At 70.2% G+C, this 56,821-nt stretch carries 50 protein-coding genes, 5 pseudogenes and 1 riboswitch (1 of these 56 running past the window's edge); of the genes and pseudogenes, 13 read left to right on the top strand and 42 right to left on the bottom strand.

Annotation, left to right across the window (positions count from 1 at the left end):
• From LNW71_RS06330 to LNW71_RS06365, 8 genes and pseudogenes are all read right to left on the bottom strand, one after another.
• Positions 1-1,318, bottom strand: a pseudogene (locus tag LNW71_RS06330) (chitinase); it reaches 505 nt to the left of the window's first position.
• A gap of 88 nt (positions 1,319-1,406) precedes the next feature.
• Positions 1,407-1,853, bottom strand: a complete 447-nt coding sequence (locus tag LNW71_RS06335; RefSeq protein WP_250967341.1) for a hypothetical protein — start codon at positions 1,851-1,853, stop codon at positions 1,407-1,409.
• Between the two features lie 138 nt (positions 1,854-1,991).
• Positions 1,992-3,407, bottom strand: a complete 1,416-nt coding sequence (locus tag LNW71_RS06340) for an FAD-dependent oxidoreductase (protein WP_250967342.1) — start codon at positions 3,405-3,407, stop codon at positions 1,992-1,994.
• A 23-nt stretch (positions 3,408-3,430) separates the two neighbouring features.
• The gene (locus LNW71_RS06345; RefSeq protein ID WP_250967343.1) at positions 3,431-4,234 is read right to left on the bottom strand and encodes an ABC transporter permease; all 804 of its coding nucleotides are present in this window, start codon (positions 4,232-4,234) and stop codon (positions 3,431-3,433) included.
• Complete coding sequence (locus tag LNW71_RS06350) at positions 4,234-5,112, bottom strand: ABC transporter permease (RefSeq protein WP_250967344.1); 879 nt, start codon at positions 5,110-5,112, stop codon at positions 4,234-4,236. Before LNW71_RS06350 ends, LNW71_RS06345 begins: the two co-directional genes overlap by 1 nt.
• 43 nt (positions 5,113-5,155) lie before the next feature.
• Positions 5,156-6,304, bottom strand: coding sequence for an ABC transporter ATP-binding protein (locus LNW71_RS06355; RefSeq protein ID WP_250967345.1), 1,149 nt, complete (start codon positions 6,302-6,304; stop codon positions 5,156-5,158).
• 52 nt (positions 6,305-6,356) lie between these two features.
• Positions 6,357-7,597 (bottom strand): annotated as a pseudogene (locus LNW71_RS06360) (PotD/PotF family extracellular solute-binding protein).
• A 43-nt stretch (positions 7,598-7,640) separates the two neighbouring features.
• Complete coding sequence (locus LNW71_RS06365; RefSeq protein WP_250967346.1) at positions 7,641-9,155, bottom strand: gamma-aminobutyraldehyde dehydrogenase; 1,515 nt, start codon at positions 9,153-9,155, stop codon at positions 7,641-7,643.
• 215 nt (positions 9,156-9,370) lie between these two features.
• Here LNW71_RS06365 and LNW71_RS06370 point away from each other — a divergent pair, with 215 nt between their 5' ends.
• Entirely contained in the window at positions 9,371-9,940 is a 570-nt protein-coding gene (locus LNW71_RS06370; protein WP_250971913.1) for an NADAR family protein, read from the top strand.
• Positions 9,941-10,019: 79 nt separating this feature from the next.
• On the opposite strand, the gene LNW71_RS06375 is transcribed toward LNW71_RS06370, so the two are convergent.
• Positions 10,020-10,775, bottom strand: coding sequence for a DUF4190 domain-containing protein (locus tag LNW71_RS06375; protein WP_250967347.1), 756 nt, complete (start codon positions 10,773-10,775; stop codon positions 10,020-10,022).
• Positions 10,776-10,899: 124 nt separating this feature from the next.
• Between LNW71_RS06375 and LNW71_RS06380 the strand changes: the two genes are divergently transcribed.
• The 4 genes and pseudogenes from LNW71_RS06380 (at position 10,900) to LNW71_RS06395 (ending at position 14,361) form a co-directional block, all read left to right on the top strand.
• Positions 10,900-11,934 (top strand): adenosine deaminase, encoded by a 1,035-nt coding sequence (locus LNW71_RS06380; protein WP_250967348.1) that lies wholly within the window; start codon positions 10,900-10,902, stop codon positions 11,932-11,934.
• A gap of 23 nt (positions 11,935-11,957) precedes the next feature.
• A pseudogene (locus tag LNW71_RS06385) lies at positions 11,958-12,661 on the top strand (glycerophosphodiester phosphodiesterase).
• A 64-nt stretch (positions 12,662-12,725) separates the two neighbouring features.
• On the top strand, positions 12,726-13,532 hold the full coding sequence (locus tag LNW71_RS06390; protein ID WP_250967349.1) for an SAM-dependent methyltransferase: 807 nt from the start codon (positions 12,726-12,728) through the stop codon (positions 13,530-13,532).
• 10 nt (positions 13,533-13,542) lie between these two features.
• Positions 13,543-14,361, top strand: a complete 819-nt coding sequence (locus LNW71_RS06395) for a hypothetical protein (RefSeq protein WP_250967350.1) — start codon at positions 13,543-13,545, stop codon at positions 14,359-14,361.
• Between the two features lies 1 nt (position 14,362).
• Here LNW71_RS06395 and LNW71_RS06400 read toward each other — a convergent pair whose 3' ends face one another.
• The 4 genes from LNW71_RS06400 to LNW71_RS06415 form a co-directional block, all read right to left on the bottom strand.
• A complete protein-coding gene (locus LNW71_RS06400; protein WP_250967351.1) occupies positions 14,363-14,908 on the bottom strand; it encodes a hypothetical protein in 546 nt (181 codons plus the stop codon).
• Positions 14,909-15,116: 208 nt separating this feature from the next.
• Positions 15,117-16,886, bottom strand: coding sequence for a glycosyl hydrolase family 28-related protein (locus tag LNW71_RS06405; RefSeq protein WP_374119356.1), 1,770 nt, complete (start codon positions 16,884-16,886; stop codon positions 15,117-15,119).
• 291 nt (positions 16,887-17,177) lie between these two features.
• The gene (locus LNW71_RS06410) at positions 17,178-18,341 is read right to left on the bottom strand and encodes a PotD/PotF family extracellular solute-binding protein (protein ID WP_250971914.1); all 1,164 of its coding nucleotides are present in this window, start codon (positions 18,339-18,341) and stop codon (positions 17,178-17,180) included.
• A gap of 185 nt (positions 18,342-18,526) precedes the next feature.
• Positions 18,527-19,966: a gamma-aminobutyraldehyde dehydrogenase gene (locus LNW71_RS06415; RefSeq protein ID WP_250967352.1), complete on the bottom strand. Its 1,440-nt coding sequence runs from the start codon at positions 19,964-19,966 to the stop codon at positions 18,527-18,529.
• Between the two features lie 178 nt (positions 19,967-20,144).
• Here LNW71_RS06415 and LNW71_RS06420 point away from each other — a divergent pair, with 178 nt between their 5' ends.
• The 5 genes from LNW71_RS06420 (at position 20,145) to LNW71_RS06440 (ending at position 25,315) form a co-directional block, all read left to right on the top strand.
• Positions 20,145-20,636: an Lrp/AsnC family transcriptional regulator gene (locus tag LNW71_RS06420; RefSeq protein ID WP_250967353.1), complete on the top strand. Its 492-nt coding sequence runs from the start codon at positions 20,145-20,147 to the stop codon at positions 20,634-20,636.
• The gene (locus tag LNW71_RS06425) at positions 20,621-22,000 is read left to right on the top strand and encodes an aspartate aminotransferase family protein (RefSeq protein ID WP_250967354.1); all 1,380 of its coding nucleotides are present in this window, start codon (positions 20,621-20,623) and stop codon (positions 21,998-22,000) included. The genes LNW71_RS06420 and LNW71_RS06425 overlap by 16 nt, the downstream gene beginning before the upstream one ends.
• Positions 22,001-22,255: 255 nt before the next feature.
• A complete protein-coding gene (locus LNW71_RS06430) occupies positions 22,256-22,993 on the top strand; it encodes an ABC transporter ATP-binding protein (protein WP_250967355.1) in 738 nt (245 codons plus the stop codon).
• Positions 22,975-24,159 carry a hypothetical protein gene (locus LNW71_RS06435; RefSeq protein ID WP_250967356.1) on the top strand — a complete coding sequence of 395 codons (1,185 nt, stop codon included), beginning with the start codon at positions 22,975-22,977 and terminating at the stop codon, positions 24,157-24,159. Before LNW71_RS06430 ends, LNW71_RS06435 begins: the two co-directional genes overlap by 19 nt.
• A 28-nt stretch (positions 24,160-24,187) precedes the next feature.
• The gene (locus tag LNW71_RS06440) at positions 24,188-25,315 is read left to right on the top strand and encodes an LOG family protein (RefSeq protein WP_250967357.1); all 1,128 of its coding nucleotides are present in this window, start codon (positions 24,188-24,190) and stop codon (positions 25,313-25,315) included.
• Positions 25,316-25,340: 25 nt separating this feature from the next.
• On the opposite strand, the gene LNW71_RS06445 is transcribed toward LNW71_RS06440, so the two are convergent.
• The 4 genes from LNW71_RS06445 to rlmN form a co-directional block, all read right to left on the bottom strand.
• Entirely contained in the window at positions 25,341-26,366 is a 1,026-nt protein-coding gene (locus tag LNW71_RS06445) for an ABC transporter ATP-binding protein (RefSeq protein ID WP_250967358.1), read from the bottom strand.
• Positions 26,367-26,368: 2 nt separating this feature from the next.
• Positions 26,369-27,982 carry an iron ABC transporter permease gene (locus LNW71_RS06450; RefSeq protein ID WP_250967359.1) on the bottom strand — a complete coding sequence of 538 codons (1,614 nt, stop codon included), beginning with the start codon at positions 27,980-27,982 and terminating at the stop codon, positions 26,369-26,371.
• A gap of 86 nt (positions 27,983-28,068) precedes the next feature.
• On the bottom strand, positions 28,069-29,172 hold the full coding sequence (locus LNW71_RS06455) for a thiamine ABC transporter substrate-binding protein (protein WP_250967360.1): 1,104 nt from the start codon (positions 29,170-29,172) through the stop codon (positions 28,069-28,071).
• An 80-nt stretch (positions 29,173-29,252) separates the two neighbouring features.
• Positions 29,253-29,369: riboswitch (TPP riboswitch) on the bottom strand.
• A gap of 41 nt (positions 29,370-29,410) precedes the next feature.
• Complete coding sequence (rlmN, locus tag LNW71_RS06460) at positions 29,411-30,517, bottom strand: 23S rRNA (adenine(2503)-C(2))-methyltransferase RlmN (protein WP_250967361.1); 1,107 nt, start codon at positions 30,515-30,517, stop codon at positions 29,411-29,413.
• Between the two features lie 303 nt (positions 30,518-30,820).
• Between rlmN and LNW71_RS06465 the strand changes: the two genes are divergently transcribed.
• Positions 30,821-31,348: a hypothetical protein gene (locus LNW71_RS06465; RefSeq protein WP_250967362.1), complete on the top strand. Its 528-nt coding sequence runs from the start codon at positions 30,821-30,823 to the stop codon at positions 31,346-31,348.
• A 147-nt stretch (positions 31,349-31,495) separates the two neighbouring features.
• Here the strand turns inward: LNW71_RS06465 and LNW71_RS06470 are convergent, their stop codons facing one another.
• The 5 genes from LNW71_RS06470 to rpsB form a co-directional block, all read right to left on the bottom strand.
• The gene (locus LNW71_RS06470; RefSeq protein ID WP_250967363.1) at positions 31,496-32,581 is read right to left on the bottom strand and encodes a phosphatidate cytidylyltransferase; all 1,086 of its coding nucleotides are present in this window, start codon (positions 32,579-32,581) and stop codon (positions 31,496-31,498) included.
• Entirely contained in the window at positions 32,581-33,138 is a 558-nt protein-coding gene (frr, locus tag LNW71_RS06475) for a ribosome recycling factor (protein WP_030928366.1), read from the bottom strand. The genes LNW71_RS06470 and frr overlap by 1 nt, the downstream gene beginning before the upstream one ends.
• Before the next feature lie 168 nt (positions 33,139-33,306).
• Positions 33,307-34,083, bottom strand: coding sequence for a UMP kinase (pyrH, locus tag LNW71_RS06480; protein ID WP_250967364.1), 777 nt, complete (start codon positions 34,081-34,083; stop codon positions 33,307-33,309).
• Between the two features lie 158 nt (positions 34,084-34,241).
• Positions 34,242-35,096 (bottom strand): translation elongation factor Ts, encoded by an 855-nt coding sequence (tsf, locus tag LNW71_RS06485; RefSeq protein WP_250967365.1) that lies wholly within the window; start codon positions 35,094-35,096, stop codon positions 34,242-34,244.
• A 99-nt stretch (positions 35,097-35,195) separates the two neighbouring features.
• Positions 35,196-36,155 carry a 30S ribosomal protein S2 gene (rpsB, locus tag LNW71_RS06490; RefSeq protein WP_250967366.1) on the bottom strand — a complete coding sequence of 320 codons (960 nt, stop codon included), beginning with the start codon at positions 36,153-36,155 and terminating at the stop codon, positions 35,196-35,198.
• A 658-nt stretch (positions 36,156-36,813) separates the two neighbouring features.
• Here rpsB and LNW71_RS36850 point away from each other — a divergent pair.
• Positions 36,814-37,005, top strand: a pseudogene (locus LNW71_RS36850) (M23 family peptidase); the annotation flags it as partial.
• 308 nt (positions 37,006-37,313) lie between these two features.
• Here the strand turns inward: LNW71_RS36850 and LNW71_RS06500 are convergent.
• From LNW71_RS06500 to LNW71_RS06585, 18 genes and pseudogenes are all read right to left on the bottom strand, one after another.
• Positions 37,314-37,891 (bottom strand): annotated as a pseudogene (locus LNW71_RS06500) (TetR/AcrR family transcriptional regulator).
• A gap of 184 nt (positions 37,892-38,075) precedes the next feature.
• On the bottom strand, positions 38,076-38,912 hold the full coding sequence (gene whiG, locus LNW71_RS06505; RefSeq protein WP_250967367.1) for an RNA polymerase sigma factor WhiG: 837 nt from the start codon (positions 38,910-38,912) through the stop codon (positions 38,076-38,078).
• Positions 38,913-39,202: 290 nt separating this feature from the next.
• Complete coding sequence (gene dprA, locus LNW71_RS06510) at positions 39,203-40,420, bottom strand: DNA-processing protein DprA (protein WP_250967368.1); 1,218 nt, start codon at positions 40,418-40,420, stop codon at positions 39,203-39,205.
• 332 nt (positions 40,421-40,752) lie between these two features.
• Entirely contained in the window at positions 40,753-42,378 is a 1,626-nt protein-coding gene (locus LNW71_RS06515; protein WP_250967369.1) for a YifB family Mg chelatase-like AAA ATPase, read from the bottom strand.
• Positions 42,378-42,698 (bottom strand): YraN family protein, encoded by a 321-nt coding sequence (locus LNW71_RS06520; RefSeq protein ID WP_250971915.1) that lies wholly within the window; start codon positions 42,696-42,698, stop codon positions 42,378-42,380. The genes LNW71_RS06515 and LNW71_RS06520 overlap by 1 nt, the downstream gene beginning before the upstream one ends.
• A 122-nt stretch (positions 42,699-42,820) precedes the next feature.
• Positions 42,821-43,129 (bottom strand): DUF2469 domain-containing protein, encoded by a 309-nt coding sequence (locus tag LNW71_RS06525; protein ID WP_003965949.1) that lies wholly within the window; start codon positions 43,127-43,129, stop codon positions 42,821-42,823.
• 63 nt (positions 43,130-43,192) lie between these two features.
• Entirely contained in the window at positions 43,193-43,681 is a 489-nt protein-coding gene (locus LNW71_RS06530) for an NUDIX hydrolase (RefSeq protein ID WP_250967370.1), read from the bottom strand.
• Positions 43,671-44,420: a signal peptidase I gene (gene lepB, locus LNW71_RS06535; RefSeq protein ID WP_250967371.1), complete on the bottom strand. Its 750-nt coding sequence runs from the start codon at positions 44,418-44,420 to the stop codon at positions 43,671-43,673. The genes LNW71_RS06530 and lepB (LNW71_RS06535) overlap by 11 nt, the downstream gene beginning before the upstream one ends.
• Before the next feature lie 49 nt (positions 44,421-44,469).
• Positions 44,470-45,393 carry a signal peptidase I gene (gene lepB, locus LNW71_RS06540; RefSeq protein ID WP_250967372.1) on the bottom strand — a complete coding sequence of 308 codons (924 nt, stop codon included), beginning with the start codon at positions 45,391-45,393 and terminating at the stop codon, positions 44,470-44,472.
• Between the two features lie 131 nt (positions 45,394-45,524).
• Complete coding sequence (lepB, locus tag LNW71_RS06545; RefSeq protein ID WP_250971916.1) at positions 45,525-46,424, bottom strand: signal peptidase I; 900 nt, start codon at positions 46,422-46,424, stop codon at positions 45,525-45,527.
• Positions 46,321-47,397: a signal peptidase I gene (gene lepB, locus LNW71_RS06550; protein WP_250967373.1), complete on the bottom strand. Its 1,077-nt coding sequence runs from the start codon at positions 47,395-47,397 to the stop codon at positions 46,321-46,323. The genes lepB (LNW71_RS06545) and lepB (LNW71_RS06550) overlap by 104 nt, the downstream gene beginning before the upstream one ends.
• Positions 47,390-48,160, bottom strand: a complete 771-nt coding sequence (gene lepB / locus LNW71_RS06555; protein ID WP_250967374.1) for a signal peptidase I — start codon at positions 48,158-48,160, stop codon at positions 47,390-47,392. The genes lepB (LNW71_RS06550) and lepB (LNW71_RS06555) overlap by 8 nt, the downstream gene beginning before the upstream one ends.
• Positions 48,161-48,205: 45 nt before the next feature.
• Positions 48,206-48,556, bottom strand: coding sequence for a 50S ribosomal protein L19 (gene rplS / locus LNW71_RS06560; RefSeq protein ID WP_250967375.1), 351 nt, complete (start codon positions 48,554-48,556; stop codon positions 48,206-48,208).
• Between the two features lie 127 nt (positions 48,557-48,683).
• Complete coding sequence (gene trmD, locus LNW71_RS06565) at positions 48,684-49,505, bottom strand: tRNA (guanosine(37)-N1)-methyltransferase TrmD (RefSeq protein ID WP_250967376.1); 822 nt, start codon at positions 49,503-49,505, stop codon at positions 48,684-48,686.
• Complete coding sequence (gene rimM, locus LNW71_RS06570; protein ID WP_250967377.1) at positions 49,505-50,116, bottom strand: ribosome maturation factor RimM; 612 nt, start codon at positions 50,114-50,116, stop codon at positions 49,505-49,507. The genes trmD and rimM overlap by 1 nt, the downstream gene beginning before the upstream one ends.
• An 80-nt stretch (positions 50,117-50,196) precedes the next feature.
• Entirely contained in the window at positions 50,197-50,436 is a 240-nt protein-coding gene (locus tag LNW71_RS06575) for an RNA-binding protein (protein WP_145765829.1), read from the bottom strand.
• A gap of 2 nt (positions 50,437-50,438) precedes the next feature.
• Positions 50,439-50,882 (bottom strand): 30S ribosomal protein S16, encoded by a 444-nt coding sequence (rpsP, locus tag LNW71_RS06580; RefSeq protein ID WP_250967378.1) that lies wholly within the window; start codon positions 50,880-50,882, stop codon positions 50,439-50,441.
• Positions 50,883-51,039: 157 nt separating this feature from the next.
• Complete coding sequence (locus tag LNW71_RS06585; protein ID WP_073739095.1) at positions 51,040-51,633, bottom strand: hypothetical protein; 594 nt, start codon at positions 51,631-51,633, stop codon at positions 51,040-51,042.
• A gap of 546 nt (positions 51,634-52,179) precedes the next feature.
• Between LNW71_RS06585 and LNW71_RS06590 the strand changes: the two genes are divergently transcribed.
• Positions 52,180-53,019, top strand: a complete 840-nt coding sequence (locus tag LNW71_RS06590; protein ID WP_250967379.1) for a methyltransferase domain-containing protein — start codon at positions 52,180-52,182, stop codon at positions 53,017-53,019.
• 49 nt (positions 53,020-53,068) lie between these two features.
• On the opposite strand, the gene ftsH is transcribed toward LNW71_RS06590, so the two are convergent.
• Positions 53,069-54,985, bottom strand: coding sequence for an ATP-dependent zinc metalloprotease FtsH (gene ftsH, locus LNW71_RS06595; RefSeq protein ID WP_250967380.1), 1,917 nt, complete (start codon positions 54,983-54,985; stop codon positions 53,069-53,071).
• A gap of 170 nt (positions 54,986-55,155) precedes the next feature.
• Positions 55,156-56,706 (bottom strand): signal recognition particle protein, encoded by a 1,551-nt coding sequence (gene ffh, locus LNW71_RS06600; RefSeq protein ID WP_250967381.1) that lies wholly within the window; start codon positions 56,704-56,706, stop codon positions 55,156-55,158.
• Positions 56,707-56,821 lie beyond the last annotated feature (115 nt).

Raw genomic sequence — 56,821 nt, forward strand, 5'->3', positions numbered from 1 at the left:
GTCTCGGGGGCCATGGTGAGGACGAACTTGTCGCCGTACTTGGCCTTGAGGGTCTTGACCGCGGAGATCAGGTTGACGATGACCGGCGTGGTGGGGCTGCGGAAGTCGGTGTCCCCGGTGTTCAGCGAGAGGGAGTGGCCCTCGAAGTCGATGTCCAGGCCGTCCAGGCCGTACTCGTCGATGATCTTGCTGACCGAGGAGACGAAGGTGTCACGGGCGGCGGTGGTGGCGAGCTGGACCTGTCCGTTCTGGCCCCCGATGGAGATCAGCACCTTCTTGCCCGCGGCCTGCTTGGCCTTGATGGCCGCCTTGAACTCGGCCGCGGACTCGACGTTCGGGCACTCCGCCACCGGGCAGAGCGAGAAGCGGATGTCGCCCGAGGTGACGGAGGTCGGCTCACCGAAGGCGAGGTCGATGACGTCCCAGGAGTCGGGTACGTCCGCCATCCTGGTGTAGCCGGAGCCGTTGGCGAAGCTGGAGTGCAGGTAGCCGACGAGGGCGTGGGCCGGCAGGGCGCCGCCACCCCCGGTGCTGCCCGTCTTGGTGGTGACGGAGAGCGCGGCGGACTTCGCGGACTCGCCGGCGGAGTTGGTGGCGCTGACCTGGAAGCTGTACGCGGTCGCGGCGGTCAGGCCCGTCACGGTCGCGGAGGTGCCGGTGGCCGACAGGACCTTGGTGCCGCCACGGTAGACGTTGTAGCCGGTGGCGCCCGCGGAGCCGGTCCAGGACAGCGGGACCGAGGAGGACGTGGGGGTGCCGGCGGTGAGGCCCGCGGGGCGGCCGGGATCGTGACCGGGGCGCCGCCGGGGCCGATGAGCGTGAGGTCGTCGGCGTAGTAGGCCGGGGTGCCGTACCAGCCGTGTGTGTACACGTTGACCGAGGTGGTCGACGGGCCCGTCTTGAACGTGGTGGTGAGCTTCTGCCAGGCCGGGGCGGACTGCGTCCAGGTGGAGACGTCGGTGGTGCCGGTGCCGTCCGCGCCGAGGTAGACGTAGCTGCCCTGCACCCAGGCGCTCAGCGTGTACGTGGAGTCGGGCTTGACGGTCACGGCCTGGGAGCACTTGGCGTTGTCGCTGCCGGCCGGGGTCGCCTTGAGTGCCGAGGTGCCGCCGTGCACGGGCGTACTGACAGCGGCGCCGCTGCCGCCCGTACAGCTCCAGCCGTCCAGGCCGGCCTCGAAGGTGCCGTTGCGTGCCAGATCGGCGTCGGCCGCGGCGGCGGCCGGGGCCGAGGCCGCCAGGCCGCCTGCGGCCAGCAGGGCCGCCGAGAAGGCGGCCAGAAGTCCGGTCATGCGGGCGGGGGGTCCCGTGCGTTCCACAACGGCCTCCGTGCAGGGGGTAATTGGGTGTGGCGCCACAACCTGGTCCAGACCAATCGGGTTGTCAAGACCTCTGGCACCGCCGCCCCTATTCCCGCTCCCCCGCCGCGGCCTCGTGCATCGCGAGTTCCAGCAGCGTGGCGTCGGTGAGCGTGCCCGATCCGTCCGGCGGGATCAGCCAGCGCACCCCGCCGGCGGCGCGGCCCGGATACGGCACGACGATCCAGGTCCCCTGCCCCGCACCGCGTACCCCCGTCCCGATCCAGCGGGTGACGGTGCCCGGCGGCACGAAGAAGCCCATCCGGGCGTCGCCGAAGTCCGAGAGGACCGGCCCCGGCCGGTCGATGAGACGGGTGAGCACATCGAGCGTCGGATAGCCCAGCTCCCCGGGAAGAATCAGCACGTCCCAGCGCCGGCCGGCGGGCAGGAGCGCGATCCCCTGCGGATTGCGCTCCCACTCCCACCGGCAGGCATCGGGGTCCGGCGCCACCGACGCCAGCCACTCGACTGCTGCCCTGACCTCCGAGCCAGTCATGGCCGGCCTCCATTCCGTGTCGCACCGGCAGGGAGTTGCCGGTGCGTTCACGGGAGAGAGCGGGGTGGGGCCGCTCCATTACGCGGGTTCGGCGGTCGATCGCCGGTGAGCTGGGTCACACCCCCGGCCGGCCGCGGCTCAGCTGTCGAAGCCGAGCCCCACCCGGTCCATCGTCCGCAGCCACAGATTGCGGTGGCCGCCGTTGTCGTCGGCCCGGGCCAGGGACCGCTTCGTCAGCTCGATCCCGGCCCAGGCGAGCGGCTCGGGCGGGAACGGCATCGGCTTGCTGCGCACCATCTCCAGCGCGGTCCGCTCCGTCCGCTCGCCCGCGAGCAGATCGAGCATCACATCGGCGCCGAACCGGGTGGCCCCGACCCCGAGTCCGGTGTATCCGGCGGCATAGGCGACCCGGCCCTGATGGGCCGTACCGAAGAATGCGGAGAACCGGGAACAGGTGTCGATCGCGCCGCCCCAGGCATGACTGAAACGCACTCCGGCCAATTGCGGGAAACAGTCGAAGAACTGCCCGGCGAGCTTCAGGAAAGTCTCCGGCCGCTGGTCGAGATCGGCGCTGAGCCGGCCGCCGTACGGATAGATCGCGTCATATCCGCCCCACAGGATCCGGTTGTCCGCGGAAAGCCGGAAGTAGTGGAACTGATTGGCGCTGTCCCCCAGTCCCTGCCGGTTCTTCCACCCGATGGCGGCGAGCTGGTCGGCGGTCAGCGGCTGCGTCATCAGCGCGTAGTCGTAGACCGGCACGGTGTACGGACGCACCCGCTTCACGAGCGAGGGGAAGATGTTCGTGCCGAGGGCGACCCGGCGGGCCAGCACCTTTCCGTACGGGGTGCGGACCGCCATTCCGGTTCCGGTTCTGGCCAGTTCCAGCCCCCGGGTGTGCTCGTAGATCCGGACGCCCAGGTCGAGACAGGCCTGCTTCAGGCCCCAGGCCAGCTTGGCGGGGTGCAGCATCGCTACGCCGCGCCGGTCCCAGAGGCCACCCAGGAATGTCGGTGAGTCGACTTCGGCGCGCAGCGCGTCACGGTCCAGGAACTCGACCCCGCCGAAGCCGAGGCGGTCGGCTTCCTGGTGCCATTCCCGCAGCTCTTCGAGCTGGTGGGGCTGGGTGGCGACATCGATCTCGCCGGTGCGCTCGAACTCGCAGTCGATGCCGTAGCGGGCGACCGCCGCCTCGATGGCGTCGAGGTTGCGCGCGCCCAGCTCCTCCAGTTCCCGGATCTCCTCGGGCCAGCGCTCCAGCCCGTTGGGCAGGCCGTGGGTGAGGGAGGCGGCACAGAACCCGCCGTTGCGGCCGGAGGCGGCCCAGCCCGTCTCGTGTCCCTCGATGAGGACGACGTCGCGTTCCGGTTCACGCTCCTTTGCGAGCAGCGCGGTCCACAGTCCGCTGTAGCCGGCGCCGATGACGAGCAGATCGCAGTGCTCGTCGCCGGTGAGCGCGGGAAGCGCTTCGGGCCGGCCCGGGTCGTCCAGCCAGAACGAGACCGGCTTCGCGTCGGCGAGTGATTGGGCAGCGGTGCGCATGGCAGCTGGGGCCATGGTTTCCAACTCCTTCGGGACTTTCAGGGTCGTGCGCTGTTCTTCCGCCGGTTCGCGATCAGCTGGCCGGCGAGAACCACCAGTACCGCAATGATGAACATCGCCGTACCGATGACGTTGATCTGCACGGGCGTGCCGCGTTGTGCCGAACCCCAGACGAACATCGGGAAGGTCACGGTCGAGCCCGCGTTGAAATTGGTGATGATGAAATCGTCGAAGGAGAGCGCGAAGGCGAGCAGTGCTCCCGCGGCGATTCCCGGGGCGGCGATCGGCAGGGTCACCCGCAGGAAGGCCTGCACCGGTCCTGCGTACAGATCGCGGGCCGCCTCCTCCAGCCTGGGGTCCATCGACATGACCCGCGCCTTGACCGCCGTCACGACGAAGCTGAGGCAGAACATGATGTGCGCGATGAGGATCGTCCAGAAGCCCAGCTGCGCGCCCATGTTGAGGAACAGCGTGAGCAGCGACGCGGCCATGACGACCTCGGGCATCGCCATCGGCAGGAAGATCAGCGAGTTGATCGCGCCGCGCGCCCGGAAGCGGTAGCGGACCAGGGCGAACGCGATCATCGTGCCGAGCGCGGTCGCGCCGACCGTGGCCCAGACGGCGATCTGGAGGGAGAGCGAGAGCGAGCCGCACATGTCGGCGACGCCGCAGGGGTCCTTCCAGGCGTCCAGCGAGAAGCGCTGCCAGGAGTAGTTGAAGCGGCCGTTGGGCTTGTTGAAGGAGAACACCATCACGACGATGTTCGGCAGGATCATGTAGGCGAGGGTCAGCAGACCCGCGATGACGATCAGATGGCGTCGCAGCCAGCGCAGTACGGGCATCAGACCAGGTCCTCCGTCCCGGAGCGGCGGATGTAGAGGGTGACCGCGATCAGGACGACCGCCATCAGGATGAAGGAGAGCGCGGCCGCCGTCGGATAGTCCAGGACGCGCAGGAACTGCGTCTGGATGACGCTGCCGACCATCTTGGTGTCGGTGGAGCCCAGCAGTTCGGCGTTGACGTAGTCACCGCTGGCCGGGATGAAGGTCAGCAGGGTGCCGGAGACCACTCCCGGCATGGAGAGCGGGAACGTCACCTTCCGGAAGGTGGTGGCGGGGGTGGCGTACAGGTCGCCGGCCGCCTCGTGCAGCCTGCCGTCGATCCGCTCCAGCGAGGTGTAGAGCGGCAGGATCATGAACGGCAGGAAGTTGTACGTGAGACCGCAGACCACCGCCATCGGCGTGGCCAGCACCCGGTTGGACTCGGTCCAGCCGAGCCAGCTGGTGACGTCCAGGACGTGCAGCGTGTTCAGTACGTCCACGACCGCCCCGCCGTCCGCGAGGATCGTCTTCCAGGCGAGCGTACGGATCAGGAAGCTGGTGAAGAACGGGGCGATGACCAGTACCAGGACCAGGTTGCGCCAGCGGCCCGCCTTGAACGCGATGAGGTAGGCGAGCGGGTAGCCGAGCAGCAGGCACAGGATCGTGGCGGTGCCGGCGTACAGCAGGGACCGGATGAACTGCGGGTAGTAGTCGGTCAGCGCGTCCCAGTAGGTCTGGAAGTGCCAGGTGACCTCGAAGCCCTTCTCCAGGGATCCGGTCTGCACGGACGTCGATGCCTGGTAGACCAGCGGCAGGGCGAAGAAGACGACGAGCCACAGGATGCCGGGCAGCAGCAGCCAGTAGGGGACGAGGCGCTTGCGGGTGGAGGGCTTGCGCACCTGCGGCTCGGCGGCGGGAGCGGGGGTGCCTCCTGGGTGACGGTCACGTCGCGTCCTCCACGGTCTCCACACCGGCGTCGATGTCCTGGGCGGCGTCCAGGCCGAAGGTGTGCGCCGGGTTCCAGTGCAGGACGACCTCGGCGCCGGAGGTGAGCCCCGCGCGCCGCTCGACGTTCTGCTCGTACACATGGAGGGCCTTGCCGGCCGGGCTCTCCACCACGTACTGCGTGGAGACGCCGATGAAGCTGGAGTCGACGATCCGTCCGGTGACCCGGTTGCGGCCCTGCTCTATGGAGTCCGCGTCGTCGCGGTGCGTGAGGGATATCTTCTCGGGGCGGATGCCGAGGAGCAGCTTGCCGCCGCTCGCGGTGGGGGCCGGACAGCGGTCGGTGGGCAGCCGCAGCTTCCCGCCGCCCGCGGCCACGACGATGTCCGTGCCGGTGGAGACGACCTCGCCCTCGATGAGGTTCGAGGTGCCGAGGAAGTTGGCGACGAAGGTCGTGCGCGGGTTCTCGTAGAGGTCGGCGGGGTCGCCGAGCTGTTCGACCCGGCCGGCGTTCATCACCGCGACGGTGTCGGCCATGGTCATGGCCTCCTCCTGGTCGTGGGTGACGTGGATGAACGTGATGCCGACCTCGGTCTGGATGCGCTTGAGTTCGAGCTGCATCTGGCGGCGCAGCTTGAGGTCGAGCGCGCCGAGCGGTTCGTCGAGCAGCAGCACCTGCGGGTGGTTGATCAGGGCGCGGGCGACGGCGACGCGCTGTTGCTGGCCGCCGGAGAGCTGGTGCGGTTTGCGCCGGGCGAAGTCGCCGAGCTGGACGAGCTCCAGCATGTCGTCGACCTGCTTCTTGACCGACTTGATGCCGCGCCGGCGCAGGCCGAAGGCGACGTTCTCCGTGATGTCGAGGTGCGGGAAGAGCGCGTAGCTCTGGAAGACCGTGTTGACGGGGCGCTTGTACGGCGGGAGGCCGGTGATGTCCCGGCCGCCGAGCGAGACGGTGCCGGTGGTGGCCTCCTCCAGGCCCGCGATCATTCGCAGGGTGGTGGTCTTGCCGCAGCCGGACGCGCCGAGCAGCGCGAAGAAGGAGCCCTGCGGAACGGTCAGATCGAGCGGTTGGACGGCGGCGAAGGAGCCGTACGTCTTGCTGATCCCGGTGAGGCGGACGTCGCCGCCTGTCTGCTGCTGTGTCATGGATCGCAGTCCCAGTGGTGTCAGAGGGAGATCAGGGAAGGGAGGGCGGCGGTCAGGCGCCGATGAGCTTGGCGAACTTCTCCTCGTACGCCGTCTCTTCCTTGGAGGTCAGGGAACGGAAGGCGTGCGACTTCGCGGCCATCGCCTTGTCCGGGAGGATCAGCGTGTTGGCGGCCATGGCCTTGTCGATCCGGGCCAGTTCGTCGCGGACGCCGTCGACCGGGCAGACGTAGTTGATGTACGCGGCGAGCCGGGCGGCCACCGGGGGCTCGTAGTAGTAGTCCATGAGCTTCTCGGCGTTCGTCTTGTGCCGCGCCTTGGCCGGGACCAGCATGTTGTCGCTGGAGGTGACGTATCCGGCGGCCGGGATGGCGTACTTGATGTCCGGGTTCCCGGCCTGGAGCTGGATGATGTCGCCGGCCCAGGCGACGCAGGCGGCGATGTCGCCCTTGTCGAGGTCCGCGGTGTAGTCGTTGCCGGTGAAGCGGCGTATCTGCTTCCTGTCGACGCCCTTCTGGATCCGGGCTATCGCGGCGTCGTAGTCGTCGTCGGTGAACGTGCCGGGGTCCTTGCCCATGTCGAGCAGGGTCATCCCCACCGAGTCGCGCATCTCCGAGAGGAAGCCGACCCGGCCCTTGAGTTCGGGGTCGTCCAGCAGCTGGCTGACGGAGTCGACCTTGCGGCCTCCCGTCGCCTTGGCGTTGTACGCGATGACCGTGGGGATGCCGGTCCAGGGATACGAGTAGGCACGGCCCGGGTCCCAGTCGGGGGTGCGGAACTGGGACGAGAGGTTGGCGAAGGCGTGCGGCAGGTTCGCCGGGTCGAGCTTCTGGGCCCAGCCGAGCCGGATGACGCGGGCGGCCAGCCAGTCGGTGACGATGATCAGGTCGCGGCCGGTGTCCTGGCCGGCCGCGAGCTGCGGTTTGATCTTGCCGAAGAACTCGACGTTGTCGTTGATGTCCTCGGTGTACTTGACCTTGATCCCGGTGCGTTCGGTGAACGCGTCCAGGGTGGGCCGGTGCTTCTCGTCCTCGCTGACGTCCATGTACTCGGTCCAGTTGGAGAAGTTGATCTGCTTCTCCTGGGCCGAGTGGTCGTCCGAGGCGGCCGCCGCGTCCCCTCCCGCTTGGCGGGAGGGATTCCGCACGCGCTCAGGGTTCCCAGTGCGAGCGCGCCGGCGCCGGAGGCGCGCAGCAGCGATCGGCGGGTGAGGGCTCCCCTGCCACTGGTCAGACTGCGACGCATCGCGGCCAGCTGGGCCGCGGAGAGACGCTCGGGCTCGTACTGCTCCATGCGCGTTGCCCTTTCGGGTGGGTCGGCGGCCGGACCGGCCGGGTTATCGGTCCCCGAAGACGGTGCGGTGCCAGTCCTTGCGGGCGACCGCGGTGTTGTCGTACATGACGTGCTTGACCTGCGTGTATTCCTCGAAGGAGTACGAGGACATGTCCTTGCCGAAGCCGCTGGCCTTGTATCCGCCGTGCGGCATCTCGCTGAGGATCGGGATGTGGTCGTTCACCCAGACGCAGCCCGCCTGGATCTCGCGGGTGGCGCGGCCCGCCCGGTACACGTCGCGGCTCCAGGCGGAGGCGGCGAGTCCGTAGGGGGTGTCGTTGGCCAGCGCGATGCCTTCGTCGTCGGTGTCGAAGGGCAGCACGACCAGGACGGGGCCGAAGATCTCGGACTGGACGATCTCGCTGTCCTGGGCCGCTCCGGTGACCAGGGTCGGCCGGTAGTAGGCGCCGTCGGCCAGCTCGCCGCCCGGGGCCTCGCCGCCGGTGACGACGGTGGCGTAGGCGCGGGCACGCTCGACGAAGGCGGCGACCCGGTCGCGCTGGGCGTGGCTGATCAGCGGGCCGAGGTCCGTCCCCGGGGCGAACGGGTCGCCGAGCCGGACCGTCTCCATCAGCTCGGCGACGCCCTGCACGAAGGCGTCGTAGAGCGGGCGCTGGACGTAGGCCCGGGTGGCTGCCGTGCAGTCCTGGCCGGTGTTGATGAGGGCTCCGGCGACCGCTCCGTTGACCGCCGCCTCCAGGTCCGCGTCGTCGAAGACCAGGAAGGGGGCCTTGCCGCCGAGTTCGAGGTGGAGGCGCTTGACGGTGGAGGTGGCGATCTCGGCGACCCGCTTGCCGACGGCGGTGGAGCCGGTGAAGGAGGTCATCACGACGTCGGGGTGGCCGACGAGGTGCTCGCCCGCGTCCTTGCCGGCGCCGGTGACGATGTTGATCACGCCGTCCGGGATACCCGCCTCGGTGGCCGCCTGCGCGAACATCAACGAGGTCAGGGGGGTGATCTCGGCGGGCTTCAGCACGATGGTGTTGCCCGCCGCGATGGCCGGGAGCACCTTCCAGGCAGCCATCTGGAGCGGGTAGTTCCAGGGGGCGATGGAGCCGATGACGCCGATCGCCTCACGCCGTACGTACGAGGTGTGGTCGCCGTCGTACTCGGCGGCCGAGCTGCCCTCCAGGTGGCGGGCGGCACCGGCGAAGAACGAGGTGTTGTCGACCGTGCCGGGCACGTCGAACTCGGTGGAGAGCTTGACCGGCTTGCCGCACTGCAGGGACTCCGCGTACGCGAAGTCGTCCGCCTGCTCGGCGAGGACCGCGGCGAAGCGGTGCATCGCCTCGGAGCGCTCGGCCGGGGTGGCCCCCGACCAGCCGGGGAAGGCCGCGCGGGCGGCGGCGACGGCCGCGTCCACGTCGGCGGTGCCCGCCAGCTCGTATGTATAGACGCTTCGGCCCGTGGCCGGGTTCACCACGTCGTGGCTGCGTCCCGATGTGCCGGGCCGCAGTCTTCCGCCGATGTACTGCGCGCCGTCCGCGAAGCGGTCCTGTACCTGGAAGCTGTTGCCCATCACGCTCTCCTCCGCCGCTTCCCCGGAGAGCGGGGGCGGCGTAGCTTCTGCTCGATTTGAGTGCCGATCCTGACAGAGGGGACTGAGCCCAACAAGTGATTCCGTTGTTGCCTTTTGGTTACGCAACGGAATCTGTCGACCATGTGTCGCGTCGGTGCGGAATTCCCCGTACGTAGTGTCAGTGGCGGATGCCAGACTCGCGTGTCATGAAACGCATGGGGGATGTCCGGGATGCCGACGAACTGGTGGCGCGTGCCGCTCGCGGCGAGAAGGTGAAGTACCTGAGGTTCTGGGGGCACCGGCCGCGCCCGGACGGTGCGATCGGTGCGAGCTGCCTCAGCCAGTGGTGGCCGTCGCCGTTCACGGTCGACGGCGTGACGTACGCGTCGGCCGAGCACTGGATGATGGCCGGCAAGGCGCGGCTGTTCGGTGACGCGGAGGCGGCGGCCCGGGCGGTGGCGGCGAGGAGCCCGGCCGAGGCGAAGAAGGTGGGCCGCCTGGTCCGCGACTTCGACGATGCGCTCTGGCAGCGCGAGCGGTACGGGCTCGTGGTGAGGGGCAGCGTCCATAAGTTCGGCCAGGATCCGGCGCTGCGGGAGTTCCTGCTGGGCACGGGCGAGCGGGTGCTGGTGGAGGCGAGCCCGATGGACCGGATCTGGGGCATCGGGCTGGCGGCGGACGATCCGCGTGCGGAGGATCCGGCGTCCTGGCGGGGCCTGAATCTGCTCGGTTTCGCGCTGATGGACGCGCGGGACGAGCTGCGCGGCAGGACGAGCGGGACATGAGAAGGGCCGCGGGGCGGTGGGAGGAGATCCCACCGCCCCGCGGCCCGTCCGTCTGCTGCTCCGGCCCGCGGGAGCGGTGCTACCGCCCCACGCCGACGACCATGGAGACCGCCGTCGGCTGGTACTCGTAGTCGCTGTCGTCGTCGAACCTGTCGTTGGTGACGGCCCAGATGAAGAATCCCAGGAAGGCCGCACTGACGACGATGCCGATCGAGCCGAGGATGATGCCCGCCAGGGCCACCCCGCCGTTGTCCGCCTCGCCCCGGCTGACCCGGCCCCGGCCTATGAGACCGAAGATCAGCGCGAGGACGCCGAGGATGATGCCGAGGCCGTACATGCAAAAGCCCGCCACCGCGATGATGCCGAGCACCATGGAGGCGATCCCCAGCCCGTTCGCCGGCTGGGGTCCGCCCCAGCCGTTCTGGCCGTAGCCCGGGTATCCCGGGTAGCCGCCGTACTGCGGGGGCTGCGGCGCCGGGTAGCCGTAGTGCCCGCCCGGCTGCGGGGGCTGACCGGCCGGGTAGCCGTACTGCCCCACGGGCGGCGGGACCGGCTGCCCCGGACCGTTCGGGCCGACCGGCGGTGGCGGCAGGGTGCCGGGGCCGTACCAGCCGCCGGGGCCGGACGGCTGCCCCGCGTCCGGTGCGTCACCGAAACCGACCGTGGGCGCGGGGCCCGGTGCGGCGTTCGGCATCGAGGTGACGGTCTGCTGGTCGTGCACGGGCGGCGGGCGGGTGTCCTCGGTGTTCTTCTCCAGCGGCACCCTGTTGTCCGGCGGAGCCCACGGATCGCGCTGCGCGGCCCCGTCCGCAGGCTGCTCTGTGTTGTCTGACATGGGCCTCCCCCATCGTGATGACCGTCACGCTACGGCCCGCTCCCGTCCTACGATGACTTCCGTCCACTGCCCGGTTCCCACGCGGATCCGGGCACCGCGTCACTCCACGCCCCCGGAGGATCCGATGACCGATCTGCACCCCTTCATCGCGGGGCTGCCCAAGGCCGAGCTCCATGTGCACCACGTCGGGTCGGCCTCGCCCCGCATCGTCGCCGAGCTGGCCGCGCACCATCCCGACTCCAAGGTCCCCACCGCCCCCGAGGCGCTGGCCGACTACTTCTCCTTCACCGACTTCGGCCACTTCATCGAGGTCTACCTCTCGGTCGTGGACCTGATCCGCACCCCGGAGGACGTCCGGCTGCTGACCTTCGAGGTCGCCCGCGACATGGCCCGGCAGAACATCCGTTACGCGGAACTGACCGTCACCCCGTTCTCCTCGACCCGCCGCGGCATCCCGGAGCAGGGCTTCATGGAGGCCATCGAGGACGCCCGCAAGGCGGCCGAGTCCGAGCTCGGAGTGGTGCTGCGCTGGTGCTTCGACATCCCGGGCGAGGCCGGACTTGAGGCAGCCGAGGAGACCACCCGGCTCGCCGTCGACCTGCGGCCCGAGGGGCTCGTCTCGTTCGGCCTCGGCGGCCCGGAGATCGGCGTGGACCGCCCGCAGTTCAAGCCGTACTTCGACCGGGCCATCGCCGAGGGCCTGCACTCCGTGCCGCACGCCGGGGAGACCACGGGACCGCAGACGGTCTGGGACGCCCTGACCGCCCTGCGCGCCGAGCGCATCGGCCACGGCACCAGCTCCGTGCGCGACCCGAAGCTGCTGGAGCACCTCGCCGAGCACCGGATCGCGCTGGAGGTCTGCCCCACCTCGAACATCGCGACCCGCGCGGTGGCGGACATCGAGCAGCACCCGGTCAGGGAGATGGTGGAGGCCGGCGTGCTCGTCACGATCAACAGCGACGACCCGCCCATGTTCGGCACCGACCTCAACAACGAGTACGCGGTGGCGGCCCGCCTCCTGGGCCTCGACGAGCGGGGTCTGGCCGCGCTCGCGAAGAACGCCGTCGAGGCTTCCTTCCTCGACCCGGCCGGCAAGCGCACGCTGTCCACCGAGATCGACACGTACACGACGAGCTGGCTGGGGCGCACCGGCCGGTGACCCCGGACGGTGACAATGGCCCCATGGCCACCCCTGTCACCGCCGTCGCCCATCGCGGAGATCCGTACCGTGTCCGCGAGAACACCATCCCCTCGATCCGCTCCGCCCTCGAACGGGGGCGGACGCGGTCGAGATCGACGTCCGGGTCACCCGCGACGGCGTGCCGGTCCTGCTGCACGACGCCACCCTGGACCGGCTCTGGGGCCATGACCTGCGGCTGGACCGGCTCACCCACCAGGAGGTGACCGAGCTGACGGCGGGCGGCGTGCCGACCCTGCGCGCCGCGCTGCTCGCCGTGGGGGCGCACCGCGTCATGATCGATCTGCCCGGCTCCACCGACGAGTCGGTGCGCAGGACCGTCGGGGTGGTGCGGGAGTGCGGCGCCGGTGCGCGCGCCTACTACTGCGCGGGGCCCGAGGCCATGCTGCGGGTGCGGTCGGCCGATCCGTCCGCCGAGATCGCGATGACCTGGACGACGCTCGTGCCGCCGCGGGCGGCGCTGCTGGCAGCCGTGCGGCCACGCTGGCTGAACTACCGCTTCGGCCTGGTGAGCCGGGAGCTGACGGACCGCAACCACCGGGACGGACTGCTGGTCTCGGCCTGGACCGCGGACACCGGACGCACGATGCGCCGGCTGATCCGGCAGGGCGTGGACTCCATCACCACCAACCGGATCGATGTGCTGCACACCCTGATCCTCAACTCCGCAGACACACAGGCCTCTTGATCGGTCCGGCATCATGGACGCACCTCATCGTCCCGATGCCAGGCCCGGCACCAGAGGAGCAGACGTGACCGTCCCCCGCAGTAACTCCCTCCCCGCCCGCGTCCGTTCCGACATCGCGCACAACGCCAGGGTCTGGAACTACTGGCTCGGCGGCAAGGACCACTTCCCGGTGGACCGGACGGTCGGCGACCAGGTCACCGGCGTGTATCCGAGCATCGGCGAAGTGGCGCGGGCGGACCGGGCGTTCCTGGGGCGCGCCGTCCGCTATCTGGCCGGGGACGCGGGCATCGGCCAGTTCCTGGACATCGGCACCGGGCTGCCGACCGCGGACAACACCCATGAGGTCGCCCAGCACACCGCGCCGGACGCCCGCATCGTGTACGTCGACAACGACCCGATCGTCCTGGCGCACGCCCGCTCGCTGCTGACCAGCTCACCGGAGGGCGCGACGGAGTACATCGACGCGGACGCCCGCAATCCCGGGCAGATCCTGCGGGCCGCCGGCAGCACCCTCGATCTGGAGCGGCCGGTCGCGGTCATGCTCCTGGGCATCCTGAACTTCGTCCTGGACACGGAGGAGGCGCTGCGCATCGTCCGGCAGCTGATGGACGCGGTGCCGTCCGGCAGCTACCTGGTCCTCACCCACCCCACCCTGGAGCTGGGCGGCGAGGGCAACGAGGCGGCCATGCGGTTCTGGAACGAGAACGCCACACCCCCGATCACCGCCCGCAGCCGCTTCGAGTTCGCGGCGTTCCTGAGCGGGCTCGACCTCGTCGAACCGGGCATCGTCTCGTGTGCGCACTGGCGCCCCGCGCCTGGCTCCGCGGCGGCCGGGGTCGCCCAGTTCGGCGCCGTGGCGCGCAAGCGCTGACGGCGCCCCGATGCGCATACGCACCCTCACGGCGCGAGCGCGGCGGGCCGGCCCCCGCACCGTCGACCTCCTCATCACGCTGCTGGTCCAGGCCGCCATGACCATGCCGTTCGTCGTCCCGCGCGCCCCGGAACTGCCGGACGCGACGTGGACGGCCTACGGGCTGACCACCCTGACGGTGCTGCCGCTGGCCGCCCGCCGCCGGGCACCGGTCGCGGTCCTCATCGCCGTGCTCGTGGCCGGCGCCCTGTACAAGTTCGCGGTCGACGGCCCGGGCCAGCCGCTCCCCTACACCGGCCTCCTGGCGATCTACACGGTGGCCGAGCTCTCCTCGCCGCCGAAGCGGTTCGGGATCGCGGGGCTCACGGCCCTGGCGGTGCTGGTCTCCGTCGGACTGGACAGCGACGCCCTCAGGGAACTGCTCTTCTCCCTGTTCGTGTTCGCCGCGGCCTACGCCTTCGGCCGGCTCGCCGTGACGCGCAAGGCCTATCTGCGGGCGGTGGAGGACCGGGCGCTGTTCGGCGGGCGGGTGGTGCGCGGGCCGCTGCTGGAGGAGATGTTCACGCTGCCGGGTTCCTCGGTGCGCGAGTACGGCACGGGCAAGCCCGCCGCGTACGGCGCGGGACTCTCCGTGATGACGCTGGGCGGCCGTGAGGTCTGGGGCAAGACGGGCGGCCGCTGGGGCTACAACACGGTCATCGCGGCCACCCGCGGACTTTCCCGGACCCTCGTCTACAGCGTCGACGCGACGGACGCGAAGGGGGAGGGCATGAACGCCACAGCGATGAAGATCGTGGTGGCGGCCTTCGGCGCCCCTTCCGCCGGGTGAGTCAGCCCGCCGGAGCCGCCACGGGCCCGGACACCGGCTGGGGCGTCCGCTCCATGGCTTCCAGCCGCTTGATCATCCGGTGCACCACCAGCAGCGGGATCACGCCGATGACACCGAACGACATGTCGATGACCGACCACCAGATGGGGATGTCACGGATCGGTCCGCAGATCAGCGCGAGCGGGATGATCCCGGCGCAGGCGATCATGCCGAACTCGATGACCCAGATGTTGCGGACCGGATCGCGGTAGGGGCCGTAGAAGGCGACCGCGATGACCAGATGCGCGAAGGCCAGCCAGTCCGTGCCGTACAGGACGAAGGGGTACGAGGCGTCGGCCTCGTCCAGTCCGGTGCGGACCCGGGTGATCCACTCCAGCAGGGCCGGGAAGTGCTCGGGGACGGGTGAGGCCGAGGAGCTCAGCAGATCCTCGGTCCAGCGCAGTTCGTGGACGAGCGGGAAGGCGGTCAGCCCGCTCAGCACCAGACAGACGATGAAGACGACCAACCACACGCGTATACGCCTCTGCAGGGCGCGTCGCTCGCTCATGTCTGCAGCGTACGCCCGGTTTTAACGGCTCTTTACACCGCCCCGGAGGCGGGCCCTGCCGGTCGATTCCGCTGCCGCACGTGGAGTGTCCGGGCCGCCCTGGCGGGGGCTCGCGCGGTGCCGCCGGGCCGCCCGGATCCGTGTCCCGGATCCGGGCGGCCCGGCGATGAGACGGGGCAGAAGGCCCCACCCGGCAGGTCGCTACCGTCTAGTTGCCGCTGCCCGGCTCGGGCCAGGCAGAGCAGTCGTCCCAGGTGCTGTCCCAGCCGGAGTTGCCGCCGCCGTCGGTGAGCGTGAAGGTGCCCGAGCCCGCGGGGTAGGGGCAGTTGTAGACGCCTGCCGCACCGACCTGCGTGGCGGTGACGTTCGACATCGTCACCGCACCCGGCGTCTCGGCCTGGACGACGACCGTGCCGACCCCGTCGACGGCCGACCCGTCGACGGTGATGTTCCTGACCGCGTTGCCGGTACCGCCGCCCGAGACGAACTCGTAGGCGCTGTACGGGCTGTCCTCGATGGTGGTGTCGGTGATGCGCACGTTCGCCTCGATGGCACTGTCGTACGCGTCCACGCGCAGCGCACCCATCGGGTGGCCCCAGTTGGGGTTGACGGCCCCGGTGCGCACGAGGGTGTTCCCGGAGACCGTGATGGTGCCGGCGAGGGGGAAGAACGGGTCGGCGAACTTCTGGTTGGAGAGGGCGATGCCGCTGCCGAGGGCATTGGTGTCGCTGATCAGGTTGTCCTTGACGGTGATGTCGCTGCCGCCGTAGATGGCTATGCCGTTCGCCAGGTTGGGCTGGGAGATGGTGTTGTTCGCGAACGTGGAGTCGCTGTCGGCGGCGTTCAGCGACCACATGGCGAGTGAGTCGTCGCCCTGGTTGCGCAGGAAGTTGTTGCGCACCTGCACGCCGTGGGCGTTGCCGTTGAGGTTCAGGCCGTCCGCGGTGGTGTCGAGGATCCGGTTGTTCTCGACGACCAGGTTGTCGTTGTTGCCGGTCAGCCAGAGGCCGACCTTGAGGTGCTGCACCCACATGCCGCTGACCCGGGAGTCCGGGCCGAGGGAGCCGTTGACGAAGTTGTCCGGACTGCTGTCGACCCGTTCGGTGACCTCGCCGATGACCGCGAAGTCCTTGATGGTCACCTTGCCGGCGGAGCCGGTCTGGTTGATGAACCGTGAGGAGTGCACGACCGAGTGCCAGCTGCCGGCGCCCTGGATCGTCACGTTCTCGACACCGCTGAGCTCGGATCCGAGCTTGAAGTCGCCCGCCGGGATCCATACGGTGCCGCCGCCGGCCTTGGCCTCGGTGATCGCGTCGCGGAAGGCCTGCGTGGAGTCCTGCTGTCCGGTGGCGTCGGCGCCCTTGTCCACGACGGAGATCGCACCCGCCGGCGCGGCGGCGGGCTCCTCGACCTGCTCGAAGTCGGCGACGTCGACGGTTACCTCGGTAGAGACGGCCACCAGCTTCACCTTGTCGCCCGCCTGCAGGCTGCGGCCGAGGAGGAGGCGTGCGTTGTCGAAGAGGTGATGGGTCTTGGCGCCGACGATCCAGGGGGTGTCGACGTAGCTGTACTTGGAGGTGACGGCCAGGGACTCGTCGAGCTCGGTGCCGTTGACGTAGACGGCGAGTGAACCGCTCTGCCCGTCGGGCACGTTGTAGGCGACGTTCAGCGCGTTGGCCGCCCGGTCGAGGGTGAACTCCACGCTCTGCCCGCCGGCCAGGCGCACCGCCTGCCGGCCCGATGCCTCGGAGGCAAGCGCGCCCTGGGTGTGATCGGGGCCGATCTTCTGGCCGGTGGTGGCGGCGGACTCCGCCTCGGCGGAGCTGACGGGAAGGGTGGCGCCTGCCGCGGCCGCCACCCTCGGCTCGGGGGCCCGCTGGGCGGCGGATGCCTGGCCGGTGACGCCGACGACCGTGCCCACGAGGGCGACCGCGACGGCAAGGACGTACGAACTGCGCGTGGGGGATGGCATGCGCATGACACTCCGATTCATTTGTGACCGCGCTTCCTGGTGGGGGAGATGGGGGGAGAGGGAAGCGCCTGACACTCAAGCATCACGAACACATGAGCACAAGATGTCGCTCGGATATTGAAAATTTTTGACAGCAAGGTGAAACAACCGACTGGTGCGTAGGTGCAGGTGAGCGGCGGCGCCGGAAAGAGCCGCGCCGCACCACGACGAAACGGCACCACGCGCATTCCGCGTGGTGCCGTTCTTCCGCTTCCGTACCCGCCGGAAGCCCTCGTCACAGGTGTCCGGGACCGGAGCTCACAGCCCGACGATGGAGTTCCACTTCTTGGCGAACTCGGTCCGCTCCTCGGAGGTGATGTCGCGGGCGATGGCGAGCCGCTTGCGCATCGCGTCGTCGGGGAAGATCAACGGGTCCTCGGCGAGCGCGGCGGTCTCCTCGTCCTTGGCGGAGGCCAGTACCTCCCGGGCGGCCGGGACCGGGCAGACGTAGTTGACCCACGTCGCGAGCTCGGCGGCGACCTCGGGCTCGTAGTAGTAGTCGACGAGCCTCTCCGCATTGCGCTTGTGGCCGGCGAGGTTGGGGATCATGAGGGATTCCGCCCACAGTTCGGCCCCCTCCTCGGGCACCACGAACTCGATCTCGGGGTTGTCCGCCTGGAGCTGGATGACATCGCCCGAGTAGGCCTGGCAGGCGAGCACATCGCCGGTGGAGAGGTCCTTGATGTAGTCGTTGCCGGTGAAGCGGCGGATGTGCTTCGTCCGCACCAGCTTCTCCACCTGGTCGCACATGTCGTAGAAGTCGTCCCGCTGCCACCGGGTGATGTCGACTCCGTTGCCCTGCATCAGCAGGGCGAAGGACTCGTCGAGTCCGGACAGCAGCGTCACCTTGCCGCGCAGGTCGTGCGCCCACAGGTCGCTCATGTGCCGGATCTCCCGGCCCAATTTCTTGCGGTTGTAGGCGATGCCGGTGATCCCGGACTGCCAGGGCACGCTGTGCGTCCGGCCCCTGTCGAAGGCGGGCGAGCGCAGCTGCGGATCGAGGTACTTCGTCACGTTGGGCTGCTCGGCCCGGTCCATCTCCTGGACCCAGCCGAGCCGGACGAACCGCGCGGCCATCCAGTCGCTCATGACGATCAGGTCCCGGCCGGTCCGCTGGTGGTTCATCAGCGCGGGACTGATCTTCCCGAAGAACTCGTCGTTGTCGTTGATCTCCTCGGTGTACGTGACCGAGATCCCGGTGCGCTTGCTGAACGCGTCCAGGGTGGGCCGCCTCGACTCGTCCTCGTCGTCGGTGTCGATGTAGAGCGGCCAGTTGGCGAAGTGCAGGGTGTGGTCACTGGCGGAGGAGTCGCGTCCGGCCCGGTCGCCGGGCTTCACGTACGCGGCAGGCACACCGCAGCCGGCCAGCGTGACGCCGGCCGCCCCCGCCCCGAAGGCGCGGAGCAGGGACCGGCGGGACATGGGGTTCTTCGGGATTGCTCGCACCTGCGCAGGATGCCGGTCGGCGGGTGCGGCGGGCAATGGACCATCCGTCCAGCGGTGGCCGCCCCCCGCGCACACCCTGTCGATGCCGGGCGGGACCGGGAGCACGGATGCGGCCCCGGGCGAGTGCCCGGGGCCGCGTTCCGTACGGTTCGTCGCGGTGGTCAGCCGTCGAGCGAGGTCATGACGTGCTTGATGCGGGTGTAGTCCTCGAAGCCGTAGGCGGAGAGGTCCTTGCCGTAGCCGGACTTCTTGAATCCGCCGTGCGGCATCTCGGCGACGAGCGGAATGTGGGTGTTGATCCACACGCAGCCGAAGTCGAGGTTCTTGGACATCCGCATGGCGCGGGAGTGGTCCTTGGTCCACACCGAGGAGGCCAGGGCGTACTCGACGCCGTTCGCCCACTCCAGCGCCTGGGCCTCGTCCGTGAACGACTGCACGGTGATGACCGGGCCGAAGACCTCGTGCTGGATGATCTCGTCGTCCTGCTTGAGGCCGGAGACGACGGTCGGGGCGTAGAAGTAGCCCTTGTCGCCGACCCGGTGGCCGCCCGCCTCGACCTTGGCGTGGGCGGGGAGCCGCTCGATGAAGCCGGTCACCTGCTTCAGCTGGTTGGCGTTGTTGAGCGGGCCGTAGAGCACGTCCTCGTCGTCCGGCTGCCCGGTCTTCGTGTCGGCGGCGGCCTTGGCGAGCGCGGTGACGAACTCGTCGTGGATGGACTCGTGGACCAGCACGCGGGTCGCGGCCGTGCAGTCCTGCCCGGCGTTGAAGTAGCCGGCGACGGAGATGTCCTCGACGGCCTTGGCGATGTCGGTGTCCTCGAAGACGACGACGGGCGCCTTGCCGCCGAGCTCCAGGTGGACCCGCTTGACGTCCTTCGCGGCGGACTCGGCGACCTGCATGCCGGCCCGTACCGAACCGGTGATGGAGGCCATCGCCGGGGTCGGGTGCTCCACCATCGCGCGGCCGGTGTCACGGTCGCCGCAGATGACGTTGAAGACGCCCTTGGGCAGGATCTGCCCGATGATCTCGGCGATCAGCACGGTGGACGCGGGGGTGGTGTCGGACGGCTTGATGACGACGGTGTTGCCCGCGGCGAGCGCCGGGGCGAACTTCCAGACGGCCATCATCATCGGGTAGTTCCACGGCGCGACCTGCGCGCAGACCCCGACCGGCTCGCGACGGACGATGGAGGTCAGCCCCTCCATGTACTCGCCGGCCGAGCGCCCTTCCAGCAGCCGTGCGGCGCCCGCGAAGAAGCGGATCTGGTCCACCATCGGCGGGAGTTCCTCGGTGCGGGTGAGCCCGACCGGCTTGCCGGTGTTCTCGGACTCGGCCGCGATGAGGTCCTCGGCGCGCTCCTCGAAGGCGTCCGCGATCTTCAGCAGGGCGCGCTGGCGCTCGGCGGGCGTGGCGTCGCGCCAGGCGGGGAATGCGGCGGCGGCGGCGTCCATGGCGGCATCGACATCGGCCGCGCCGGAGAGCGGTGAGGTCGCGTAGACCTCTTCCGTCACCGGGTTGACCACGTCGATGGTCCGCCCGTCGGCGGCGTCACGGAACTCTCCGTTGATGTAGTTGCGCAGACGGCGCACCTCGGTGGTCACAGCCGGCCCTCCTGCTCTGAAGTCCAATGGGTGAGACATCCAGCGTAGTCGCTCGGGTAACGCTTTCGACATACCCAACCACCGATTACTTCGGATTCAGTGAGATCTGAGCCTCTCAACAACGAATTTCATCGATTGAGGGTTGCGAGACGGGCGAGTCCCGGTGCAGAGTGGGTCCGTGGCCAGTCGCAGCGCAGACTCCAGGACCGGGAGCGGATCGTCCCCAGCGGTCGATGCCGTGTCCCTCGCAATCATCGAGCAGCTCCAGGAGGACGGGCGTCGTCCGTACGCCGCGATCGGCAAGGCCGTCGGCCTCTCCGAAGCGGCCGTGCGACAGCGCGTCCAGAAGCTGCTCGACCAGGGCGTGATGCAGATCGTCGCCGTCACCGACCCGCTCACCGTGGGATTCCGGCGGCAGGCGATGGTCGGGATCAACGTCGAGGGTGACCTCGATCCCGTCGCGGAGGCCCTGTCGGCCATGGCCGAGTGCGAGTACGTGGTGATGACCGCGGGCTCCTTCGACCTGATGGTGGAGATCGTCTGCGAGGACGACGACCACCTGTTGGAGACGATCAACAAACGCATCCGGGCCATTCCCGGTGTGCGCTCCACCGAGAGCTTCGTCTACCTCAAGCTCAAGAAGCAGACCTATATGTGGGGAACCCGATAGCCGTGAGCAAGGACCTCAGCCGGACCGCGTACGACCACCTGTGGATGCACTTCACCCGCATGTCGGACTACGAGAACGCGCCCGTTCCCACCATCGTGCGTGGCGAGGGCACCTACATCTTCGACGACCAGGGCAAGCGCTACCTCGACGGCCTGTCCGGCCTGTTCGTGGTCAACGCCGGCCACGGCCGCCACGAGCTCGCCGAGGCCGCGTACAAGCAGGCCCAGGAGCTGGCCTTCTTCCCGGTGTGGTCCTACGCCCACCCCAAGGCGGTCGAGCTGGCCGAGCGCCTCGCCGACTACGCCCCGGGCGACCTCAACAAGGTCTTCTTCACCACCGGTGGCGGCGAGGCCGTGGAAACCGCCTGGAAGCTGGCGAAGCAGTACTTCAAGCTCAAGGGCAAGCCCACCAAGTACAAGGTCATCTCGCGTGCGGTCGCCTATCACGGCACCCCGCAGGGCGCCCTGTCCATCACCGGCCTGCCGGCCCTCAAGGCCCCCTTCGAGCCGCTGGTCCCCGGCGCGCACAAGGTGCCGAACACCAACATCTACCGCGCCCCGCTCTTCGGCGACGACCCGGAGGCCTTCGGCCGCTGGGCCGCCGACCAGATCGAGCAGGAGATCCTCTTCGAGGGCGAGGACACCGTCGCGGCCGTCTTCCTGGAGCCCGTGCAGAACGCGGGCGGCTGTTTCCCGCCCCCGCCCGGCTACTTCCAGCGCGTCCGCGAGATCTGCGACAAGTACGACGTGCTGCTCGTCTCCGACGAGGTCATCTGCGCCTTCGGCCGGCTCGGCACGATGTTCGCCTGCGACAAGTTCGGCTACGTGCCGGACATGATCACCTGCGCCAAGGGCATGACCTCGGGCTACTCGCCGATCGGTGCCTGCATCATCTCGGACCGGCTCGCCGAGCCGTTCTACGAGGGTGACAACACCTTCCTGCACGGCTACACCTTCGGCGGCCACCCGGTCTCCGCCGCCGTCGGCCTCGCCAACCTCGACATCTTCGAGCGCGAGGGTCTCAACCAGCACGTCCTCGACAACGAGAACGCGTTCTACACCACGCTGCAGAAGCTGCACGACCTGCCGATCGTCGGCGACGTCCGCGGCAACGGCTTCTTCTACGGCATCGAGCTGGTGAAGGACAAGGCCACCAAGGAGACGTTCACCGACGAGGAGACCGAGCGCGTCCTGTACGGCTTCCTCTCCAAGGCGCTGTACGACAACGGCCTGTACTGCCGCGCCGACGACCGTGGCGACCCGGTCGTCCAGCTCGCCCCGCCGCTGGTCTCCGACCAGTCCACGTTCGACGAGATCGAGGGCATCCTGCGGTCCGTTCTCACGGAGGCGTGGACGAAGCTCTGACCGAGAGGTCGACCGCCTGCTCGACCGAGCTCGGTTTGACCACCGCTTGACCGTCCCCCGACGGCCCTCCAGCGGTCATTTCATACGGTCCACGCGGCCCGGATGCGCCCATTCGAGTGGGAAGAAGCGCACCCGGGCCGCGTGCTGTGCGCACACCGCGGTCCGAATCCTTACGGTGCCGAGTGACCGATCGGCCCCCTCTTCGTTCCCCCGTACGGGGGAACGGGATATCTGATCTGAACCGAGGTGTACGCCATGGTGGCCCCGCCGGACAACGACGTGATCTGGGCGCGTTCCCTGCACCACTCCCACAACGGCTCACCCGCGCTCGGCGGGGTGTCCCTGGGGATCCGCGACGGCGAGATCCTCGCCGTGACCGGCCCGCGCGGCAGCGGCAAGACGACCCTGCTGCACTGCCTCTCCGGCCAGCTGGTGCCCGAGCAGGGAGAGGTGTGGTTCAACAGCGTCCCCGTCCACACCATGGGCCCCCGGCTCCGCGAGCGGCTGCGCCGCGACAAGTTCGGCTGGATCGCCCCGGAACCCCAGCTCGTCCCGGAGCTGAACACCTGGGAGAACACCGCCCTTCCGCTGCTGCTGCGCGGCGCCTCGCACCGGGAGGCCAAGAAGGCCGCCATGGAGTGGCTGGAGCGCCTCGACATCGGCATGTGCGCCCGCAAGCGCCCGCACACCCTGCAGCAGAGCCAGCGGCAGCGGATCTCGGTGGCCCGCGCGCTGGCCGCCGCCCCCGCGGTGATCTTCGCGGACGAGCCGACCGCGACCCTGCACCGCACCGACCGCACCCACGTGCTGCGCACCCTGACGAGTGCGGCCCGCTCGCACGGCATCACGGTGGTCCTCGCCACGCACGACGCGGAGATCGCCGCACTCGCCGACCGTGCGGTGCCGCTGCTGGACGGGCGCCGGGTCGCCACGCTCGCCCTGCCCGCCGGCTCCGACACGGAGGGCCGCGCGGCGTGCTCGCTCTCCGTCTAGCCCGCGGTTCCCATCCACTGGTCCTGGTGCGCCGGCTGCTGGTCGCGGCCGCCTCCGCCGGGGTCGGCTTCCTGCTGCTGTGCACCCTGGGCTACGCCTCCGGGCACCCGGCGCACTCCACCGGCTCCGTGCTGCGCCTGCTGTGGTGCTTCGTGCCGCTGGCCGCCGCCGTGCAGTTCGCGGTCGCGGTGGCCCGCACGGACCCGAGCACCCGCCCGCGCTCCGGACTGTCCGCCGTCGGCCTCGGGCCGGTCCGGCTCAGTGTGCTCGCCGCCGTCTCCACCGCCCTGTCGTGCACCCTCGGCTCGATGGTGGCCCTGCTCTTCTTCCTCCACCTGCGCGGCGACCTGTCCGGGCTGCCGTTCGACGGCGCGGCCGCCGGGCTGCTCGACGCGCAGGCGCCGCTGCCGCTGGCCGCCGTCCTCGTCCTCCTCACCCTGGTGCCCGCGGCCGCGGCGACGGCGAGCGCGCTGGCGCTGCGCACCAGGCCGTTGCGGGCGGCGGGCGTCCAGGACGGTGCGCAGGACCTGGTGCCGGAGGAGCAGGTCCCGGTGCCGGCCGAGCCGCCCACGGGGCTGCCGTGGGGCGTGGCCCTGACCGCCGCGGGACTCGCGGTCGAGGCGTACGCCAGCCGCGAGTCGGCCGGCAGCCCGTTCCCGCTCCCCGGAAAGCTCGACTCCACGCCGGCCTGGGTCCTGGTGGGATGGACCCTGACGGCGATCGGTCTCGCCATGGCGGGACCCGGGCTGGCCCACCTCAGCGGGCGGCTGCTGCAGGCCGCACGCCCCGGAGCCGTACGCCTGCTGGCGGGCCGGGTGCTGATGGACGAGGCGCGCCGGATCGGCCGGCCGCTGGGTGTCGTCTGTGCGGTGCTCTCGGCGGTCATCGCCGCGTTCGCCCTGTACGGGACGGGCCCGCGGCCCTTCGGACCGCTCACCGCGCTCGGCGCCGTGCTCGTCATCGGCTGTACGACGGCCTCGCTGCTGACCTCGGCGCTGGAGGCGAGGCAGGCGCGCGCCGAAACGGCACAGGCCCTGCTGCGGCTCGGCGCCCCGGCCTCGGCGCTGCGGGCCGCGACGGCGCTGCGCGCGGCCGCGCTGCTGCTCGTCTTCGCCCCGTTGACCTGGGTGATCGCCGAGCTGGCCGCTCTCCCGCTGACCGGGTAGCCGGGTGCGGGCGGCCGGTCCGTAGCATGTGGGCGTGAAGAACCCGGACGAGATCACCCCCGCACCCGGCGTCGAGATCGAGTCGCTCGCCGCATTCGACGAGGCGGTCGCCGCCGGTTCGCTGGCCGGACACCGTGTCCAGTCCGTCGATCTGACGGACCGCAGTGCCGCCCTGCTGGCCGCCGACACGTCGGGCGCCGTCTTCCTGGGCTGCCCGATGGAGCCCGGCGCGGAGGCGAAGGTACGGGCCGGCGGCGCGTTCGTCTTCCCGCCGGTGCCCGGGCTCCCCTTCGACCCGTACCGCGGTCTGCTCTACACCGCCGACGCGCTCTACGACGGGCTGACGGAGGGCGGTTACGAGGCGACGCCGGACGCCCGCGCCTACCGCTGGTTCCAGGGGACGCGGTCCAACGGCGACGTCTTCGCGTCGATGCTGCGCTCGCTCCACGACGACGCGGTCTCCGACGCGCTGGAGGAACTCCTCGTCGGGGCACGGGTGGTCGGTGTGATGGGCGGCCACGCGACGGCCCGCGGCAGCGCCTCGTACACGGCCGCGGCGCGCCTGGGCCGGACGCTGGCCCGTAGCGGGCTGACGGTCGCCACCGGAGGCGGTCCGGGTGCGATGGAGGCGGCGAACCTCGGGGCCTACGCGGCTCCGCACCCCGACGCGATGCTGGACGAGGCCTGCGAAATCCTGGCCGGGGCACCCTCGTTCACCCCGTCCGTGACCGACTGGGCGCGGGCCGCGTTCGCCGTGCGGGAGCGCTGGCCCAAGGGCGGCGGCTCGGTGTCCATCCCCACCTGGTTCTACGGTCACGAGCCGCCGAACCCGTTCTCCGACCACATCGCGAAGTACTTCGCCAACGCCCTGCGCGAGGACGGCCTGCTCGCCCGGTCGAACGCGGGCGTCATATTCCTGCCGGGCGCGGCCGGCACCGTCCAGGAGATCTTCGACAGCACCACCCCGAACTACTACGGCTCACGCGGTGAGCCGACCCCGATGGTGCTGGTCGGCCGTGACCACTGGACGCGGAAGCTGCCCGCCTGGCCGCTGCTGAGCGCACTGGCCGCGGACCGGCCGATGGAGTCCCGTATCGGACTCGTCGACACGGTGGAGGAAGCGTCCGAGGAGCTCGCCCGGCTGTCGGCGAAGTAGCGCGTCCGGTCCGGCCCGCTGCCCGTCAGAACACGGCGGGCAGCACGACGCTCTCCGCCGCGTCGAAGGTGACGCCGACCCGCGCGCCCTCCTCGGGGGTGCCGCGCAGCGGGCACTCGGCGTCCAGGGCCGGTCCGTCGTCGGGGTTCAGCGTCACGGCCACGTGGTTGCCGCGGAAGGTGCGGGCGCCCACGGTGCAGGGCAGGCCGTCCTCCGGGGCGCCGATCCGGACGCCGGCCGGACGCACCAGCAGGTCGCACGCCCCCTGCGGCGATCCGGCGGGCACCGGCACCTTGCCCCAGTCCGTGTCCGCGGCCTCCCCCGTGACCGTCGCCTCCACCACGTTGTCGAAGCCGAGGAAGCGGGCGACGAAAGCGGAGGCGGGACGCTGCCAGACGTCGAGCGGGGTGCCCACCTGGGCGATGCGGCCGTCGCGCATCACGACGACGCGGTCGGCCAGCGCGAACGCCTCGCCCTGGTCGTGGGTGACGGCGAGCACGGTCGTGCCCAACCGGCCGAAGAGCGCGCGCAGTTCGACGACGAGGCGTTCGCGCAGGCTGCGGTCCAGCTGACCGAGCGGTTCGTCCAGCATCAGCAGTTTGGGCCGGGGGGCGAGTGCGCGCGCGAGGGCGACGCGCTGCTGTTCGCCGCCCGAGAGCGAGGCCACCGCGCGGCGCCCGGCGCCGGGGAGTCCGACCAGGTCGAGGAGTTCGGCGACCCTGCGGTCCTGTTCGGCGCGGGTCACGCCGTGCATCCGCAGCCCGAAGGCGACGTTGGCGCCGACGTCCCGGTGCGGGAACAGCTGGTGGTCCTGGAACATCAGGCCGAGTCCGCGCCGGTGCACCGGCACCCCGTCCTGGTCGGCGCCGTCGAGCAGCACCCGTCCGGCGTCAAGTTGCTGGAGTCCGGCGATCACCCGCAGCAGCGTGGACTTCCCGCTGCCGCTCGGCCCCAGCACACAGACGATCTCGTGCTCGGCGACCTCCAGGTCCACCGCGTCCAGCGCCGCCCGCGCACCGAACCGCACGGTGGCCGATTCGAGTGTCAGCATCTCTAGAACTCCCCGGATCGGTCGGTACGGATACGTTCGAGCAGCAGCAGCGAGACCGCGCAGACGAGCATCAGGATGGTGCTGAGGGCCATCGCCTGGCCGTAGTTGAGCTCCCCGGACCGCCCCAGCAGCCGGGCGACGGCGACCGGGAGCGTCGGGTTGTCGGGCCGTGCGATGAACACGGTGGCGCCGAACTCGCCTAGCGACACGGCGAACGCGAAGCCTGCCGCGACCAGCAGCGCCCGGCGCACCAGGGGCAGGTCCACCTCGCGCCAGGCCCGCAGGGGCGAGGCGCCGAGCACGGCGGCCGCCTCCCGCAACCGCCCGTCCACCGCACGCAGGACCGGCAGCATGGTCCGTACGACGAAGGGCACCCCGACCAGCGCCTGGGCGAGCGGCACCAGGATCCAGGAGGTCCGCAGGTCGAGCGGCGGTTCGTCGAGGGTGATCAGGAAGCCGAAGCCGACGGTGACGGCGGAGACCCCGAGGGGCAGCATCAGAAGGGCGTCGAAGCCCCTGACCAGCCGGCCGGCCCGCCTGGTCAGGGCCGCGGCGGCCAGCCCTCCGACGACCAGTGCGATGGCGGTCGCGGCCAGGGCGTACTGCAGCGAGTTCCAGATCGCTTCGATGGGCGCGACCAGGAACGTGCCGCTGTTCGCGTCCGCCGAGGCGAGCGCCCGGTAGTAGGCGAAGCCGTGGCCGCCCGACACGTCGAGCGACCGTTCCACCAGCACGGCGAGCGGCAGCAGGATGAGCACCAGCACGGTCAGCAGCACGCCGCCGAGCAGCGACCACTGGCCCGCGCCGCGCGGCCTGCGGGTGGTCTGCGCCGGGTCGACCAGCTTCAGTGCGGTCTCCCTGCGCCGTACGGTCCAGGCGTGCAGGGCGAGGATGGCGCCGACCGCGACGAACTGCACCAGGGTCAGTACGGCGGCCGTGGGCAGGTCCAGCAGCTGGGCGGTCTGCCGGTAGATCTCCACCTCCAGCGTGGAGTATCCGGGGCCGCCGAGGATCTGGACGACGCCGAAAGAGGTGAAGGTGAAGAGGAAGACCATCAGTGCCGCCGCGGCCACGGAGGGGGCGAGCGCCGGCAGGGTGACGCGCCGCCAGGCGGCGAACCGGCCTGCCCCGAGGACCCTCGCGGCCTCCTCCTGCCGTGGATCGAGCTGCGACCAGAGTCCGCCGACGGTGCGTACGACGACCGCGTAGTTGAAGAAGACGTGTGCCAGCAGGATCGCCCACACCGTGGTGTCGAGCCGCACGCCCCAGAGGTCGTCGAGGAAGCCGCCGCGGCCCAGCATCGCGAGGAACGCGGTGCCGACGACGACGGTCGGCAGCACGAACGGCACGGTGACGATCGCCCGCAGCAGTTGTTTGCCCGGGAAGTCGAAGCGGGCGAACACGTAGGCGCCCGGCAGCGCGATCAGCAGGGTCAGCGCCGTCGAGGCGAGCGCCTGCCACAGGGTGAAGCGGAGCACGTCCAGGATGTCCGGCCGGGTCAGCACCTCGCTGAACCGGCCGAACTGCCAGACACCGTCGGCCTTGAGCCCACGTCCGACGATCGCGACGACGGGATAGGCGAAGAACAGCGCGAAGAAGGCGACGGGCACGGCCATCAGGCCGAGCCGCACCGCGCTCGCGCGCCGCGACCGGGCGCGCGCGGCCCTCCCGCGCGCGCCCGGTCCGCGTACGGGAGTCCTGTCTACTTCACTACGAGCGAGGACCATGACTGGACCCACTGCTCACGGTTCTTGGCGATCGTGCCCGGGGCGACGGTCGTCGGCCTGTCGATGCTCGCGCCGAACTCGGTGAAGAGTTCCGGCACCTTCGCCCCCTTGGTGACCGGGCTGACGAACATGTTGAGCGGCATGTCCTCCTGGAACTTCTTGCTGATCAGGAAGTCCAGCAGGGCCTTGCCGCCGGCCTCGTTCTTCGCGCCGTCGAGCAGTCCCGCGAACTCGATCTGCCGGAAGCATGTCCCGGTGGCGACCCCGGTCGGGGCCGTCTTGGGCTGCGGGTCCGCGTACAGCACCTCGACGGGCGGGCTGGAGGCGTAGCTCACCACGAGCGGCCGGTCGGCCTTGGCCTTCTTGCCGCCCGCGGAGCCGGAGAACTCCTCGTTGTACGCCTGCTCCCAGCCGTCGACGACCTTCACGCCGTTGCTCTTCAGCTTCTTCCAGTAGTCCTGGTAGCCGTCCTCGCCGTAGGTGGCGACGCTGCCGAGGAGGAAGCCGAGGCCGGGCGAGGAGGTCGCGGCGTTCTCGGTGACGAGGAGGTTCTTGTACGCGGGCTTCGCCAGGTCCGCGAAGGACTTCGGCGGCGCCAGCTTCTTGTCGGCGAAGTACTTCTTGTCGTAGTTGACGCAGATGTCGCCGGTATCGACGGGGGTGACCCGGTGCTTGCCGGCGTCCAACTGGACGTCGCTCGCGACCTGGTCGATGCCCTTGGCCTCGTACGGCGTGAACAGGCCGTTGTCGAGGGCGCGGGAGAGCAGGGTGTTGTCGACGCCGAAGAAGACGTCGCCGCGCGGCGAGCCCTTGGTCAGGATCTCCTGGTTCAGGGCGGCGCCCGCGTCCCCGCTCTTCAGCACCTTGACGGTGTAGCCGGTCTGCCGGGTGAAGTCCTTCAGCACGCCCTTGGAGACGTTGAAGGAGTCGTGGCTGACGAGGGTGACGGTCTTGGAGCCCGGGCTCTTGGTGCCCGCGTCGCCGGAGGACGCGTCGTCGGAGCTTCCGCATCCGGCGAGCGCCGTGGCGCCGAGCGCGGCGGCGACGGCCGTCACCGCGATCTTCTTGGTGGTACTCATGTGATTCCTCCTGGGGGTGACCAGGAAGAGACGCGGCCCTGCCCGCACCGGTGGAACCGGAAGCGGGCAGGGCGCAACAGCTTGAGTAAGGTCCGAACTTCCTACCCGGAATGACCCGGGCGAGGTTCAGAGGGTCTGCGGCCAACCTGTCCTTGGTGCCGCACTCTCAGCGCTGTGGCGCTCCCCTGTCGGAATATTAAATTGATTTCGGCCCCAGGCTACACGGCCGTTTCCGGCCTCAGCGCTCGGACGCCGCCAGCTGCCCGCAGGCCCCGTCGATCTCCTGGCCCCGGGTGTCGCGGACGGTCACCGGCACCCCGTGGGCGGCGATCGCCTCGACGAACGCCTTCTCGTCCTCGGGCCGCGAGGCGGTCCACTTCGAGCCGGGTGTCGGGTTCAGCGGGATCAGGTTGACGTGCACGCGCTTGCCCTTGAGGAGCCGGCCCAGCCGGTCACCCCGCCAGGCCTGGTCGTTGATGTCGCGGATCAGCGCGTACTCGATGGAGATGCGGCGGCCGGACTTCTCCGCGTACTCCCACGCGGCGTCCAGGACCTCGCGCACCTTCCACCGGGTGTTCACGGGGACGAGCGTGTCACGCAACTCGTCGTCCGGTGCGTGCAGCGAGACCGCGAGACGGCACTTGAAGCCCTCGTCGGCGAACCGCAGCATCGCCGGCACGAGGCCGACGGTCGAGACGGTGATCCCGCGCTGCGACAGCCCCAGCCCGTCGGGCTCGGGGTCGGTCAGCCGGCGGATCGACCCGACCACCCGGTTGTAGTTGGCGAGCGGCTCGCCCATGCCCATGAAGACGATGTTGGAGAGCCTGGCCGGACCCCCCGGCACCTCGCCGTCGCGCAGCGCCCGCATGCCGTCCACGATCTGGTGGACGATCTCCGCGGTGGAGAGGTTGCGGTCGAGACCGGCCTGCCCGGTGGCGCAGAAGGGGCAGTTCATCCCGCAGCCGGCCTGCGAGGAGATGCACATCGTGACGCGCTCCGGGTAGCGCATCAGGACGGACTCGACGAGCGTCCCGTCGTGCAGCTTCCACAGCGTCTTGCGGGTGGTGTCGTCGTCGCAGCTGATGTGCCGGACCACGGACATCAGGTCGGGGAACAGCGCCTCGGCGAGCTTCTCCCGCGACGCGGCCGGGATGTTGGTCCACTCCGACGGGTCGTGCGCGTAGCGCGCGAAGTAGTGCTGCGAGAGCTGCTGGGCGCGGAACGGCTTCTCGCCGGTCGCGGCGACGGCTTCCTTGCGCTCGGCGGGCGTGAGGTCGGCGAGGTGCCGCGGGGGCTTCTTGGCTCCGCGGGGCGCGACGAAAGTGAGTTCTCCGGGCTTAGGCATGGTTCCTCCAGTGTCGCAGACACGCCGGAGTCCTCACGGTCATCGCCGGTGAGGGCGGGCGCAGCGCGGTCCTGCCTCCCCTCACCGGACCGCCATCGCCCGACGTGGGCGGCCCTGCGACGGCCCGGGGAAGGCCCGGCCGTGCTCACGGCAGTGACCGATCGCACCCCGGCCGGCCGGTTCCCGTGCACCCTGAGCGCAGGCTGGGGAACGCGTAGTCACCGCCACGCCGATGGACCGGACCGGGCGGGGTACCCGGAAGACGAGAGGGACATCCCGCCGAGTTCGCAGGAGGTGCGTGCCGTGCACGCCGTGAAGCACTGGTTCAATCACAGCCTGGTGGCGCAGGCACTGGTGGTCTTCGTGCTGGGCATCGGCTTCGGCGCCCTGTTCCGCCGGGATGATCAGCCGGGCTTATGGGTGGTCCAGAGCCTGCTCTACACCGCGGTGATCATCGGGTTTCTGGCCCTTCAGCGCCGCAGGACCAGCCGCGCGACGGGCGCCGCCCCCGGCGCGGTGGTCGACCTCAACCGCAAGATCCGACGACGTGAGGTGCCGCAGGATCCCGAGGAGCGGGTGATCATGCGGCGGCTCGTCGACGACCAGCTGGGAAAGATCGAGCGCGGACGCCGGTGGCTGCCGTACTGGCTGGCCGTCATGGGCTTGACCGCGGTCGGCATGCTCGTCCTCGGGGCGACCAGCGGATCCCTGGTCTTTCCCCTGATCTACACGGTCGGTGTGGTCGCGTTCTGCGTCTGGATCCTGTGGATGCACCGCCGGGCGGTCGAGCTCCATCACCACATGCGCTCGGCCCTGCAGGACCCGAGCTGACGGGTGCGGTCGCCTCGCCTCCTGCGGGCGGGGGTCCGGTCGTAGCCGCGTTGCGCCCCTCCCTCGTAGAGGCGAGGCCCGATACAGACGAGGGGTCCGCCGTCCTGTGGACGGCGGACCCCTCGTCTGTCGGTATGCGGGAGTCGCTCAGCCGGAACCGACGAAGAGCACCAGCAGCAGCCAGACCACCGGCGCGGTCGGCAGCAGCGAGTCCAGCCGGTCCATGATCCCGCCGTGTCCGGGGAGCAGGGTGCCCATGTCCTTGATCCCGAGGTCCCGCTTGATCATGGACTCGCCGAGGTCACCGAGGGTGGCGCTGGCAGCGACCGCGAGGCCGAGCAGCAGGCCCTGCCACCAGGAGCCGTCGTCGATCAGGAACTCCATGCACAGGGCGCCGGCCACCATCGCGAAGGCCACGGCTCCGAAGAGACCCTCACGGGTCTTGCCGGGGCTGATCCGCGGCGCCAGCTTGTGCTTGCCGAACCGCCAGCCGACGGCGTACGCGCCGGTGTCACTGACCACGGTCAGCAGCAGGAAGGTCAGCACCCGCTGCGGCCCGTCGTCGGCCGTCAGGAGCATGGCGACGAACGTGGCCAGGAACGGTACGTAGAACGCGGCGAAGACCCCGGCCGTGACGTCCTTGAGGTAGCCCTCCGGCGGCTCGGTCATCCGCCAGACGAGCACCGCGAGAGCGGTCAAGGCCATCGCGGCCCAGGCACCCTCGGCGCCTCGCGCGTAGCCCGCCACGACCATGGCCGCGCCACCGACCGCGAGAGGAACGAGGGGCGCCTTGATGCCCTTGCGCTCCTCCAGCCGGGAGGTGAGCTCCCAGAGGCCGACGACGACGGCGACCACGATCACACCGACGAAGACGGCCTTCACGATGAAGAGCGAGGCGACGACGACGGCACCGAGGCCCACGCCGACCCCTATGGCGGCTCCGAGATCACGGCCCGCACGCTTCTTCTGCGGGGGTGGCGGCGCGGTGGACATGGGCTCCTGCGGCTTCTCGTCGCGGAACAGGGGGCCGCCGCTCAGGCGTGCGGCCCCCTGGTCCCGGTCATCACGGTCGTCAGCGTCTCTACCTGCGTCGGGAACGTCCGGCACGATGGGCATGGGCCGAGTCTGCTGGGCGTCATGCACATCGTATGCAGGACCCGCCGGAGCCGTCCGCATCTCGGGCGCAGCACGGTGTCCGGCGCCCTGCGGGGCGCCCCAGGGAGAGTCGTTCATCAGACTTCGAGCAGCTCGGCTTCCTTGTGCTTCAGCAGCTCGTCCACCTGCGCGACGTACTTCGCGGTGGTGTCGTCGAGCTCCTTCTCGGCGCGACGCACCTCGTCCTCGCCGGACTCCTTGTCCTTGACCAGCTTGTCGAGCGTCTCCTTGGCCTTGCGGCGGACGGCCCGGATCGAGATCTTGGAGTCCTCGGCCTTCGTCTTCGCGACCTTGATGTAGTCGCGACGACGCTCTTCGGTGAGGTCGGGGAAGTTCACCCGGATGATATTGCCGTCATTGCTCGGGTTGACGCCGAGGTCCGAGTCGCGGATTGCCTGCTCGATGTTGCGCAGCGCGCTCTTGTCGAACGGCGTCACGACAGCCATGCGGGGCTCGGGCACCGAGAACGAGGCCAGCTGGTTGATCGGGGTCAGCGCACCGTAGTAGTCGGCGACGATCTTGTTGAACATCGCCGGGTGCGCACGGCCGGTACGGATCGCGGCGAAGTCCTCTTTCGCGACCACGACGGCCTTCTCCATCTTCTCCTCGGCCTCGAGGAGGGTTTCTTCGATCACCACGTGCTCCTGCGTGTCTTGAGTGGGCCCGGCGTGCTCGGGCCCGGCGGGTCCTGCGTCGCGTCCTCACCTGCACGGTGTCCGACCGGCAGGCCGTTGTCCATCATTCGGGGCCGTCCCGTGGGCCCCGGGAGCTCGCCGGGTCCCCCCGGTTCGCTCCCCCGGTACTCAGGCCCGGGTGCCCTGGTCACTCACGAGCGAGCCGATCTTCTCACCCTTGACGGCACGGGCGATATTGCCCGCCGCGGTCAGTTCGAAGACGAGGATCGGCAGCTGGTTGTCGCGGCAGAGCGTGATGGCGGTGGCGTCGGCGACCTTGAGGTCTCGGGCGAGCACCTCGCTGTACTCCAGCGCGTCGAACTTCACCGCTCCGGGGTTGGTCTTCGGGTCGGAGTCGTAGACCCCGTCCACGCCGTTCTTGCCCATCAGCAGAGCCTCGGCGTCGATCTCCAGGGCGCGCTGGGCCGCAGTGGTGTCGGTGGAGAAGTACGGCATGCCCATGCCGGCGCCGAAGATGACGACGCGGCCCTTCTCCAGGTGCCTCACGGCGCGCAGCGGGATGTACGGCTCCGCGACCTGACCCATGGTGATGGCGGTCTGGACACGGGAGTCGATGCCTTCCTTCTCCAGGAAGTCCTGGAGTGCCAGGCAGTTCATGACCGTGCCGAGCATGCCCATGTAGTCGGACCGGGCCCGGTCCATGCCGCGCTGCTGGAGCTCGGCGCCGCGGAAGAAGTTGCCGCCGCCGATGACGATCGCGATTTCCGCGCCGTCCCGGACGACCGCCGCGATCTCGCGAGCGATGGCGTGCACGACGTCGGGGTCGACACCGAGACCCCCGCCGCCGGCGAACGCCTCACCGGACAGCTTCAGCATGAAGCGTCCGGACACCTTGCCGTCGTCGCGCCTGTGGTCACCTGTTGCGGCGTCCGCGCCCTTGTTCATGGAGATTCTCCTCGTGCACATACGAAGAAGGCCATTGCCGGTGGGTCCGATGTCCCTCAGCGGCAATGGCCTCCTCGTCAGATCTGCGGTCGTACGGCGGTGTGCGGCCGTCGACTGCACCAGACCCTATCGGGGTCCACCGTTTTTCGCGGACGGACTCAGATGCCGACCTTGATACGCGAGAAGCGCTTCAGGGTGACACCGGCCTCGTCCAGGACCTTCTGGACGGACTTCTTGTTGTCCTTGGCGAACGCCTGCTCCAGGACGACGACGTCCTTGAAGAAGCCGTTGACCCGACCCTCGACGATCTTCGGAAGGGCGGCCTCGGGCTTGCCCTCCTCGCGAGAGGTGGCCTCGGCGACACGACGCTCGTTCTCGACCGTCTCGGCCGGGACCTCGTCGCGGTTGAGGTACTTCGGGGCGAAGGCGGCGATGTGCTGCGCGACGTCCTTGGCAACCGCTGCGGCGGCCTCGTCCGAGGCGCTGCCCTTGTCGAGCTCGACGAGGACGCCGACCTGCGGCGGGAGGTCGGGCATCGTGCGGTGCATGTACGCAGCCACGTAACCGCCGGTGAACTGCGCGAAGCGGTCCAGGACGATCTTCTCGCCGAGATTGGCGTTGGCCTCGTCGACGTACGCCTGAACCGTCTTGCCGGCCTCGATCTCGGAGGCGAGCAGCGTGGCCAGGTCGGCCGGGGAGGTGGCGGCGACGTGCGCGGCCAGCGCGTTGGCGACGGCCTGGAACTTGTCACCCTTGGCGACGAAGTCCGTCTCGCACTTCAGCTCGAGCAGGACGCCGGAAGTCTTGTCCTCGGAGATGAGGGAGACGACGGCGCCGTTCTCGGCAGAACGGCCCTCGCGCTTGGCGACGCCCTTCTGGCCCTTGATACGAAGCGCCTCGACGGCGCCGTCGACGCTGCCGTCGGCCTCGTCGAGCGCCTTCTTGCAGTCCATCATGCCGGCGCCGGTGAGCTCACGGAGCTTCTTGACGTCAGCGGCGGTGTAGTTCGCCATGAGTCTGTATTTCTCTCTCGAAGTCTGAAAGATCTACGGGTGAACGGCGGGGGCGGTGCCTGTGGCACCGGCCCCCGCCGTCGTCAGCCGTGACGGGTGTCAGGCCTGCTCGCCGTCCGCGGCCGGAGCCTCGGCGGCGGGGGCCTCGGCGGGGGCCTCGGCAACGGGGGCCTCGGCGGGAGCCTCGGCAGCAGCGTCGGCCTCGACCTCGGCCGGCGTCTCGGCGGCGTCCGCGACCTTCTCGGTCTCGGCGGAGGTCTGCACCTCGGCGTCGGCCTTCTTGTCGCCCTCGAGCAGGTCACGCTCCCACTCGGCGAGCGGCTCGCCGGCGGCCTTCTCGCCCGGCTTCGAGTCGCCGGTCGCAGCGCCGGAACGGGCGATGAGGCCCTCGGCGACGGCGTCGGCGATCACGCGGGTGAGCAGGGTGACGGAGCGGATCGCGTCGTCGTTGCCCGGAATCTTGTAGTCGACCTCGTCGGGGTCGCAGTTGGTGTCCAGGATCGCGACGACCGGGATGTGGAGCTTGCGCGCCTCACCGACGGCGATGTGCTCCTTCTTGGTGTCGACGATCCAGACGGCGCTCGGCACCTTCTGCATCTCGCGGATACCACCGAGGGTCTTCTCCAGCTTGGCCTTCTCACGCGAGAGGACCAGGAGCTCCTTCTTGGTGAGGCCGGAAGCGGCCACGTCCTCGAAGTCGATGACCTCAAGCTCCTTCAGACGCTGAAGGCGCTTGTAGACGGTGGAGAAGTTGGTGAGCATGCCACCGAGCCAACGCTGGTTGACGTACGGCATGCCGACGCGCGTCGCCTGCTCGGCGATGGCCTCCTGCGCCTGCTTCTTCGTACCCACGAACATGATGGAGCCGCCGTGGGCGACGGTCTCCTTGACGAACTCGTAGGCGCGGTCGATGTACGACAGCGACTGGAGCAGGTCGATGATGTAGATGCCGTTGCGCTCCGTGAAGATGAAGCGCTTCATCTTCGGGTTCCAACGACGGGTCTGGTGACCGAAGTGGACGCCGCTTTCCAGCAGCTCCCGCATCGTGACGACGGCCATGGCCGTACTCCTTGAGGTGCTCGGTTATCGCGACCGCAGGTTTGCAGCCGCGCCTGACGCCCCGACGCGCCGTGCCACGAGGGACCGAGGGGCGCGGCCACCTCCAGAGAGAGATGGCGGGGCGTGCGAAGTCGACCCGGTGACCCGGATCGCCACAAGAAGTGTACGGGACCCGTCGAGTGCCGGGTGACGGAGCTGTCCACAACCAGCCGGTAGTCCACAGATCCGGTCCATGATCCCCGCGAACCGGTCTGCCGGGGGACGGTGTCGCCATGCGAAACACATCTGCCCGGGCCGCCCGCCGGGCCCGGAACGGCGGCCGCGACGTATGGGGCGGCAGGCCCGGACGCCTGGTGCGGGCAGCGTCTGCGGCGGCAGCGGCGGTACTGCTCGCGATGGGGTACTGCGGGGCGCCCGCCCCGGCCGCGGCCGGGGAGCACCCGCCCGCGGGTGGGACGGCACGCTTGCCGGTGGGTGCGGCTGACCCTCCTGTGCCGGTGCGTCCGGCGGACTCTCCTGTGCCGGTGCGTCCGGCGGATCCTGGCCGGGGCTGGCCACTGGAGGGCCGGCCCGTGGTCGTACGGGGTGGGAGCCGCCCGCCACCGACTACGGGCGGGGACACCGTGGGGTGGACCTCGCCGCCGGGCCCGGTACGTCGGTGCTCGCGGCCGCCTCCGGCCGGGTCTCGTTCGCGGGCGGAGTCGGGGGGCGCGGGGTGCTGGCGATCGAGCTCTCGGAAACGGGCGATCCGCCGCTGCGGACCACGTACGAGCCGGTGCGGTCCCTGGTGGCGAAGGGAGACGAGGTCACCGCGGGCCAAGTGGTGGCGGTCATGGAGGCGGGGCCATCCCATTGCGCTTCGGGCTGTCTGCACTGGGGCCTGCGCCGCGCGGCCGCGTACCTGGACCCGCTGTCGCTGCTGCCGCCCTCACTGCTGCGGCGCGGGCCGTCCCGGCTGCTGCCGGTATCCGGCGTGCCCGAGCCCGGGAGCGCAGGTACCCCGCCGCCCAGCGGGGACTCGGAGACGTCCGGCCTGGCCGAGCCGACGACCCCAGGGGCGCTGCCGCCCAGCGGGGACCGTGCCTCCGGGGCGGTGACGACGGATGGCCGATCCGGTGCCCCCGCGGTACTGATGGGCGCCGCGGTGATGCGTCGGCGTCAGCCCTGTGGGGCGTCCGGGGCGCCACGCACACCGCGAAGGATCATGGCCACGGCGGTGTCCGCGATCACGTCCGGCTCCTCCGCCACACTCAGCTCGATACGTCGCACGGCGGCGTCCACGGAGCCCTGCAACAGCATGGCCGCCAGACGGGGCTGCTCGTGGCCGAGGTCGCCGAGCGCCTGGACGATCATGGCGATCAGTCCGCCGTGCGCGGCGCGGATCTTCTCCCGCGCGCCCGCGTCCAGTTCGCTCGCCGAGATCGCGACGACGGCCCGGTGGCGCCGGTCCCCCACCAGATCGAGCTGCCGCCGTACGTATGCCTCGATCTTCTCCTCGGGCGTTCCCGCCCGCTCCATCGCGTTCTCCACCTCGGCTGCCCAGACGGGGAAGTCGACGGTGCAGAGCTCCTCGACGACGGCGGCACGGGAACGGAAGTACTCGTAGACGGAGGACCGGGCGAGGCCGGTGCGTTCGGCGAGGGCGGGGAAGGTCAGCGCCTCCGTGCCCCCTCGGACAGCAGGGAACGCGCCGCGTCCAGGAGGGCGCCGCGCTGCATGGTCCGGTGCTCGGCCACGGAGGCCGCTCGAATCCTGGGCACGCGTCCACTCTACGGCGGCCGGTGCCCTGGAGGGGGAGGGCGGCCCGGATCGGTGGCCGGAGCGGGCTCTGCGGGGGACGGTCCGAGGAGGCCTGAGAGCGATTCGGGGACCGGTCCGGGGAGCGGCCGAGGGCGATCCCGGGATGCTCCGGGACGGGTTTCAGCGTCCGGCGTCGGCCAGTTTCGCGCGCAACTGGAGCACCGACTTGGTGTGGATCTGGCTGACCCGGCTCTCGGTGACCCCGAGGACGTTCCCGATTTCGGCGAGGGTGAGGCCCTCGTAGTAGTACAGGGTGACGACCGTCTTCTCCCGGTCCGGGAGGGTATTGATCGCACGGGCAAGCAGCCGTCTGAGCTCACGGCCCTCGGCCACCTCCACCGGATTGTCGGCGGCGGTGTCCTCCAGCGTGTCCATCAGGCTCAGCCGGTCGCCGCCCTCGCCACCCACGTGGAGCAGCTCCTCCAGCGCGACCACGTTCGCGAGCGACAACTGGCTGAAAACCGCATGCAGTTCTTCGAGCGTGATGCCCATCTCCGCGGCGACCTCCGCCTCCGACGGAGTGCGCCGCAGTCGCGCCTCCAGCGTGGCGTAGGCGCGTTCCACGGCCCGCGCCTTCTGGCGCACGGAACGCGGGATCCAGTCCAGCGCCCGGAGTTCGTCGATCATCGCGCCCCGGATGCGGGTGATCGCGTACGTCTCGAACTTGATCGCGCGCTCGATGTCGAACTTCTCGATCGCGTCGATCAGTCCGAACACCCCCGAGGAAACGAAGTCGGCCTGCTCGACGTTGGACGGCAGGCCCACGCTCACCCGGCCGGCAACGTACTTCACCAGAGGCGAGTAGTGCAGGATCAGCTGCTCCCGCAGCCGCTCGTCGCCCGTCGTCTTGTACGAGCGCCACAACTCGTCGAGCGAGGAGGGGGCGGGAGGGCGCACAGTGCCACGCGCAGCCGGTGGTACTGCCGCGCGGTCAGACCCGGAGGTGTGCTGGGGCATGTGGTGCCTTGAGCCGTTCTGCTGTGAAGTGCTGGGGGACTTGCGTCTGGGGCGGAATCCTTGTGAGCGTAGCGTGACTGAGTTGTTGCAGTGCGCGCAGGATAAGGGATCGATGCTGCGCGGTTCCGGGCGAGCGGACACGACACGGGACGCGGCGCGGGACACGACCGCACACCCGGACGAGGACATGACTGGCGTCCGGGGCCGGCGCCTCATGCGCCGGCCCCGGAGGCGCTGCCGAACGGTCCGCCGGGGTCATCGGCATCACCTTTTCACCCGAATGCTCCAGGTCAAGGACCGCCTCGCCGCGCGCCGTCATTGCAAGTCGGCCGCCGCGTCAACCGCCATCCCTCGCCATGACGTTCGACGAACCCCAGTGAGTGCAGTTCGTACAGCTTGCCGAGTGCCTCGTCGGCGCTCGTTCCCGCGGCGCGCGCCACCTCGCGTCCGTCGGCGGCGCCGCGGGCCGGCAGCGCGTCCAGGACCCGGGTGCAGACGGCGTCCAGAAGGTCCCGCGGAAGCACCGGCCCGTGCCGGGGCGGGGCGAGTTCCCCCATGTCACCGACCAGTTCGGCGACTTCCGCGGCATCCGTCACCAGCACGCCCTCGCCCCGCAGGAGTTCATGAACGCCTGCTGACAGACCACTGGTGGCAGGCCCCGGAACGCCCATGGTGAAGCGGCCGAGCCGCTGGGCGCAGCGGGCCGTGACCAGTGAACCGCTGCGGTACTCGGCCTCGACCACGACGGTTCCGCGCGTCAACGCGGCGATCACCCTGTTCCGGAGGATGAATCTGCTGCGGGTGGGGTGAGCGGACGGCGGCAGTTCACCGATGACGAGACCCTGTTCGGCCATGCGCCCGATCAGCTCGGCATGTCCTCGGGGGTAGGCGACGTCCACGCCGCAGGCCAGGACCGCCATGGTCGCCCCACCTGCGGCGAGGGCGCCCCGGTGGGCGGCCCCGTCGACGCCGAAGGCCGCACCCGAGACGACCACCCACCCCCGCTCCGCGAGCCCCGCCCCGAGAGCCGTCGCCATGTGCGCCCCGTACGGCGTGCAGGCGCGGGCACCGACCACCGCGACCGAACGCAGCGCCCAGAGCCGCAGATCGGCCTTCCCCCGCACCCATAGCCCGGTCGGCCTGGTGTCACCCAGGTCGTCCAGCTGACTCGGCCACTCCCGGTCGCCGGGGCAGACGAACCGCCCGCCCGCTGCGGCGACCGCGGCCAGATCCCGTTCGGGCTCGACCGTCTCGGCCCGCAGCCGATATCCGGCGAGACGCTTCGGAGTCATGCCGCGCAACTGCTCGGCCGACCCGTCCCGGGCCGTGATCCGCCGCATCAATTCCACACCGCCGCACTCGCGCAGCCAGCGGCCACCCCGTTCGTCCCCCGGCTCCATGACCCGGGTCAGCGCGGCCCGCGCCAGCCGCTCCCGATCCCCCACCGTCCCGGAAGCCCCCGGCAGGCGTTCCTGGCCGCCCTCCGAGCCCGGCGCAAACGGCAGCATCCCGGAATCCTGAGCCTGTCCCTCCCCGTCACTCACCGTCCCAGAAGTCCGAGCCACCCCCTCGGTGTCGCCCACCGGCCCAGAATCCTGAGCTCGCCTCTCCTCGTGACCCACCGTCCCGGAGGCCCGTGTCAGCCCCTCCCCGTCACCCACCGCCCCAGAACCCCACACCCGCCCCTCCCCATCGCCCGTCCCCGGCCATGTGACCCCCCGCTCCACGTTCGCTTCCCGTGCCTCGGCCGCCACCCCCGACGCACCGCCCGTCGGCCGGCCGACGCCGTCGTCGTCGTCGCCGGGTGCCCGGCCGCTCCCCTCCGCCCCGCCCTGCACGGTCATGACGCCCCCGCCCCCATCGCCGCCCCACGCGGAATCCCGGTCCGCAGCTCCAGGGCCACCGCGATGTCCGAGGCGTCCGGGCGGTCGGCGCCCCGTAGATCCGCGACCGTCCACGCCACCCGCAGCACCCGGTCGAGGCCGCGCGCGGTGAGCAGGCCTCGTTCCATGTCCCGCTCGGCCGCCATCAGCGCGCCCGGTGCCGCCACCAGCCGGGTCCGCAACTCGTGCCCCGGCACCTCGCTGTTGGTGGTCCAGGGGGTGCCGGCCAGCCGCTCCGCCGCCCGTACCCGGGCCGCCCGCACCCGGGCGGCGACTGTCGCGGTCGTCTCGCCCCGGTCGCCCCGCCCCATCAGATCCGCGCGCTTGACGGGTTCGACGACCACTCGCAGGTCCACCCGGTCGAGCAGCGGCCCCGAGAGCCGGGCCTGGTAGCGCCGGACCGAGGAGGGAGGGCATTCGCAGCCCGCCCCGCTGAGGGTGTGCCGCCCGCACGGGCAGGGGTTGGCGGCCAGCACCATCAGGAACCTGGCCGGCAACCGCACCACCCCGGCGCTGCGCGCCACCACCACATGCCCCGACTCCAGCGGCTGGCGCAGCGCGTCCAGGGCCCGTACCGAGAATTCCGGCGCCTCGTCCAGAAAGAGAATGCCGCGGTGAGCCAGCGAAACGGCGCCGGGCCGTGGCAGCCCGTTGCCACCGCCGACCAGCGACTGCATGGTCGCCGAGTGGTGCGGCGCGCAGTACGGGGCGCGGGAGACGAGGGGTTCGCCCGGCGGCAGGATGCCGGCCACCGAGTGCACCGCGGTCACCTCAAGGGATTCCTGCCGGTTCAGGGGCGGCAGGATCGCGGGGAGGCGTTCGGCGAGCATGGTCTTGCCCGCACCCGGAGGTCCGGAGAGCAGGAGGTGGTGGCCGCCCGCCGCGGCGACTTCCAGCGCCATGCGCGGCCGCTCCTGACCCGCGACGTCCGCCAGGTCCGGCCGGTGCCCCTCGCCCGGTGCCGAACCCCTGGCGATGCCGGTGCCCATTCCGGCACCGGGCACCATGAGCCCGGCCAGCATGGTGTCGGGACGCCCCTGGTCGTGGGCCTCCGGTTCCTCGGGCACCGGCTCGTCGCAGAGCACGGCGATCAGCTGACGCAGGCTCCGCACCCCGAGCACGGAGATGCCGGGCACAAGGGCCGCCTCCCCCGCGGTCTGTTCGGGGACGACCACCTGCCGGTATCCGGCCTCGGCCGCGGCCAGGACCGCGGGAAGCACACCGCGCACCGGCCGCACCCGCCCGTCGAGCCCCAGCTCCCCGATCATCACCACATCGGCGATCGACGCGGGTTCGATCCGCTCGGCCGCGCCGAGCACCGCACAAGCCACCGCGAGATCGAAGCCGGAGCCACTCTTGGGCACGGAGGCCGGGGACAGACCTACCGTGAGCTTCTTCTGCGGCCATTCCGCCCCGGAGTTGACGACGGCGGCCCTGACCCGGTCCCGGCTCTCCACCAGGCTCTTGTCCGGCAGCCCCACCAGGGTGAACGCCGCCACGCCGGGCTCGAGGTCCGCCTGGACCTCCACCACCACGCCCTCGACACCGACCAGTGCCACCGAGCAGGCACGCGCGAAACCCATCAGGCCACCCCCCGCGCATGCTCGGCGACCGGCGCCCCTCGTCCGGGCAGCAGCACGCCCACCAGGTCGATCCGCACCCCGCCGGGCGGCGGACCGCCGTGCCGGTCGAGCCAGATCTCGGCCAGCCGCCGCAAGCGGTCCGCCTTGGCCGGTGTGACCGCGGCCATCGGGTGCTCGAAGGCACCCGCCCTGCGCGTCTTCACCTCACAGATGACGAGCGCGTCGCCGTCCAGCGCGACGATGTCGATCTCGCCTGCGCGACAGCGCCAGTTCCGCTCCAGTACGGACATGCCGGCGTCCGTCAGCAGCCGCGCCGCCAGATCCTCGCCGAACCGCCCGAGTGCCCCCGTGCGTTCATATCGGCACCACCTCCGGCACCGACTCTGACGCGTCCGCCCGCCTTCAGTGGATCTTGGTGGACAAGTCAGCGGATGTGGATAACTCAGCCACCCGGAAGTTCGAGATCGCTCTTGTTCAGCTCCTCGATGTTGACGTCCTTGAACGTCAGCACCCGGACCTGCTTGACGAACCGTGCGGGCCGGTACATGTCCCAGACCCAGGCATCCGCCATGGACACCTCGAAGAACACCTCACCCTGGACCGAGTGCACCTGCATCTCGTAGTCGTTGGTGAGGTAGAAGCGCCGTTCGGTCTCGATCACATATTTGAACAGACCGACGACATCGCGGTACTCCCGGTAGAGCTTCAGCTCCATCTCGGTCTCGTACTTCTCGAGGTCCTCGGCGCTCATTGGCATGTTCCCCTTCAGCCGTGCGTTCCCCCATTGTGCGCCAGGCCCCGGCGCCCCGGACGCTCAGGCGGATTCGGGGGCCAGAACCAACGGCGTACGCGGAGGACCCTCGTCGAGCAGCGTGCGCAGCAGCCCGGCGAGTCTGGTCGGGTACACCGTCTCACGCGCCACCGACAGTTCGGCGGAGGTCCACCACCTCAGACCCGCGACACTGCGCCGTTCCAGTACCGTCTGCCCACTCGTGTCCGTAACGGTCTGGGTCGTGCGGGCGAGGAAGTACCACTCGTCCTGATCCCAGCGCCGGCCGTCGAACGGGAACGAACACCTCCGCGTCCAGAGCAGCGGACCCAGCTCCACGTCCGTGATCCCGGTCTCCTCGGCAAGCTCGCGCAGCGCCGCCTGCTCCCGGGTCTCGCCGCCCTCCAGGCCGCCGCCCGGAGTGAACCACCAGGTGCTCGCCGGGTCCTCCGGTTCGAACCCGTGCATCAGCAGAATGCGGTCGTCCGGATCGAGGAGGACCAGGCGGGCGACCTTTCGGGCCTCAGCGGACACCCGCAGGCACCTTCCCCTGCTTGTTCCGCTTCGACCGGCCGGACCGGGCGGCGACCGGGCCGTACCCGGCACCGACGAGAATGAGCACCACTCCCCCGACCACGGCCCCGAGCTGAAGCTTGAGCGGTCCCGCCGACGACACCCCGCCGGGCAGCGCGGCAAAGGCGCGGGGCCGTCCGATCATGCTCCCCAGCGGCCAGGCGACGGCGTCCACCCGGGCCGTCACGGCGCTGCGGGGCACCGAGCCCTGTCCTCGGTCCTCCAGATGGACCCGGGAGTCCAGCGAGACCCGGCGGTCGTCACCCAGGAGGAAGAGCTGGCCCTGGGGCACCTTGGCCGTGAAGTCGTTCGACGAGGCGAGGCCCGCCGTCTGCAGATACGGTTCCTCGATGGGTATGCCGTTGACCGTGAGGCGGCCGTCCTTCTCGCAGCAGGCGATCTTGTCGCCGCCGATTCCGACGACGCGCTTCACCATCGGCATATCGCCCCAGGCCGGGTCCGTGAACACCACCACGTCGCCCCGGCGCACCTCGGCGCCGTCCACCCGCTGCGCGAGCACCCGGTCGCCGGCGTTCACCGTCGGTGTCATCGACTCGGTCGGCACCGTGTAGGGCCGGTACACCACAGCTGCCCAGGCGAAGCCGCCGAGGAAGAGCACACAGCCGACGGCCACCGCCAGTCCCGACAGCATGCTGCCGAGCCGGCCGCGGCCGTCTTCCGTACGTCCTGTTCCACTCATCCCAGCGTCCCCCATCGGAGATCGACAATCGCTGATCCGAGTCGGCACCCTACCCGGCGGTACGCCCGCTGGTCAGCCTCCGCCGGCGCCAGATCGCGATCGGCAGGACGCCGGCGATGCCGAGGGCACCCGGTGCCACCGCCGCCGCGGCGCTCAGGCCGGGCTGGTCGAAGGTGTCCGGGACCGGCAGCGTGGCCCATCGGCCGACCGGCCAGGCCACCACCACGGCCCGCCCGACGACCTCGCCGACCGGCACGAAGCCCTTGTTCGCGTCGTTGGTGTGATAGCGCGAGTCCGAGGAGTCCTGCCGGTGGTCGCCCATCACCCAGATCTTGCCGTCGGGCACCTTGAAGGGCCCGAAGGGCATGTCGTCGCACGGCGTGCCACCTGGGAAGATGTACGGCTCGTCGAGCGCCTTCCCGTTGACCTCGACCGGCCCGCCCTTCTTGCACTGCACGGTGTCACCGCCGACCGCGATGGTCCGCTTGATCAGGTCCTTCTCCTGCGCCGACGGCATCAGCCCGATGAAGCTCAGGAAGCTCTGCACCGCATTCGGCTCAGGAGTCGGTTCCCCGTCCAGCCAGCCGCTCGGGTCGTGGAAGACCACCACCTCACCGCGGGCCGGCTCCGAGCCGAACCACGGGGTCAGCTTGTCGACCAGCACCCGGTCGCCCTGCTGCAGCGTGTTCTGCATCGAGTCCGAGGGAATCGAGAACGCCTGCACCAGGAACGTCTTGATCAGCAGCGCGAGAACAAGCGCGATGCCGATCAGCAGCGGCAGCTCCTTCCAGAAGGGGCGGGGCTTCTTCGCGGCCTTGCGACGACTCCGGTCCACGGGGTGCGCGCCTGCCGGCTCGTCCGGGTCCCCGGTCTCGCCGACAGGGTCGGAGGCGGACCCGGCGGGCGGCTCGGGCCTCGTCGTGGACTGCCCGTGCCCGGATCGTGCTCCGTCTGCCACGTCGCTCACATTCATTCCTCACTCTGCGCCAACGCCTGCCCACCAGGCCGTGCGATCAGCGGCCCGTTGCCCCGTACAACGAACGGGGGTTCCCCGGGCAGCCGCCGCACCGGGCCGGTGGAGGCGGAGAGCCGGGCCCGGTCTTCCTACTGCTGCCGCTGGAGCCCGGCCCTGCTGCGCCTGCGCCAGAGCACGAGCGGCACGGCTCCCGCGACACCGAGCGCGCCGGGCGCCATCGCCGCCGCGGCGTTCAGACCCGGCTGGTCGAACGTCTTCGGGATCGGCAGTGTCGCCCATCGGTTGACCGGCCACGCGACCACGACGGCCCGGCCGACGACCTCGTCCGTGGAGACCGTGCCACCGCCCGGCAGTTGCTGGTGGTAGCGGGAGTCGAGGGAGTTCTGACGATGGTCACCCATCACCCAGATACGCCCCTTGGGAACCTTGATCGGGCCGAACGGCTCGTCGTCGCAAGGGGTGTTCCCCTCGAAGATGAAGGACTTGTCGTCCAGCGCCTTGCCGTTGACCGTGACCGGACCGTTCTTCTTGCACTCCACCGTGTCACCGCCGATCGCGATGACCCGCTTGATCAGGTCCTTCTCCTCGGCGGACGGCATCAGCCCGATGAAGCTCAGGAACTTCTGCACCACGTTCGGGTCGGGTGCCGGGGCGTTCTCCAGCCAGCCGCCCGGGTCGTGGAAGACCACTACCTCACCGCGCTCCGGCTCCGAGCCGAACCACGGGGTCAGCTTGTCGACCAGCACCCGGTCGCCCCGCTGGAGGGTGTTCTGCATCGAGTCCGAGGGAATCGAGAACGCCTGCACCAGGAACGTCTTGATCAGCAGCGCGAGAATCAGCGCAATGCCGATGAGGAGGGGCAGTTCCTTCCAGAAGGAGCGGGGCTTCTTCGGGGCCGTACTGCCACTGCCCGGGGAAACGCCGTCACTCTCCGCCCGGTCCGCCGTCGTCCCGGCCGACTCGGCATTCTCCGGATTGTCCGGCCGGTCCTCGGGTTCGTCGTGCCCGGATCGTGCGCCCACCGCCAAATCCCCCACATCTGCTCCTTATTCCGTGCCACCGCCTGCGCCCTAGCCGGTGCAGGCCCACCACACCCATAACGAGCGGGAGTTCCGCAGGGGTCGGGAGCCGCATCATTGCGTTGGGATCCTGGGACACACTATTCGACGGTGCGGGGGCAGCCGCCGTCCCGGCGCGCGCGTCCGGGACCGAGGAGAACGCCGAACGTTCCTCCAGCTTCCGCCAGTGTCCGAGGGGCCAGCCGATCACCACGGCCCGTCCCACTACGGCGTCCTCGGAAACCGTGCCGTCGGCCGTCTTGTCCAGATGGAAACGCGAATCGGCGGAATTGGAGCGATGGTCGCCCATGACGAAGATTCGCCCCACCGGAACCTTTACCTCGAATTTGATCGTGGAGGGGGGATTGCCGGGAAACAGATAGGGCTCGTCGACAGCCTGTCCGTTGACCATGAGACGGCCGTCCTTGTCGCAGCACTTCACCGTGTCGCCCCCGACCGCGACCACCCGCTTGATCAGGTCCTGTTCGTCGTCGGAAGGCAGCAGGCCGATGAAGGTCAGCACCTCCTTCACCTGCTTGATGACGACAGGTGACTCCGTCGCCGTCACCGGATTCGGCGGCGGCCAGTCCGAGGGGTTCTTGAACACGACGACGTCGCCGCGCTGGGGCCGGGACCCGAACCAGGGCGTCAGCTTGTCCACCAGGACCCGGTCGCCGATCCGGATGGTCTGTTCCATCGACCCCGACGGAATCACGAAGGCCTGCACCAGGAACGTCTTGAGGACCAGCGCGATCAGCAGCGCGACGGTGATGAGGAGGGGAATCTCCTTAACGGCCGACCGGCGCCGCTTCCGCTTCACCTTGCGGGCCAGCTTGCGCCGCTCCGCCCGGGTGGGCAGCGAACGGGCAACCGTGGGCCTGGTGCCGGTGGGGAGCGGTATCCCGGGATCCGCAGCGTCGTGCGGCCGCCCGTGGTTACCCATGCGTCGCCCCCGGCGTCCGGACGCCGTCGAAGGCCGCGGTGTCCGGCAGGGATCCCAGCCGGCCCAGCGGCCAGCCGAGCCAGTCGGCCCTGCCGATCACCTCGTCGACCGGCACCATGCCGCCTCCCGGTTCGCCCAGGTGGTCACGGGAGTCCCTGGAGCGGCTGCGGTGATCGCCCATCATCCAGAGCGTGCCGTCGGGCACCACGATGTCGAACGGGGCCCGGGACGGCTCGTCGCCCGCGAACAGATAGCGCTCGTCCACCGGCAGGCCGTTCACCTCGACCCTCCCCCGCTTGTCGCAGCAGACCACCCGATCGCCCCCCACACCCACCACCCGCTTCACGAAGTCGGTCTCGGCGGGCTCCGCGAGCCCCAGGGAAGCCGCCGCCCCGTGCAGCAGCCCGGTGACGGGATTCTCCTGCGGCGCCTCCTGCATGAAGGAGCCGGTGCCGTCGAAGACCACCACGTCGCCACGCCGGGGTACGGAGCCGAAACGGTACGCCAGTTTGTTGACCAGCACCCGGTCCCCGACCTGCAGCGTGGGCTGCATCGAGCGGCTGGGGATCAGGAAGGGCTGCACCACGAAGGAGCTGAGGAGCAGCACGAAGACCGCGCAGAGGGCACCGAGGGAGAGGGCGCGCCGCCACGACATCGAGGCGGCGATCCGGCGCGGGATACGCGAAGAGCGCGACCCCTCCTCCGACCCTGTTGCGGGTGCGGAGGAACGGTCGCGCTCCTTGGGCCTTGCTTCCGTGTCCATCGGGGCCAAAGCTTATCCGGCCGTGCCGTGGACCTGGGAGTCAGCTCAGCGGTCGCGCTTCTCCTTGATCTTCGCGGCCTTGCCGCGCAGCTCACGGAGGAAGTACAGCTTGGCGCGACGGACGTCACCGCGGGTGACGAGCTCGATCTTCTCGAAGATCGGGCTGTGCACCGGGAAGGTGCGCTCGACGCCGACGCTGAAGGAGACCTTGCGGACCGTGAAGGTCTCGCTGATGCCCGCGCCCTGGCGGCGGATGACGATGCCCTTGAACTGCTGGATACGGGAGCGGTTGCCCTCGATCACGCGCACGTGGACGTTGACGGTGTCGCCGGGGCGGAACGCCGGGACGTCGGTACGCAGCGAGGCGGCGTTGACGCCATCGAGCAGGGAAGTCATGTTGTCTGCTTTCTTCGCCGATGCCACAGGTCATCGACGGGAGAGTGATGAATCAGGGGTGCTGATCGCGTCGGGCGGGCGTCGTTCCCCCTGTGGCAGGGGCGCGCGTCGGACGTACAGCAGCGGCCTATTCTTCCACGGCCTGGGGCCTGCGCCAAAATCGGCCGCCGGGCTCCGGTGACCAGCCCAGGATGGAGAGCATCTCGCGGTCCTTCTTGTCGAAGCCCGCTGCCTCGCAACGCTCGATCAGGTCGGGCCGGTTGAGCGCGGTACGACGGAAGGCCTCGTCCCGGCGCCAGCGCGCGATCCGGCCGTGGTGGCCGCTGAGCAGCACGTCCGGGATACCCCTGCCGCGCCACTCGGGCGGCTTGGTGTAGACGGGCCCTTCCAGCAGATCGGCCATCGCGCCGGGAGCGAAGGAGTCGTCCCGGTGCGATTCGGCGTTGCCGAGCACTCCCGGCAGCAGCCGGGCCACCGCCTCGGTGATCACCAGTACCGCGGCTTCCCCGCCGGCCAGCACGTAGTCGCCGATGGACACCTCGACGACCGGCATCCGGGTGGCGTACTCCTCGGTCACCCGCCGGTCGATGCCCTCGTAGCGGGCCGGGGCGAAGATCAGCCAGGGCCGCCCGGACAGCTCGACGGCGAGTTCCTGGGTGAACGGCCGGCCGCTCGGCGTGGGCACCACGAGCACCGGGGAGTGCGCACCGGCCTCGTAACCGCAGGCCAGGGTCTCGTCCAGGGCGTCGCCCCACGGCTCGGTCTTCATGACCATGCCGGGGCCGCCGCCGTAGGGAGTGTCGTCGACCGTGTTGTGGCGGTCGTACGTCCACTCCCGCAGATCGTGCACCTGCACGTCGAGGCGGCCGCGGGCGCGGGCCTTGCCGACGAGTGAGACGTTCAGCGGTTCCAGGTACTCGGGGAAGATCGTGACGACATCGAGGCGCATCAGTCGTCTTTCCCGGACTCGTCCTGACCAGCCTCGGCGGGACCGGACCCGGCCTCGGCGGCTGCCGCATCCTCGTCGCGCGAGGAGACCACGACGGCCTGGCTGTCGTCGATCAGACCGGGCGGCGGAGTGATCACCGCGCGCTGCTCCTCCAGGTCGATCTCCGAGACGATCTCCTCGACGAACGGGATCATCACCTCGGTGCCGTCGGGACGCTCCACGATGAAGAGGTCCTGCGAGGGCAGGTGCGTGACCTCGGTGATCCGGCCGATCTCGGTACCGTCGGCGAGCACCACGTCCAGATCCATCAGCTGATGGTCGTAGAACTCCTCGGGGTCCTCCGGGAGCTCCGCCGGGTCGACGTCGGCGATCAGCAGCGTGTTGCGCAGCGCCTCGGCGGCCGTACGGTCGCGCACTCCCTCGAAACGCAGCAGCAGCCGGCCGCTGTGCACCCGGCCGGTCTCGATCGTCAGCGGACCCGTCGAGGCCGGCTCGGTGGCCAGTACGGCACCGGGCCCGAGCCGGAGCTCCGGCTCGTCCGTGCGCACCTCGACGGTGACCTCGCCCTTGATGCCGTGGGCGCGACCGATCCGCGCGACTACCAACTGCACCTTGTGTTCTCTCCTGTCGTACGACGACGGGCCGGGGCGGGCGCATGGCCCTCCCCGGCCCGTGCCGGTGTTCAACTCTGTCAGCGAACCTGATCCACATCGACGAGGTCGACGCGGATACCACGGCCGCCGATGGCGCCGACGACGGTACGCAGCGCGCGTGCGGTGCGGCCGTTACGGCCGATCACCTTGCCGAGGTCATCGGGATGGACCCGAACCTCGAGCACACGGCCACGCCGCAGGTCGCGCGAGGCGACCTGCACGTCCTCGGGGTTGTCGACGATGCCTTTCACGAGGTGCTCGAGAGCCTCCTCGAGCATGCTCAGGCCTCGGTCGACTCGGCGGGCGCAGCTGCGTCAGCAGCGTCGTCCGCCTTCTTGTCGGCCTTCTTCGCCTTCTGCGTGATGGCCTCGCCCTTGGACTCCTCGCCGGAGTCCTTGGTCAGGGCCTCGAAGAGGGCGCGCTTGTCAGCCTTGGGCTCAGGCTGCAGCAGCGGCGCGGGGGCCGGGAGGCCCTTGTGGGCCTGCCAGTCACCGGTCAGCTTGAGGATCGCGAGAACCGGCTCGGTCGGCTGGGCGCCGACGGACAGCCAGTACTGCGCGCGCTCTGCGTTGACCTCGATGCGCGAGGGGTTCTGCACCGGGTGGTACAGGCCGATCTCCTCGATGGCCCGGCCATCACGGCGGGTACGGGAGTCGGCGACGACGATGCGGTAGTGAGGCGAACGGATCTTGCCCAGACGCTTCAGCTTGATCTTGACTGCCACGGAAGTGGTGTCTCCTGGTCTATGACGTGGTTGGGCACAACAAGATGCCACGTGGGGTTGCGGTACTCGGAGTGCCCGATGGACGCGTCAGCCGGAGGAGAGAGGGGTCCTGTGCGACTGTCGAGTACAGCTAGCCATTGTGCCACACCACATCGGCTCACCCCACCGCGACCACTGCCTCCGGAATCCGGAACGGCTTGCCGCAGCCGCCGCAGACGATCGGGGCCTGTGCGAGGACCGAGGGGACGACGCGCACATTGCGACCGCAGTCACAGACGGCCTTGACCCGCACGCCCCCTCCGGAGGAGCCGTGCCGGGCGGCGGGACCGCGGAAGGAGCGCTTGGTGTCGGCGGCGGTGGCGACGGTGTGCGCCTTCAGGGCGCGCTGCAGCCGTTCCATCGTCGGCCGGTACCGGCGTTTGGCCTCGGGGTTGAGCGTGACCAGCGAGAAGCCACTGCTGGGGTGGGGCTCCTCGGCATGGTCGAGGCCCAGCTCCTCGGCGATCGCCAGGAATCGACGGTTGTGGTAGCGGCCGGCGCGAGAGGTGTCGCGGACACCTCGGGCGGCGGCGATGCCATGGACTGCCTCATGGAGCAGTCGCTCGAAGGAGAGCTCGGCGCCACAGGCGGACGAGGACTCTCCGATCAGGGACTCGGGCGCGGCAAGATCGGGCAGCTCGGGGTGGTACCGCTGAATGTCGGCCCACGCCTGTGCCAGCTCTGCGGCAAGTACAGGTGGTGTCGTGCTCACGTCGTGACAACGAGCGCGAGTGCCCCGGTGTTCCGATTCCGGGCCATCCCAAATAATTTGCACGTACCAGTCAGTTGCCGTTCATGCGTCCTGACGAGGACGGGTGCGCTGATCTGCGGAGAAGTCTCACAGCTCACACCAAGGTGGTACGTAGTGACGTGTACGCCCGAGCGCGTAGACGGTGCGTACGCCCCCGGAACCCGCACTGCGGGGCGCCCGGAACATCGACGGGCGCGGCCCTCGGAAGCCGACATTACCCCTCGACGTGCCCGGCCCCGCATGTCGGGTGAGACTGGGACCGGAAAGCGGGACCGCGGGCCTCCGGGCATCCATGTCCCTCGGGTGTCACCGGCGACATGTTCCGGCCACGGGGCGCATCACCGGGCCGCACCGAGGGCAACCATTGCCCGTAGACCCCTGGACGCGGCGGCGGATGCGCAGTTCTCTGGCATACGGGGGAAGCGCGGGCGCACAGACACGGGGAGACGTCCACTCAGGCACGACCGATCGGCACGACCGGAATCCCGGCGGATTGGGGCGCATTCCATGACACCAACGCTTGTCCGGCACCACAGGTACGCGGAGTCCTCCGCCTCGGTGGACACCGGTTCGCGGGCCCGTGACTGGGCGGAGATCCAGGAGCGGATGCTCGCGCCGCTGTACGAGGCGGTGTACCGGCGCCTGGAAGTGGGGGCCGGCACCCGGATGCTCTCGCTCGGCTGCGGCTCCGGCCTCGCACTGCTGATCGCGGCCGGCCGCGGAGCACGCGTCACCGGTATCGACCCCGACGTCGAACGTCTCGCGCTCGCGCGGGCCCGGCTGCTGCCGGACCGGGAGGGCGACGCCGGGTCCCCGGACGCCGGGCCGCAGCTCCTGGAAGGCGTCCCTGCCACGCCGGCCGGCTCCGGGCCCTACGACCTGATCACCGCGTTCACCCCGATCGGCTGCTCGGCGGACGACGGTGAGGAGCTGGTGGCCACCCTCGCCTCCGCGGTGCCGCTGGCGAGCCGGGGCAGCACGGTCGTACTGACCGGCTGGGGCCCGCCCGAGCGGTGCGCGACGGCGGCGGTGCTGCGGGTGGCCACCCGGCTCGCGGACGGCGCGGACGGCTGGCTCGGCGCACAGCGCGACGATCTGGAGAACGTGGCGTTCCGGGCCGGGCTGAAGCCCGACGGATCGGGGCGGGTGGCGTGCCCGTTCGGCTACGCGGACATGGACAGCGCGGTCCGGGGCCTGCTGTCGACGCGGCTGTTCGACGCCGCGGTACGGGCGACGGACCGTTCGCAGGTGGAGAAGGAGGTGGCGGAGGCCCTGCATCCGCACCGGCGCCGGGACGGCACGGTCTGGATGCCCAACGTGTTCCGCTACCTCGTCTGCACGACGTAGCGCGCTGAGGGCCCGGGTCCGGCCGGCGGCCACCGCCGGCCGGGCTCTCCTACGTGACCGTCCGGCTGACACCCGCGGCCAGGTAGGCGGCCGCCTCGTCCAGCGTCTCGTTCTCCAGCAGCGCTCCGGCCAGCGAGTCCAGCCTTGCCCGGTTGTCGCGCAGCAGCCGGCACGCCTCCTCGTAGCACTCGTCGACGATGCGCCGCATCTCACCGTCCACGGCGTCCAGCGTCGAGGGCGCGGCCGAGAGTCCGTACGCCTGCTGGGCATCGCTCGGGATCGCCGTGAGCCGGCCGACCTTGTGGCTCATGCCCCAGCGGCCCACCATGCCGCGGGCCAGGTTGGTGACCTGCTCCAGGTCGCTCTCCGCGCCCGTGGTGATGACCCCGAACACCACCTGCTCGGCGGCCATGCCACCCAGTGCGCCGATGATCCGGCCGCGCAGGTACTTCTCGGTGTACGCGTACTTGTCGGCGTCCGGCGTGGAGAGCGTGACGCCGAGCGCGCGGCCGCGCGGCACGATGGTGACCTTGCGGACCGGGTCGGAACCCGGCTGCAGCATGCCCAGCAGAGCGTGGCCGCTCTCGTGGTACGCGGTCCTGCGGCGGTCCTCATCCGACATGACGAGCGCGCGTTCCGCGCCGAGCTGGACCTTCTCCAGGGCGTCCGAGAGATCGGCCCCGCTCACCTGCGACTGCCCCCGCTTCACGGCGAGCAGCGCGGCCTCGTTGGCGAGGTTGGCCAGGTCGGCGCCGGTCATCCCGGGGGTCGTACGGGCCACCTGACCCAGATCCACGTCGCCGGCCATCGGGATCTGCCGGGTGTGGATCTCCAGGATCGCCTCCCGGCCACCCTTGTCCGGCGGGCTGACCTGGACGATCCGGTCGAAGCGGCCGGGCCGGGTGAGTGCCGGGTCGAGGACGTCGGCACGGTTGGTGGCGGCGAGCACGACCACGCCCTCGGAACCGGAGAAGCCGTCCATCTCGGTGAGGATCTGGTTGAGCGTCTGCTCGCGCTCGTCGTGGCCGCCCATGCCGGAGCCGCCGCCGCGGACGCGTCCGATGGTGTCGATCTCGTCGATGAAGACGATGGCGGGGGCGACCTTGCGCGCCTCGGCGAAGAGTTCCCTCACCCGGCCCGCTCCCACGCCCACGATCATCTCGATGAACTCGGAGGCCGAGGCCGAGAAGAACGGCACTCCCGCCTCCCCCGCGACAGCCCGCGCCAGCAGCGTCTTGCCGGTGCCGGGAGGGCCGGCGAGGAGCACCCCGCCGGGCATCCGGGCACCCATCCGCCGGTAGGCGTCCGGATTCTTCAGGAAGTCCACGACGTCGTTGAGCTCGCCCTCGACCTCGTCGATGCCGGCGACGTCCTTGAAGGTGGTGCGCCGGCCACCCTCCAGCTCGACCGGCTTGGGCGGTGGCTTCCGGCCGAAGGCGCCCATCCCGCCGCCCATGCCGCCCCGCGACATCCGCCGGGCGATGAACACCCAGAGCAGGACGAGCAGCAGCATGGGTGCCAGCGAGATCAGCAGGTTGGCGAGGAAGCTGCGCTCCTTGACGACCGGTTCCGCGGTGACCGTGACGTCGTCCTTGACGAGTTCGGCCCAGAGGTTGTCGTCGGCGAAGGCGGGCCGCTGAGTGACGAACTTCGTGTACTTGTCGTCACCGCCCGGGACCTTCGCCTCCTTCTTGAGCTGGCCCTGGATGGCATCGCCCTTGGAGTAGATCTTGGAGACGTTGCCCGAGGTGACCTGCTTGCTGAACTCGGTGTACGCGATCGTCGGCTCTTCGTCGCCGTTGAAGAAGGAGAGCACCAGATTGGCGATCAGATAGACGATCAGTGCCGTCAGCAGCAGTCCGCCCCAGCCGCCCGGCATCTTCCGGCCCGGTGGCGGCGGCGGTGGGGCGCCTTCGGAGCGCCAGGGCTGGTCGGGGCGGTCGCGGGGAGGTACCGGACTGGTCACGCGCGCTCCTCTGCCGACAGCCGTTGAGCCGACATTAAGTGAGAAATGCGGGCGAAGCTCTCGGAGCGGTGGCCCGATGGGCCCATGGAGGGACGCGGCCTCCCCCGCACACGCCCGAGGGGGCGCCCGCCGTGAAGCGGGCGCCCCCTCGGGGACGTAACTCGCGCTGCTCAGCCCATGAACTTCTTGAACTCGTCCGGCAGCTCGAAGTTCTGGTCCTCCTGGCCGGCCGGCAGACCGAGCGCGCCACCCTGCGCCGCCTGCTCGCGGCGGGCCGCCTCGGCCTGCTCCTCGGCCTTGCGCTTCATCGGGTTACCGCTCTTGCGCTTGCCCTTGGCCTGCTTGACCTGCTTCTTCTGCCGACCGGGGCCGCCACCCATGCCCGGCATCCCGGGCATTCCCGGCATGCCGCCGCCCTGCGCCATCTTCGACATCATCTTGCGTGCGTCGAAGAAGCGCTCGACCAGGTTCTTCACGGCGCTGACCTCGACACCGGAACCCTTGGCGATACGGGCCCGACGCGAGCCGTTGATGATCGTCGGCTCGGCGCGCTCCTTCGGGGTCATCGACTTGATGATCGCGGCGGTACGGTCCACGTCGCGCTCGTCGATGTTGCTGATCTGGTCCTTGATCTGCCCCATGCCCGGCAGCATCCCGAGCAGCTTGGAGATGGAGCCCATCTTGCGGACCTGCTCCATCTGGGACAGGAAGTCGTCGAGCGTGAAGTCCTTGCCCTTGCTGGACGCCAGCTTGGAGGCCATCTTGGCGGCCTCGTCCTGGCTGAAGGTCTTCTCCGCCTGCTCGATCAGGGTGAGCAGGTCACCCATGTCGAGAATCCGGGACGCCATGCGGTCCGGGTGGAAGGCGTCGAAGTCCTCGAGCTTCTCGCCGTTCGACGCGAAGATGATCTGCTTGCCCGTGACGTGGGCGATCGACAGGGCCGCACCACCGCGGGCGTCACCGTCGAGCTTGGAGAGCACCACACCGTCGAAGCCGACGCCGTCGCGGAAGGCCTCGGCGGTGTTGACCGCGTCCTGGCCGATCATCGCGTCCACGACGAAGAGGATCTCGTCGGGGCTGACGGCGTCGCGGATGTCCGCGGCCTGCTGCATCAGCTCCTGGTCGATACCGAGGCGGCCGGCCGTGTCGACGACGACCACGTCGTACTGCTTGGCCCTGGCGTGCTCGATCGAGTCCTTGGCGACCTTGACCGGGTCACCGACGCCGTTGCCGGGCTCCGGCGCGTACACCGCGACGCCGGCGCGGTCGGCGACGACGCTCAGCTGGTTGACGGCGTTCGGGCGCTGGAGGTCACAGGCGACGAGAAGCGGGGAGTGGCCCTGGGCCTTGAGCCAGAGGCCGAGCTTTCCGGCGAGGGTCGTCTTACCGGCACCCTGGAGACCGGCGAGCATGATCACGGTGGGCGGGTTCTTGGCGAACCGCAGCCGCCGGGTCTCGCCACCGAGGATGGAGACGAGCTCCTCGTTGACGATCTTGATCATCTGCTGCGCCGGGTTCAGCGCCTGGGAGACCTCGACGCCGCGCGCCCGCTCCTTGACGTTGGCGATGAAGGACCGGACGACGGGCAGCGCGACATCGGCTTCGAGGAGGGCGATACGGATCTCGCGAGCCGTGGCATCGATGTCCGCCTCGGACAAGCGGCCCTTGCCCCTGAGGTTCTTGAAAGTCGCGGCAAGGCGGTCGGAGAGAGTATCGAACACGGCGCTCGTCGGTCCTCAGGGTCGGGGGCGGGGGCAGGTAGTCGTCCCCAGGGTATCCGGACGCCGGGGAACGCAAAGCCCTCGCCCGGTTCTCGTGACGGACGAGGGCAACCTC

Source organism: Streptomyces sp. RKAG290 (assembly GCF_023701695.1).
Taxonomy (GTDB): Bacteria; Actinomycetota; Actinomycetes; order Streptomycetales; family Streptomycetaceae; genus Streptomyces.

Coding starts and splice junctions, on each gene's coding strand:
- LNW71_RS06335 (WP_250967341.1), bottom strand. CDS start 1,853: ATGACTGGCTCGGAGGTCAGGGCAGCAGTCGAGTGGCTGGCGTCGGTG.
- LNW71_RS06340 (WP_250967342.1), bottom strand. CDS start 3,407: ATGGCCCCAGCTGCCATGCGCACCGCTGCCCAATCACTCGCCGACGCG.
- LNW71_RS06345 (WP_250967343.1), bottom strand. CDS start 4,234: ATGCCCGTACTGCGCTGGCTGCGACGCCATCTGATCGTCATCGCGGGT.
- LNW71_RS06355 (WP_250967345.1), bottom strand. CDS start 6,304: ATGACACAGCAGCAGACAGGCGGCGACGTCCGCCTCACCGGGATCAGC.
- LNW71_RS06365 (WP_250967346.1), bottom strand. CDS start 9,155: ATGGGCAACAGCTTCCAGGTACAGGACCGCTTCGCGGACGGCGCGCAG.
- LNW71_RS06370 (WP_250971913.1), top strand. CDS start 9,371: ATGGGGGATGTCCGGGATGCCGACGAACTGGTGGCGCGTGCCGCTCGC.
- LNW71_RS06375 (WP_250967347.1), bottom strand. CDS start 10,775: ATGTCAGACAACACAGAGCAGCCTGCGGACGGGGCCGCGCAGCGCGAT.
- LNW71_RS06380 (WP_250967348.1), top strand. CDS start 10,900: ATGACCGATCTGCACCCCTTCATCGCGGGGCTGCCCAAGGCCGAGCTC.
- LNW71_RS06395 (WP_250967350.1), top strand. CDS start 13,543: ATGCGCATACGCACCCTCACGGCGCGAGCGCGGCGGGCCGGCCCCCGC.
- LNW71_RS06400 (WP_250967351.1), bottom strand. CDS start 14,908: ATGAGCGAGCGACGCGCCCTGCAGAGGCGTATACGCGTGTGGTTGGTC.
- LNW71_RS06405 (WP_374119356.1), bottom strand. CDS start 16,886: ATGCGCATGCCATCCCCCACGCGCAGTTCGTACGTCCTTGCCGTCGCG.
- LNW71_RS06410 (WP_250971914.1), bottom strand. CDS start 18,341: ATGTCCCGCCGGTCCCTGCTCCGCGCCTTCGGGGCGGGGGCGGCCGGC.
- LNW71_RS06430 (WP_250967355.1), top strand. CDS start 22,256: ATGGTGGCCCCGCCGGACAACGACGTGATCTGGGCGCGTTCCCTGCAC.
- LNW71_RS06445 (WP_250967358.1), bottom strand. CDS start 26,366: ATGCTGACACTCGAATCGGCCACCGTGCGGTTCGGTGCGCGGGCGGCG.
- LNW71_RS06450 (WP_250967359.1), bottom strand. CDS start 27,982: ATGGCCGTGCCCGTCGCCTTCTTCGCGCTGTTCTTCGCCTATCCCGTC.
- LNW71_RS06455 (WP_250967360.1), bottom strand. CDS start 29,172: ATGAGTACCACCAAGAAGATCGCGGTGACGGCCGTCGCCGCCGCGCTC.
- rlmN (WP_250967361.1), bottom strand. CDS start 30,517: ATGCCTAAGCCCGGAGAACTCACTTTCGTCGCGCCCCGCGGAGCCAAG.
- LNW71_RS06470 (WP_250967363.1), bottom strand. CDS start 32,581: ATGAACGACTCTCCCTGGGGCGCCCCGCAGGGCGCCGGACACCGTGCT.
- pyrH (WP_250967364.1), bottom strand. CDS start 34,083: ATGAACAAGGGCGCGGACGCCGCAACAGGTGACCACAGGCGCGACGAC.
- tsf (WP_250967365.1), bottom strand. CDS start 35,096: ATGGCGAACTACACCGCCGCTGACGTCAAGAAGCTCCGTGAGCTCACC.
- rpsB (WP_250967366.1), bottom strand. CDS start 36,155: ATGGCCGTCGTCACGATGCGGGAGCTGCTGGAAAGCGGCGTCCACTTC.
- whiG (WP_250967367.1), bottom strand. CDS start 38,912: ATGCCCCAGCACACCTCCGGGTCTGACCGCGCGGCAGTACCACCGGCT.
- dprA (WP_250967368.1), bottom strand. CDS start 40,420: ATGCTGCCGTTTGCGCCGGGCTCGGAGGGCGGCCAGGAACGCCTGCCG.
- LNW71_RS06515 (WP_250967369.1), bottom strand. CDS start 42,378: ATGGGTTTCGCGCGTGCCTGCTCGGTGGCACTGGTCGGTGTCGAGGGC.
- LNW71_RS06525 (WP_003965949.1), bottom strand. CDS start 43,129: ATGAGCGCCGAGGACCTCGAGAAGTACGAGACCGAGATGGAGCTGAAG.
- lepB (WP_250967371.1), bottom strand. CDS start 44,420: ATGAGTGGAACAGGACGTACGGAAGACGGCCGCGGCCGGCTCGGCAGC.
- lepB (WP_250967372.1), bottom strand. CDS start 45,393: ATGAATGTGAGCGACGTGGCAGACGGAGCACGATCCGGGCACGGGCAG.
- lepB (WP_250967373.1), bottom strand. CDS start 47,397: ATGGGTAACCACGGGCGGCCGCACGACGCTGCGGATCCCGGGATACCG.
- lepB (WP_250967374.1), bottom strand. CDS start 48,160: ATGGACACGGAAGCAAGGCCCAAGGAGCGCGACCGTTCCTCCGCACCC.
- rplS (WP_250967375.1), bottom strand. CDS start 48,556: ATGACTTCCCTGCTCGATGGCGTCAACGCCGCCTCGCTGCGTACCGAC.
- trmD (WP_250967376.1), bottom strand. CDS start 49,505: ATGCGCCTCGATGTCGTCACGATCTTCCCCGAGTACCTGGAACCGCTG.
- LNW71_RS06575 (WP_145765829.1), bottom strand. CDS start 50,436: ATGCTCGAGGAGGCTCTCGAGCACCTCGTGAAAGGCATCGTCGACAAC.
- LNW71_RS06590 (WP_250967379.1), top strand. CDS start 52,180: ATGACACCAACGCTTGTCCGGCACCACAGGTACGCGGAGTCCTCCGCC.